Source organism: Lysinibacillus sp. FSL K6-0232 (assembly GCF_038008325.1).
In the GTDB taxonomy this organism is placed as follows: domain Bacteria; phylum Bacillota; class Bacilli; order Bacillales_A; family Planococcaceae; genus Lysinibacillus.
In genome coordinates, this window is the sequence record NZ_JBBOYW010000001.1 from 3699560 (window position 1) to 3757230 (window position 57671).

Annotated in this window: 55 protein-coding genes (1 of these 55 cut by a window edge); 12 read left to right on the plus strand and 43 right to left on the minus strand. The window is 36.2% G+C overall.

Annotated elements, in window-relative coordinates; genetic code table 11:
- Positions 1-20: 20 nt before the first annotated feature.
- From MHB42_RS18185 to MHB42_RS18220, 8 genes are all read right to left on the minus strand, one after another.
- On the minus strand, positions 21-596 hold the full coding sequence (locus MHB42_RS18185; RefSeq protein ID WP_340807907.1) for a GNAT family N-acetyltransferase: 576 nt from the start codon (positions 594-596) through the stop codon (positions 21-23).
- Between the two features lie 110 nt (positions 597-706).
- Positions 707-2182, minus strand: coding sequence for a PH domain-containing protein (locus MHB42_RS18190; RefSeq protein WP_340808637.1), 1476 nt, complete (start codon positions 2180-2182; stop codon positions 707-709).
- On the minus strand, positions 2175-2654 hold the full coding sequence (locus MHB42_RS18195; RefSeq protein WP_340807908.1) for a PH domain-containing protein: 480 nt from the start codon (positions 2652-2654) through the stop codon (positions 2175-2177). Before MHB42_RS18195 ends, MHB42_RS18190 begins: the two co-directional genes overlap by 8 nt.
- Before the next feature lie 128 nt (positions 2655-2782).
- Entirely contained in the window at positions 2783-4306 is a 1524-nt protein-coding gene (locus tag MHB42_RS18200) for a DEAD/DEAH box helicase (RefSeq protein ID WP_340807910.1), read from the minus strand.
- 345 nt (positions 4307-4651) lie between these two features.
- Positions 4652-5350, minus strand: coding sequence for an alpha/beta hydrolase (locus MHB42_RS18205; RefSeq protein ID WP_340807911.1), 699 nt, complete (start codon positions 5348-5350; stop codon positions 4652-4654).
- A gap of 174 nt (positions 5351-5524) precedes the next feature.
- Positions 5525-6892, minus strand: coding sequence for a UDP-N-acetylmuramoyl-tripeptide--D-alanyl-D-alanine ligase (locus MHB42_RS18210; RefSeq protein WP_340807912.1), 1368 nt, complete (start codon positions 6890-6892; stop codon positions 5525-5527).
- 11 nt (positions 6893-6903) lie between these two features.
- Positions 6904-7983: a D-alanine--D-alanine ligase gene (locus MHB42_RS18215; protein WP_340807913.1), complete on the minus strand. Its 1080-nt coding sequence runs from the start codon at positions 7981-7983 to the stop codon at positions 6904-6906.
- Positions 7984-8098: 115 nt separating this feature from the next.
- Complete coding sequence (locus tag MHB42_RS18220) at positions 8099-8851, minus strand: hypothetical protein (RefSeq protein WP_340808638.1); 753 nt, start codon at positions 8849-8851, stop codon at positions 8099-8101.
- 214 nt (positions 8852-9065) lie between these two features.
- Between MHB42_RS18220 and MHB42_RS18225 the strand changes: the two genes are divergently transcribed.
- The gene (locus MHB42_RS18225) at positions 9066-10253 is read left to right on the plus strand and encodes an FtsW/RodA/SpoVE family cell cycle protein (protein ID WP_340807915.1); all 1188 of its coding nucleotides are present in this window, start codon (positions 9066-9068) and stop codon (positions 10251-10253) included.
- Between the two features lie 59 nt (positions 10254-10312).
- Here the strand turns inward: MHB42_RS18225 and MHB42_RS18230 are convergent, their stop codons facing one another.
- On the minus strand, positions 10313-10450 hold the full coding sequence (locus MHB42_RS18230) for an Lmo0850 family protein (protein WP_004232019.1): 138 nt from the start codon (positions 10448-10450) through the stop codon (positions 10313-10315).
- 316 nt (positions 10451-10766) lie between these two features.
- On the opposite strand from MHB42_RS18230, the gene MHB42_RS18235 reads away from it, so the two are divergent.
- Together MHB42_RS18235 and cls are read left to right on the plus strand one after the other, a co-directional pair.
- Positions 10767-11939, plus strand: a complete 1173-nt coding sequence (locus MHB42_RS18235; RefSeq protein WP_340807920.1) for an MFS transporter — start codon at positions 10767-10769, stop codon at positions 11937-11939.
- Between the two features lie 86 nt (positions 11940-12025).
- Positions 12026-13483, plus strand: a complete 1458-nt coding sequence (gene cls / locus MHB42_RS18240; protein WP_340807922.1) for a cardiolipin synthase — start codon at positions 12026-12028, stop codon at positions 13481-13483.
- Between the two features lie 42 nt (positions 13484-13525).
- Here the strand turns inward: cls and MHB42_RS18245 are convergent, their stop codons facing one another.
- The 4 genes from MHB42_RS18245 to MHB42_RS18260 all read right to left on the minus strand — a co-directional run bounded on the left by MHB42_RS18245 (position 13526) and on the right by MHB42_RS18260 (position 16494).
- The gene (locus MHB42_RS18245) at positions 13526-14311 is read right to left on the minus strand and encodes a M15 family metallopeptidase (protein ID WP_340807923.1); all 786 of its coding nucleotides are present in this window, start codon (positions 14309-14311) and stop codon (positions 13526-13528) included.
- A 152-nt stretch (positions 14312-14463) separates the two neighbouring features.
- Positions 14464-14715, minus strand: coding sequence for a hypothetical protein (locus MHB42_RS18250; protein ID WP_340807925.1), 252 nt, complete (start codon positions 14713-14715; stop codon positions 14464-14466).
- A gap of 58 nt (positions 14716-14773) precedes the next feature.
- Positions 14774-15535, minus strand: a complete 762-nt coding sequence (yidC, locus tag MHB42_RS18255) for a membrane protein insertase YidC (protein WP_340807926.1) — start codon at positions 15533-15535, stop codon at positions 14774-14776.
- Between the two features lie 164 nt (positions 15536-15699).
- Positions 15700-16494 (minus strand): helix-turn-helix transcriptional regulator, encoded by a 795-nt coding sequence (locus MHB42_RS18260; RefSeq protein ID WP_340807927.1) that lies wholly within the window; start codon positions 16492-16494, stop codon positions 15700-15702.
- A gap of 504 nt (positions 16495-16998) precedes the next feature.
- Between MHB42_RS18260 and MHB42_RS18265 the strand changes: the two genes are divergently transcribed.
- The 3 genes from MHB42_RS18265 (at position 16999) to MHB42_RS18275 (ending at position 20958) form a co-directional block, all read left to right on the plus strand.
- Positions 16999-17649, plus strand: coding sequence for a LytTR family DNA-binding domain-containing protein (locus tag MHB42_RS18265; RefSeq protein WP_340807928.1), 651 nt, complete (start codon positions 16999-17001; stop codon positions 17647-17649).
- 353 nt (positions 17650-18002) lie between these two features.
- The gene (locus MHB42_RS18270; protein ID WP_340807930.1) at positions 18003-19526 is read left to right on the plus strand and encodes a succinate CoA transferase; all 1524 of its coding nucleotides are present in this window, start codon (positions 18003-18005) and stop codon (positions 19524-19526) included.
- Positions 19527-19815: 289 nt separating this feature from the next.
- Positions 19816-20958: an MFS transporter gene (locus MHB42_RS18275; RefSeq protein WP_340807931.1), complete on the plus strand. Its 1143-nt coding sequence runs from the start codon at positions 19816-19818 to the stop codon at positions 20956-20958.
- A gap of 114 nt (positions 20959-21072) precedes the next feature.
- Here the strand turns inward: MHB42_RS18275 and MHB42_RS18280 are convergent, their stop codons facing one another.
- From MHB42_RS18280 to MHB42_RS18330, 11 genes are all read right to left on the minus strand, one after another.
- Complete coding sequence (locus tag MHB42_RS18280) at positions 21073-21384, minus strand: hypothetical protein (protein ID WP_340807932.1); 312 nt, start codon at positions 21382-21384, stop codon at positions 21073-21075.
- A gap of 416 nt (positions 21385-21800) precedes the next feature.
- On the minus strand, positions 21801-22082 hold the full coding sequence (locus MHB42_RS18285; protein WP_340807933.1) for a GNAT family N-acetyltransferase: 282 nt from the start codon (positions 22080-22082) through the stop codon (positions 21801-21803).
- 130 nt (positions 22083-22212) lie between these two features.
- On the minus strand, positions 22213-23127 hold the full coding sequence (locus MHB42_RS18290) for a DUF1002 domain-containing protein (RefSeq protein WP_340807935.1): 915 nt from the start codon (positions 23125-23127) through the stop codon (positions 22213-22215).
- A gap of 210 nt (positions 23128-23337) precedes the next feature.
- Positions 23338-24195: a CvfB family protein gene (locus MHB42_RS18295; protein WP_340807936.1), complete on the minus strand. Its 858-nt coding sequence runs from the start codon at positions 24193-24195 to the stop codon at positions 23338-23340.
- Between the two features lie 40 nt (positions 24196-24235).
- Entirely contained in the window at positions 24236-24655 is a 420-nt protein-coding gene (mntR, locus tag MHB42_RS18300) for a transcriptional regulator MntR (protein WP_053996941.1), read from the minus strand.
- Between the two features lie 122 nt (positions 24656-24777).
- Positions 24778-25074 carry a late competence development ComFB family protein gene (locus tag MHB42_RS18305; protein ID WP_402896264.1) on the minus strand — a complete coding sequence of 99 codons (297 nt, stop codon included), beginning with the start codon at positions 25072-25074 and terminating at the stop codon, positions 24778-24780.
- Between the two features lie 170 nt (positions 25075-25244).
- The gene (locus MHB42_RS18310; protein WP_340807939.1) at positions 25245-27368 is read right to left on the minus strand and encodes a heavy metal translocating P-type ATPase; all 2124 of its coding nucleotides are present in this window, start codon (positions 27366-27368) and stop codon (positions 25245-25247) included.
- Complete coding sequence (locus tag MHB42_RS18315; protein WP_340807940.1) at positions 27349-27720, minus strand: ArsR/SmtB family transcription factor; 372 nt, start codon at positions 27718-27720, stop codon at positions 27349-27351. Before MHB42_RS18315 ends, MHB42_RS18310 begins: the two co-directional genes overlap by 20 nt.
- Before the next feature lie 179 nt (positions 27721-27899).
- On the minus strand, positions 27900-28676 hold the full coding sequence (locus tag MHB42_RS18320; RefSeq protein ID WP_340807942.1) for an exodeoxyribonuclease III: 777 nt from the start codon (positions 28674-28676) through the stop codon (positions 27900-27902).
- A 53-nt stretch (positions 28677-28729) separates the two neighbouring features.
- Entirely contained in the window at positions 28730-29644 is a 915-nt protein-coding gene (murB, locus tag MHB42_RS18325; RefSeq protein WP_340807944.1) for a UDP-N-acetylmuramate dehydrogenase, read from the minus strand.
- A 180-nt stretch (positions 29645-29824) separates the two neighbouring features.
- Positions 29825-30130: a winged helix-turn-helix transcriptional regulator gene (locus MHB42_RS18330; protein ID WP_340807946.1), complete on the minus strand. Its 306-nt coding sequence runs from the start codon at positions 30128-30130 to the stop codon at positions 29825-29827.
- Between the two features lie 290 nt (positions 30131-30420).
- On the opposite strand from MHB42_RS18330, the gene MHB42_RS18335 reads away from it, so the two are divergent.
- Positions 30421-30948 carry a YceI family protein gene (locus MHB42_RS18335; protein ID WP_340807947.1) on the plus strand — a complete coding sequence of 176 codons (528 nt, stop codon included), beginning with the start codon at positions 30421-30423 and terminating at the stop codon, positions 30946-30948.
- A 210-nt stretch (positions 30949-31158) separates the two neighbouring features.
- Here MHB42_RS18335 and MHB42_RS18340 read toward each other — a convergent pair whose 3' ends face one another.
- The 3 genes from MHB42_RS18340 to MHB42_RS18350 form a co-directional block, all read right to left on the minus strand.
- Entirely contained in the window at positions 31159-33519 is a 2361-nt protein-coding gene (locus MHB42_RS18340; protein ID WP_340807949.1) for a bifunctional 2',3'-cyclic-nucleotide 2'-phosphodiesterase/3'-nucleotidase, read from the minus strand.
- A gap of 304 nt (positions 33520-33823) precedes the next feature.
- Positions 33824-34450, minus strand: coding sequence for an FMN-dependent NADH-azoreductase (locus MHB42_RS18345; protein WP_340807951.1), 627 nt, complete (start codon positions 34448-34450; stop codon positions 33824-33826).
- 164 nt (positions 34451-34614) lie between these two features.
- Complete coding sequence (locus tag MHB42_RS18350) at positions 34615-35322, minus strand: DsbA family oxidoreductase (RefSeq protein ID WP_340807952.1); 708 nt, start codon at positions 35320-35322, stop codon at positions 34615-34617.
- A gap of 126 nt (positions 35323-35448) precedes the next feature.
- Between MHB42_RS18350 and MHB42_RS18355 the strand changes: the two genes are divergently transcribed.
- Positions 35449-36828, plus strand: a complete 1380-nt coding sequence (locus tag MHB42_RS18355) for an FAD-dependent oxidoreductase (RefSeq protein WP_340807953.1) — start codon at positions 35449-35451, stop codon at positions 36826-36828.
- A 34-nt stretch (positions 36829-36862) separates the two neighbouring features.
- Here the strand turns inward: MHB42_RS18355 and MHB42_RS18360 are convergent, their stop codons facing one another.
- The gene (locus tag MHB42_RS18360) at positions 36863-37789 is read right to left on the minus strand and encodes a manganese-dependent inorganic pyrophosphatase (protein ID WP_340807956.1); all 927 of its coding nucleotides are present in this window, start codon (positions 37787-37789) and stop codon (positions 36863-36865) included.
- 406 nt (positions 37790-38195) lie between these two features.
- Between MHB42_RS18360 and MHB42_RS18365 the strand changes: the two genes are divergently transcribed.
- Entirely contained in the window at positions 38196-38990 is a 795-nt protein-coding gene (locus MHB42_RS18365; RefSeq protein WP_340807957.1) for a GNAT family N-acetyltransferase, read from the plus strand.
- Between the two features lie 211 nt (positions 38991-39201).
- Here the strand turns inward: MHB42_RS18365 and MHB42_RS18370 are convergent, their stop codons facing one another.
- Together MHB42_RS18370 and MHB42_RS18375 are read right to left on the minus strand one after the other, a co-directional pair.
- Positions 39202-40068, minus strand: a complete 867-nt coding sequence (locus tag MHB42_RS18370) for a MurR/RpiR family transcriptional regulator (RefSeq protein ID WP_340807958.1) — start codon at positions 40066-40068, stop codon at positions 39202-39204.
- A gap of 320 nt (positions 40069-40388) precedes the next feature.
- Positions 40389-41618, minus strand: a complete 1230-nt coding sequence (locus tag MHB42_RS18375) for an MFS transporter (RefSeq protein ID WP_340807960.1) — start codon at positions 41616-41618, stop codon at positions 40389-40391.
- Positions 41619-41821: 203 nt separating this feature from the next.
- Between MHB42_RS18375 and thrC the strand changes: the two genes are divergently transcribed.
- Together thrC and thrB are read left to right on the plus strand one after the other, a co-directional pair.
- Positions 41822-42874: a threonine synthase gene (gene thrC, locus MHB42_RS18380; RefSeq protein WP_340807962.1), complete on the plus strand. Its 1053-nt coding sequence runs from the start codon at positions 41822-41824 to the stop codon at positions 42872-42874.
- Positions 42871-43767 carry a homoserine kinase gene (gene thrB / locus MHB42_RS18385; RefSeq protein ID WP_340807964.1) on the plus strand — a complete coding sequence of 299 codons (897 nt, stop codon included), beginning with the start codon at positions 42871-42873 and terminating at the stop codon, positions 43765-43767. The genes thrC and thrB overlap by 4 nt, the downstream gene beginning before the upstream one ends.
- A 311-nt stretch (positions 43768-44078) precedes the next feature.
- Here the strand turns inward: thrB and zupT are convergent, their stop codons facing one another.
- The 7 genes from zupT to MHB42_RS18420 all read right to left on the minus strand — a co-directional run bounded on the left by zupT (position 44079) and on the right by MHB42_RS18420 (position 51443).
- A complete protein-coding gene (gene zupT / locus MHB42_RS18390; protein ID WP_340807965.1) occupies positions 44079-44888 on the minus strand; it encodes a zinc transporter ZupT in 810 nt (269 codons plus the stop codon).
- A 220-nt stretch (positions 44889-45108) separates the two neighbouring features.
- Positions 45109-45705: a phosphatase PAP2 family protein gene (locus tag MHB42_RS18395; protein ID WP_340807967.1), complete on the minus strand. Its 597-nt coding sequence runs from the start codon at positions 45703-45705 to the stop codon at positions 45109-45111.
- A gap of 456 nt (positions 45706-46161) precedes the next feature.
- A complete protein-coding gene (locus MHB42_RS18400; protein ID WP_340807968.1) occupies positions 46162-47064 on the minus strand; it encodes a hypothetical protein in 903 nt (300 codons plus the stop codon).
- A gap of 422 nt (positions 47065-47486) precedes the next feature.
- Positions 47487-48101 (minus strand): response regulator transcription factor, encoded by a 615-nt coding sequence (locus tag MHB42_RS18405; protein WP_340808639.1) that lies wholly within the window; start codon positions 48099-48101, stop codon positions 47487-47489.
- Entirely contained in the window at positions 48085-50307 is a 2223-nt protein-coding gene (locus tag MHB42_RS18410; RefSeq protein WP_340807969.1) for an ATP-binding protein, read from the minus strand. The genes MHB42_RS18405 and MHB42_RS18410 overlap by 17 nt, the downstream gene beginning before the upstream one ends.
- Positions 50308-50378: 71 nt before the next feature.
- Positions 50379-50537 (minus strand): competence pheromone ComX, encoded by a 159-nt coding sequence (comX, locus tag MHB42_RS18415; RefSeq protein ID WP_340807970.1) that lies wholly within the window; start codon positions 50535-50537, stop codon positions 50379-50381.
- A gap of 12 nt (positions 50538-50549) precedes the next feature.
- Positions 50550-51443, minus strand: coding sequence for a polyprenyl synthetase family protein (locus tag MHB42_RS18420; RefSeq protein ID WP_340807972.1), 894 nt, complete (start codon positions 51441-51443; stop codon positions 50550-50552).
- Between the two features lie 341 nt (positions 51444-51784).
- On the opposite strand from MHB42_RS18420, the gene MHB42_RS18425 reads away from it, so the two are divergent.
- Positions 51785-52333, plus strand: a complete 549-nt coding sequence (locus tag MHB42_RS18425) for a hypothetical protein (protein ID WP_340807974.1) — start codon at positions 51785-51787, stop codon at positions 52331-52333.
- Between the two features lie 175 nt (positions 52334-52508).
- Here the strand turns inward: MHB42_RS18425 and MHB42_RS18430 are convergent, their stop codons facing one another.
- The 6 genes from MHB42_RS18430 to MHB42_RS18455 form a co-directional block, all read right to left on the minus strand.
- Positions 52509-52823, minus strand: a complete 315-nt coding sequence (locus MHB42_RS18430) for an antibiotic biosynthesis monooxygenase family protein (RefSeq protein WP_340807975.1) — start codon at positions 52821-52823, stop codon at positions 52509-52511.
- A gap of 1 nt (position 52824) precedes the next feature.
- Complete coding sequence (locus MHB42_RS18435) at positions 52825-53850, minus strand: siderophore ABC transporter substrate-binding protein (RefSeq protein WP_340807976.1); 1026 nt, start codon at positions 53848-53850, stop codon at positions 52825-52827.
- A 60-nt stretch (positions 53851-53910) separates the two neighbouring features.
- Positions 53911-54672: an iron ABC transporter ATP-binding protein gene (locus tag MHB42_RS18440; RefSeq protein ID WP_340807978.1), complete on the minus strand. Its 762-nt coding sequence runs from the start codon at positions 54670-54672 to the stop codon at positions 53911-53913.
- Positions 54669-55622: an iron chelate uptake ABC transporter family permease subunit gene (locus tag MHB42_RS18445; protein WP_340807980.1), complete on the minus strand. Its 954-nt coding sequence runs from the start codon at positions 55620-55622 to the stop codon at positions 54669-54671. The genes MHB42_RS18440 and MHB42_RS18445 overlap by 4 nt, the downstream gene beginning before the upstream one ends.
- On the minus strand, positions 55615-56565 hold the full coding sequence (locus tag MHB42_RS18450) for an ABC transporter permease (protein ID WP_340807981.1): 951 nt from the start codon (positions 56563-56565) through the stop codon (positions 55615-55617). The genes MHB42_RS18445 and MHB42_RS18450 overlap by 8 nt, the downstream gene beginning before the upstream one ends.
- 480 nt (positions 56566-57045) lie before the next feature.
- Positions 57046-57671: the 3' portion of a YkvI family membrane protein gene (locus MHB42_RS18455; RefSeq protein WP_340807983.1), read on the minus strand. 427 nt of this gene lie beyond the right edge of the window; only the last 626 of its 1053 coding nucleotides appear in the window; the start codon falls outside the window, past its right edge; its stop codon occupies positions 57046-57048.

Here is a 57671-nt window from a genome sequence, read left to right on the forward strand (position 1 = left end):
CGGCTCCTTTACTATTTATATTATAAAGTGACTGTATCCTCATTAGTCATTTTAATTTTTCTCCATTCGGCTGCTGTTAAGCCATAAACAACTTGATCTACATGATGGTCATAAAGCCATTCAGCATCTCTTAATCGCCCTTCCTCATTGAATCCTAAAACCTTTGGGATGGTACGACTTCGAATATTGCCCACTGCTACACGTACCTCAATACGGTTTAATTTTAAATAATTAAACGCATACTCGATTAACGCTTTCATTGAATTTGTTACAAGCCCCTTCCCCACAAACTCATTACCTAGCCAATAGCCGATGCTTGTCCATTTATGCTGCCAATTAATTTGATGGTAGCCAATCACCCCTGCAAGCTTATCCTCATAGTAAATACCTGCTTGGATACCATTATTATCTGCATATTGCTGCATCGCACCTTTAACAAAGCGCTCCGTATCCTTTACGGTTTTGACATCATCTACAAAAGGTAACCATTCACGTAAAGTATTTCGTGAACGGTCTGTTAAAGCGAATAATTCTTCTACATCGGTTAAATCCAACAGCTTTAAATATGCATGTTCATGAATGTCATATTTAAACAAATTCCCCACCCCTTTTGTTGTATTTATTCTATTATAAACATTATTTCCATTTATTTATAGCTAAAAAAGCTAATCCTTCCAAACGAGCTAGAAGAATTAGCTTTTAGACATTAATGTTCATACCAAGAAAAAATGGTTTCTGCATCTTGTTGCTCTATGCTCGGTACAGTGCCTGTTGTACCAGACATACCTGACATTACTGTAGCTTTAATAGACATAACCTTTTTTCTTTTTTGGAAATAAGATTGTGTGCTTGTAATGGACTGTATTCGTTTTTTCTCCATGATTAATGTAGTACGACTAAATACGCGATACTGCATCGCAAGTTGCTTGCCATCAATTTGATAGCCTGCTGTTTTATGCTGCCAAACTCCAAGTAAGATCGTCAATGGAATTAACAGCAACGATAGTAATCCATAAGGATAGAGGAAATAGCTACCTGCCCCAATAATAGGCACAAGCCAAATAAAATCAATTCGATAGAAAAATGGTCTTGCTCTTTTTGGTGAGCGAATAAAGGCTGGGTGCCAATTCATCTCTGGGAAGAGCTGCTCCAATGTTTGCATACAATCTTGCTTTTTAATAAGCGGGAACAATGCTATTTTTTTATCGTTGCCACTCTCACCATTACCTCCAGCACTTTCTACAATTACCGTTGCAAAGCCTGTTAATTGACGCAATGGATTTTCAACAATACGAATAGCCTGAATGCGATTTAATGGCAATGTAATACGTTTTTTCTCCAAAAGCCCTTTGGTAATAATTAGCTTCTCTTCCTCGATACGAACTGTATAATCATAGTAATTAATCAATGTAATAATAACGGATACAACCCAAGCTACAATTAAAATAAACATCACTGTTAATGCTACTAAAAACGCTCCAATTTTCACAAAATCCGTAAGCTCGTGGAAAACGGCTTCATAAGGAATAATATCCGAAAACTGCGATGCTACAGCAGCAAGCCCTGACAGGACAACGCCTATTCCACCCGAGGTTGTTGCCAACACAAGTAAATCCCTGATGGACATATGATAAATCATTGGTATGGAAACCACTTCTTGCTCTGTTATTTGCAAAGATTCCTGTTCTAGTTGTTGAGCTGCTTCATTTTTCGCACGTCGCATTTCTAATTCAATCACATCTGCTGCGGCTTTTCGAATCGCAGTAAGCTCTACCTCTGGTTTGCCATCCTTATTCCCTGCTGTTTCTACCTGAACTTTTACTAAGCCAAAGATACGATGAAAAATACCTTCGTTGTAATTTAAACTTTGAATACGTTCAAATGGAATATAGCGTTTCTTTTTTACAAACAATCCATACTTCACACGTAATTCGCCATCCTCAAACCAATAAACAAATGTCCGCCATTTAATAATACCCCCTATTAATGCAAGGAGTGCTGCACCTCCCCATACACCAAAAAGGAGAATCGTATCCCAAAAATGCTCACTGCGAAAATTCAACGAAAAATTAAAGCCATTGCTAACAATAATAATAACGATTGGTAATATCATACTTTTCAATGCTTTAACGCTCGTAATAATGGCTGACACGGGGTGCAAACGATTAATTTCTTTAGACATCATCTTCCGCCACCCTTGCCAATTCAGAGATACGAGCACGTAGCCTATCTGCTTCGTCCATCACGAGCGCAGGTATTGTATGTACAGTTGCAGCTGTTGATATTGAAATATTACCTAAATCATATTTTTTTAAAATTGGTCCCTGTGTTGTATCAACATGTTGCACACGCACCATTGGTATAAGTGTGCGTTTTACTACAAATAAGCCATGTTGCACTTCAATCTCATGCTCACGCACCTCATAGCGCCATCGTTCCCATCTTATTTTTGGAAAGATTGACACCAATAATAAAACACCTAGTACCACAATGACACCAGCTATCCAATAAATAAATGATGGCCATTCAAAATAATAAGTTCCATAGCTTACTAAGCCTGCTACAAGTAATAACGCCACTGTTTGCATAACGCCATATAAGCGCCATACCGTTAACCCTTTACGGGAAATTTGATGAATTGGTTGTGCCCGCATTGTTGTTCCCCCTCTTTCCTATACTAAATATACGGCAGTCATCGCCTTTTTGTTTCAACTATCGTTAAAAAAACCTTACAGCTATTATAACTGTAAGGTTTACAACATAAAGTATCATTCGTTTAAAATTAATCTTCATGGCGTCGTGGAGAACGAGAACGACCTTGTCCACCTTCACGGCGACCTCCATCACGACGTCCACCATCGCGACGGTTGCTGTTGCGGCGATCACCGCTACCACCACGAGAACTATCACGGCGTCCACCGCCAAAGCTACGGTTGCCACCACGACCACGATCATTGCTACGTTTATTTGAACGTTCACGACGCATTGGTAATGGACGTTCTTCTGTAATCGTTACAGGTGTATCGTCTGGCTCTTTTGTTAATGAACGAAGAGCCGCAGCAACAACATCAACCGCTTCATGATTTTCTAATAGCTCTGCTGCAAATGCACGATACTCGCCTAAGTTATTGTTGGCAATCAGCCCTTCAAGCGTTTCTACAGCAAGTCGTTGTTGACCCTCTAATGCTTCATCAGATGTTGGTGGACGAAGCGGTGTCATACGTTTTTTCGTTGTTTCTTCTACGATACGTAAGTAACCCATTTCACGTGGAGTAACAAATGTTACAGCAAGACCTGATTTTCCTGCACGGCCTGTACGACCAATACGGTGAACATACGATTCAGGGTCTTGAGGAATATCAAAGTTATACACATGTGTTACGCCTGAAATATCAAGACCACGTGCAGCTACATCTGTTGCCACAAGAATATCAATTTTATTTTCTTTAAATTGACGTAATACTGAAATACGTTTCGCTTGGCTTAAATCACCATGAATCCCTTCAGCTAGATAGCCGCGAATTGATAGTGCCTGTGCAAGCTCATCCACACGACGTTTTGTACGACCGAAAATAATGGCAAGCTCTGGTTGGTGAACATTTAATAAACGAGATAAAATATCGAATTTCTCACGTTCAGCAGATTTAACAAAATATTGGTCAATATTATCAACTGTTAACTCTTTTGCTTTAATTTTCACGATTTCTGGATCACGCATAAATGTTTCGGCAATTTTGCGGATTGCTGGTGGCATTGTTGCTGAGAACAGTAATGTTTGACGATCAGTAGGTACATTTTCTAAAATCGCGTTAATATCATCGATAAAGCCCATATTTAACATTTCATCTGCTTCATCTAACACTAATGTTTCTACATCTTCTAATTTCAATGTGCGACGGTTAATATGATCAATAATACGCCCTGGTGTACCAACGATGATTTGTGGTCTATTTTTCAGTGCACGAATTTGACGGCCAATTTCTTGACCACCGTAAACTGATAATAATTTTACACGTTTATCATAGCCAATTTTATAAAGCTCTTCAGAAACTTGAATTGCTAATTCGCGAGTTGGCGCAATAACTAATGCTTGAATATTAGGGTTTTTTGGATCGATTTTTTCAATTAGTGGAATCCCGAAAGCGGCAGTTTTACCAGTACCTGTTTGTGCTTGACCTAGTACATCACGGCCTTCAATCGCAAAACGAATAGTACCTTCTTGGATTGGTGTTGCTTCTTCAAATCCCATACGCTTTACTGAGCGTAATGTAGATTCGCTAATATTTAATTCTGAAAAATTTGTCAAACTTCTCAATCTCCTTTTTCCTTTTAAGTTGACAAATGGTTACATTTTCAGATGAAGTTGTCGGCAAATTCGAGCCTGTGTAGTGGAACGTTTCCGTTACTTAAAAATTCTCTCTACATGATGGTTCATATAGAGCTCTCTTATATGAAAAGGAAAGCCCGGTCTTTACCGAGCGGTTCGATTCTGTCGTAATTATTCACTTTAGAATAAAACCGTTATGTTCAAAAAAAAGCACTCTTCAACCAAATATGAAGAGTCTTCGCACAAAATGTATCCATTGCTTACACTAGTCTAACACGGCTTTCAAACGTATGCAACGATAACGCATGAGTCGTAATAATCTGACTACTTTATTCCCTGCTTTAAAAAGCATAAAGCCTGCGGAAACCACTTAAAGCAATCTTTCTCAAAGCATATATGATGCTTACCGTTATCAGAAAAATACAAAGTTTTCTCATGAGATGCTAATCGCTCAAAAAGAAACTGTGCTGTATGATAAGGCACTATGCCATCAAGCTTTCCTTGCACAATATAGACAGGAATTCGGATATGCTGATAATATGGCTCCACCATACGCACAAGCTTCATAAATTCGATCGTTGATGCTAGTGGCACATTGTTAAATTTATGCCGATAGCGTAAAAACAGCTCATTATTGGCTAAATTACGATGATATGCCTCAGCAGCTAGCATTTTAAAATCCTTTACTAATTGCTTAGGATTTATGTACTTAGCAGCGGCACTTAGCAAGACAAGCTTTTTTACTTTATAACGCTTTGCTAAATACAATGCAATAATGCCACCCATTGAAAAGCCAACGACCATCACTTCATCTACCTTTTTAGCCAATGCTCGAAAGGCAAGCTCTGCGTCCATAAGCCAATGCTTTGCGGTAAAGCCATTCATATGTAATTCCTCTCCATGTCCAGACAATGTTGGCTCCACAATAAGCCAATCTGTATATGTGCGTAAATATGCTGCAAAAGGTTCCACCTCATAAGGTCCACCTGAGAACCCATGAATACAAAGTACACCAACTGACATAACATTCACCTCGTTTTACAACAGGAAATCAATTACGTTCCAGCGTAGTTGTACCTGTCGCTAATGCTTTCAGTACATAAAGCATCTGCCACTGACACTTCGCTTTCGGTACAAAAAGAATGTGCTGAACCAAGATAAATCGGTGAGATTAGTATCCCACCGATTCATTACTAATTATGCTGTAAATGCTGTTAAAATTTTTTCCAATTGCATACCACGTGAACCTTTTAATAAAACGATAGATGACGCATTAGCCTGCTGGAGCTTTTCAATAATCACTGTATAATCATTTTCTGTATACAATAAATGCTCTGTATCAAAACATTCTTGTAATGCCTCATACAAATAAGCCATACGAGGGCCAAATAAGCAAACATAGTTAATTTCATGCTCATCAATATGTTCTGCTAATGCTCTATGAAAGTCTTGTTCATTTGGTCCCAGCTCTAGCATATCCCCTAATACAAGCCATTTTTCTGGTCGAATCGTTGATGTCGCTATAAATTGAATAGCCGCTTTAACAGAGGTCGGCGCAGCATTATAGGCATCATTAATAAATAGTGCCCCATTTGTTCCTTCCACTTGCTGCATACGCATATCTGTTAATACAACCTGCTCTAGGGATGTACGAATTTGCTCATTATTTAAGCCGAGCTGATGTGCAATTAGCATTGCCACTAACGTATTTTTCACTTGATGCTTACCAAGCACTGAGATAAAAAAGTCACCCTCTATAACACCATGCGTTGTAAAGTTACTTCCCCTCGCATTGGCATAAATATTTTCAGCATATAACGGATGGCTTGGCTCTAAGCCAAACGCTACTGCATGAAGCTGTGGCTCTTGCGCTACTAGCTCCTGCAGCAATGGCTCATCTCCATCATAAATCAGTAGACCATCTGGCTGCATCCCTTGAATAATTTCAAATTTTGCCTTAGCAATACCTGCACGTGACCCTAAATCCTGCATATGTGCCTCGCCGATATTGGTAATAACCGTTATATGAGGACAAGCAAGCTTTGTTAAAAACTCAATTTCGCCAAACCCACTCATTCCCATTTCAAGAACTGCAATATCTGCATCCTCATCAAGCTGTAAAATGGTAATAGGCAAGCCTAGCTGATTATTAAAGTTTCCAATCGTTTTTTGCACTTTAAAAAATGGTGCAAGCGTTCCTGCTAAAATATCTTTTGTTGATGTTTTACCATTTGAACCAGTAATACCAATAAATTTTGCTTTATGCTCCTGACGATAGGCGCGTGCCATTTCCTGTAATGCTCGTTCTGGATCATCTACAAACAATAAAGGTAAGCCTTCTGGTGGATTTGGTTCATCTTTTTGCCAAAGAGCAGCACCAGCTCCCTTCTCAAATGCCTGAACAACAAAGCGATGTCCATTTGCATGCTCGCCACGAAATGGTACAAACAGGTCTCCCTGCTGAATAGTTCTTGTATCAATGGAGATTCCCGATACCATTGTATCGCCAAAGGCTGATATATCCTCATTTAGCCATGCAGCTAATTGTTTTAATGTTTTTCTCACAATAATCCCACTCAGTCTTTTTTATAGTGAAGCTGTTGCTTTTCTTCATAACGTTCAATAGCTAATGTAATTAAACGATCGATTAACGCTGAATAACTAACATTTGTATGCTGCCATAATAATGGGTACATACTAACAGGTGTAAAGCCTGGCATTGTATTCACTTCATTAATATAAATGCGATCATCATCTGTCACGAAAAAGTCTGCACGAACTAAGCCACTACCATCAATCGCCTTGAATGCCCGCTGCGCTAATTCCTTTAGGCTTGATATAGTTGCCGCTGAAAGCTCTGCTGGAATAATAAGTGCTGTCGAACCGTCTTTATATTTCGAATCATAATCATAAAACTCTGTAACTGACTTAATTTCACCTGGCACTGAAACTTCAGGGTCATCGTTTCCTAAAACCGCCAGTTCTATTTCGCGTGCCACAATACCTTGCTCAATAACAATTTTTCGGTCATATTGTAAAGCTAGCTCTATCGCCTTTACCAGCTCATCACGATTAGTCGCTTTACTAATGCCAACGCTTGAGCCTAGATTTGCAGGCTTGACAAACATCGGCCAGCTCAATGCTTTTTCACAGCGCTCAATCATCGCTTGTTGATTACTCTTCCACTCGCTACGAATAAAGTACGTATAGGGCACTTGTGGTAAACCAGCAATTTCAAATAATTGCTTCATCACCACTTTATCCATACCAGCAGAAGATGCCAACACACCATTTCCTACATATGGTAGATTCAACACCTCAAGCAAGCCCTGTACAGTGCCGTCCTCACCATTAGTACCATGTAACAACGGGAAAATTACATCAAACTGCACTGTATTACCATGCTTATCAATTAAAAAATCAGTAATATTATTTTCTAAAATTGTTGTAGGATCACCAAATTGTAATTCTTCAATTGTACTCACAGGTCCTTCTAAACGCTCTCCACGTCGCCATTCCCCTTCAAGTGTAATGAAAATCGGATATACTTCATATTCCTCAAAATTTAAAGCTCCAGTGACTGCACGTGCTGTCAATAATGACACCTCATGCTCCGCTGACTTTCCACCGTATAATAAACCGATTCTTTTTTTCATATTTGTGCCCTCCACATACTTCTTGAGTATTACTAGTTTATCACGAAACGTCTTGACAAATGACATAAAAATCTCACCGTAATTTTTCGACGGTGAGATTTGTTTCTGTGCCTTATTAGATAATATAAATTAATTCATCATGCTTTGTTTTTAAAATAGTATCTAAGTCATCCCAAATTTCATCAAGAAAAGAATATTCAGATAGGTTACGTACCTCTATACCATAGGCTACCTTTGGCTTTTCAATGCGATATAATGACAATAATGCGCCCTCTTTCGCAAAGGAGCGATAGGAACGTAAAAAATCAGGTGAAATAGTAGGAATACTGGACTTGGCCTTTCGACGCCAAAAGCCTGTAGTTCGCTCCTTTTCACGTATTAAACAATTAAAAACATTTGCAACTAACACATCTGAATCGCTTAAATGTCGAAAATAAATTTTAGTCATTTTCTCTGCCTTTGAAGAATAATAAACAAATCTATTTTGTAATTTATTAAAAAACGGAGATGTAATCGGTTCCTTTTTATGGCTTATGTAAAGTAGCTCACCTTGCTCCATTGGCGTTAAATGATCTAACCTTTTTTCATCCATAAAATCAACCCAGCATAGCTCCTTAGACTCTGCTGATTTTTTAACAAATCGAGGAACTTCTTCGTCCAGCACATATTCAAACTGTGTATGCATATTAAAGGAGCCATCATCATAGGAATGCTTTAACAACAGTAAGTGATGCAGTGGTTCAAGTGCAGCCACAAATTGCGAAAATTTTAACCCGCTAAAAATGACAAATTTATCAACCTCATTCATATGAATATAAATATGATACATAAAATCATCAGCTGACTTTAATTTTTTAGCCACAACCATCACCCCATTCTTCACTACATTATAAGTCTAAACGTAATTTTTTTGAAACATTTTATATGAATTGTCGTCACAACTATATACACAGGCATAAAAATGTTTTTTGCGTTATAATAGGAACGTTACACATGCATTTGCATACTACTCAATAAGTATATGTAATGTAATATATTATATCTACTGATATTGAGATACTATTTTAATTTAGGTGGCTTTTATGGAAAATAAACGAAATTTCGCAAATCGTTTTGACTGGACACTTGCTTTTATTCTTTTTACTTTTCTAATCATTAGTTTATTAGCTATTGCCTCAGCACAAACATCTGGTCAATATGGTATCAACTATGTACCAAAGCAAATACAATGGTATGTAATTGGTGTAATTATTATTAGCATTGTCATGTTTTTTGAACCTGAGCAATATAAAAAAATGTCATGGTATATGTATGGCGCAGGAATCGCCTTGTTAGTATTGCTGATTTTTATGCCTGAGGGACCAAATCAGATTGGTCAACCCGTAAATGGTGCAAAAAGCTGGTATCATACACCAATTGGGAACATTCAGCCCTCCGAGTTTATGAAAACTTTTTATATTTTAGCGCTTGCACGACTAATTAGTAAGCATCATGAAATTCATCCATTGCGCTCACTCAAAACGGACTTTTTATTATTAGGAAAAATTGCTGTAACATTAATTATACCTTTGGCGATTATTTTGCAGCAGCCTGACCTTGGTTCGGCACTAGTGTTCTTTGCCATTACTGCAGCACTTATTATTGTAGCAGGCATCTCTTGGAAAATCATTTTACCAGTCTTTTTCGGCGGTGTCGCAGCAGGTGGTGCATTACTTTGGATGGCACTGTATATGCAAGATTTCTTAGAAACCACATTCGGCTTTAAGACATATCAATTTGCTCGAATTTATTCTTGGCTAGACCCATATTCATATTCCTCTAGCGACGGCTATCATTTAATAACATCGTTAAATGCCATTGGCTCAGGTGAAATTTTCGGTAAGGGCTTTAGAAACCGTGAAGTATACGTTGCCGAAAACCATACTGATTTTATTTTTACAGTTATTGGCGAGGAATGGGGCTTTATTGGTGCAAGTATTGTTATTTGTATGTTCTTTTTATTAATTTATCATTTAACAAAAACAACACTGCTATTAAAAGACCCATTCTCAACATATGTATGTGCTGGCATTATCGCGATGATTACGTTCCATGTCTTTGAAAATATAGGAATGACGATTCAGTTATTACCAATTACAGGCATCCCTCTACCATTCATTAGCTATGGGGGAAGCTCACTGATGGGCAATGCCTTAGCGATTGGTCTAGTCTTTAGTATGCGATTCCACTATCGCACATATATGTTTACAACCTATGACGAAGATGAATAATGATAGAAAAAGGGAAACCTCTTGGCATGAAGAGATTTCCCTTTTCTATTGTAAACGAGTTAAGCTTGAACTTGCGGAGTCTGCGTTGGTGGTGTCAGCACTTTTAAAAGTTCTAGTCGAGACTTTGTTACAGTGGCTGTTACACCCAACTTAGATAAATTCGAAACAATCTTTTTCAAATCTACTTCCTTCGTCATACATTCCACCTCAATCTTTCCTCGATTTTATATAACGTATCATGTACAAAAAAAGTTTCATTTTTTCACGAGTATGATGTCTGACAATTTTATCATACCATTTAACTCGACTTTTAAATTTTTCATTTTTGTTACAATGTAAATTTTGCATCAATATCCACAAATTTATACTACCCTAAATTATACTATGTTATGCATACTGAGCTTGAATAAATTTCATTATTCTAGCTATCCTCTTCCTCCGTTCCTTGTAATAGTAGGAACAAGAAGGGTAGAATAGACATATTGAAATTATCGTATGAAAGCAGGGAACTGTATGAAAAGGGCAATTTTATTGTTAATGTCTGTTCAATTCCTCGTCTATTTAGGCTTTGGTATTATTATTCCTGTCTTACCAGAGGTTATTGTGCAGCAACATTGGAATGATCTTCATGTTGGTGGTTTATTGACAGTATATTCACTTGCAAGCTTTTTTACTGCTCCACTTTGGGGCATGCTATCAGATAAGATAGGTCGTAAACAACTAATTTTAACAGGCTTAATCGGCTTTAGTCTTAGCTTCGTTATTTTCTCATTGTTTATTAATAATCTAGCTATTTTGTATATATCACGTATTGTAGGTGGTTTATTTTCAGGAGCGCTCTATACAGCTGTAACAGGCTTTATTGCAGATATATCTAATGAGGAGAATCGCAATAAATATATGGGCTTTATGGGTATGTCCATCGGTCTAGGCTTTATCTTCGGTCCTGCTATTGGAGGAATGCTTGGGCACTATAGTCTTCAATTACCATTTATAACTTCTGCTGTATTAATTGCACTATTATTTATTTATGCAAGTATTGTCTTAAAAGAACCTGAAAAACGAAAAGATGCCAATAAACGTGCTATCGTGCCGCAAGGTGCTAGAAAAATGCTGCAATATCGGGTGCGTTATTTATTTATGTTCTCTTTTTTAGTAACCTTTATGCTGGCTGGTGTTGAGGCTACATTCCAGCTATTTCAAATCGAGAAAATTCAAATTACCCCATTGCAAATTGGCTATTTATTTATGTTTAGTGGCTTCGTGGATGCAGCCATTCAAGGAGGCGTTGTACGACGAATAAAAAATGGCAGCGAAACATCTTGGTTAATCGGTGCACAGCTCATCACAGCTATAGGAATGCTATTATTTACACTTACAGCAAATCTATTGCTGGCTGGACTTGCGCTATGTGTCTTTACGGCTGGAAACGCGCTTGCTAGAACATGTGTGGTATCACTATCATCAAAAGAGTCAGGTGGTCAATATGGAACGGCGGCAGGGCTATCCTATTCAATGGACAACTTAGGGCGTATTCTTGGACCATTATTTTTCACTTGGTTATTTACAGTACAACCAAGCCTTGGTTACTATACATCAGCAGCTATAGCTATTCTTTCAATAAGTCTTATTTATTTCTATAAAGCTTCTAGTAAATCTTTGCGTTTTAAAGAAGCTCAAGATTAAAGAAGATATTGCTACATATCTCCTTTCCTTATGTAAAGTAGGCTATACTTATTATATTGCGAATTACAGTAAAGGCAGGTATAAGAATGAGCATTTTTACAGATGTACAATATTTAGTACCTTTAATTTCATTTTTTAATATTTTAGCAGCCCTAACCATTATCTTTTTAGAACGTAAAGATGCTACCTCTACATGGGCATGGATTCTCGTATTATTTTTCCTACCGTTAGTCGGGTTTATTTTGTATTTATTACTCGGAAGACAGCTACGAAAAAAACATTTATTCCGTTGGGAAGGACGTAAGGATATCGGGATTGATAATCTTATTAGCTACCAAATGGAGGCTATTCGAAAAGAAACATTCGAGTTCCGTATTGCCAATGCTGAGAATTATCAAGAAATGATTTATATGCATTTGAAAACAAACAATGCCGTATTAACACAGGACAACCATCTCGATATTTTTGATGATGGTGCTAATAAATTTGAACAGCTTTTAAAAGATATTGAAGCGGCGAAAGATCATATCCATATTCAGTATTATATTTTCCGTCTTGATGACTTAGGAACGCGTATTGTTAATGCACTTATAAAAAAGGCAAAGCAAGGTGTGAAAGTACGCCTTCTGTATGATGAAATGGGCTCACGTAATGTAAAAAGGCGCCATTTCAAAGAATTACTAAATGCTGGTGGTGAAGTAGAAGTATTTTTCCCATCTATTTTTCCTCTTCTTAATCCCCGCCTGAATTTTAGAAATCATCGAAAAATCGTTGTTATTGATGGTCGAATTGGCTATATTGGAGGCTTTAATGTTGGTGATGAATATCTAGGCTTACAGAAGAAGTTTGGTTACTGGAGAGATACACATTTACGTATCGAAGGTAGTGCTGTTCACCCATTGCAAACACGCTTTTTATTAGACTGGAATCAAGCAAGCGCACATCAGAAAATGGGCTACTCTGATCGCTACTTCCCTGCTATCCCCCAAAAAGGGAATGTAGGCTTACAAATTGTATCTAGCGGACCAGATTCAGATTGGGAGCAAATTAAAATTGGTTATTTAAAGCTGATTAATATGGCACAAAAATATATTTATATTCAAACACCTTACTTTATTCCAGATGTAAGCTTTTTAGATGCTATTAAAATCGCTACATTATCTGGCATTGATGTTCGCATTATGATTCCAAATAAGCCTGATCATATGTTTGTTTATTGGGCTACATATTCTTATGTAGGGCAGCTATTACGCGCAGGAGCGAAAGTTTATATTTATGAAAAAGGTTTTATTCACGCTAAAGCAATTATTATTGATGATGAGGCATCAACTGTTGGCACAGCAAATATTGACGTCCGAAGCTTTAGCTTAAACTTTGAGGTCAATGCCTTTATTTATGATGCTACTATCTCGCACCAGCTTGCAGAGCTATTTGAAAAGGATATTTTTGATTGTACAGAGCTAACATGGGAAATGTATAAAAATCGTTCCTCTCTTATTAAATTTAAAGAGTCCATTTCACGTTTATTAACGCCAATACTATAAATAAAAGAAAGGAAGAGAGCTGAACGCTACTCTTCCCTTTTTTTATTTCACACCTAAATATTCTTCTAATGTAATGTTTTGCTGAGTAATTTCTTTCGCGATGTCTTTACCAACGTAACGGTAATGCCAGGACTCATACATATACCCTGTAATATCCTCTTTATTTTGCGGGAATCGTAAAATAAAGCCGTACTCTTGTGCATGTGCAAATAACCATTGCCCTGCTGGCGTTTCTCCAAATTCCTCTGTTAGCCATAAATCTTCTTTGCCACGTTCCCCAATATCAAACGCCAGACCTGTTTGGTGTTCTGAATAGCCTGGACGAGCACTGTAGCGATCCGCTGCTGCTTGTCCATCACGCTGCACATAATTGTTATATAAAGTTGTTTGATATTCAAACGAACGATAACCACTAAAGGCAACTAAATCAAAGCCCTGTTGCTTGGCAGCAGCTAACATTTGGTCTAATGCTTGCTTTGCTTCTGGATTTTCACCAGGCGCAAAGGTTGATGGCAACGGATAAATTTTATTTGCTAATAAAATACCATTAATATAAGTCGGCTCTGTTGGTAGCTCTTGATTTGGAACATAGCCATTTTCATCCACTTGCTGTTCTGGCTTAGCAGGAACCTCAGCTGTATTGTCTGGTTTATCTGTTGTAGGAGAGGAATCCTCCTTTACTGGTTCGGTTGGTTCGGTTATTTTAGGTTGCTCATTTGATGCTATATTCGCTTGATTATTTTTATAGTTATACACTACAAAAATAGCAACAATCAATGTGATCGAAATACATGCACCAATGATAAGTGGAAGACGTTTATTTTTCACTATTGATACCCCTTTTAAAAATATCAGGTACGAAAAGCTCAACAAATAACGAGAACATTATTCCTACCTGTTCTATTATTGATTTGACTATTATACTCTTATTTTAACACTGTTCACATCTTTAGGTGTAAATTCCTACATAATTATTTAAATTAGTTTGTAAGAATAATAAATAATACTACAATAGACGCAATCGCGAAAAAGATTGCCATATACTTCATCCATTTTGCCTCTTTTATGTAACCTTGCTCCTCAAAGCTTTTTGCTCGAAATCCATTCGATAATGCAAACATAATTGTCATCGCCAACACAGCAAAGTTAAAATTCCCCATAATAATAAAGACAAGTGCGATAATACTAAAAATCGCCACTAAAATTGATGATAACCATTTTCTATTTAACATAGTGTCCTCCTAAAAAAATCGAGGCAACAAAGGCGCCTCGACATAGTAACTAACCAATTTATGATGTTGCTTTTTCAGGATGCTCCGAGTAATATTTACGTCCAATATATGTTTGAAGAATCAGCAATGCACCACTAACAGACCAGTACAGAGGCAATGCAGCCATAGAGGACATCGAGATAAAGACAATCATAATTGGTGAAATATAAATAAACATTTTCATTTGAGCTTTTTGCTGCTCAGGTACAGTCCATAATGATACACGTGCTTGAACAAGGTAAACAATACCTGCAATAATTGTCATTGTAATATCAGGTGATCCTAAGCTAAACCATAAAAATTCATGTGATTTCACATCTGCTGAATATAAAATCGAGAAGTAAAGCCCCATAATGATTGGCATTTGGATTAACATTGGTAAACAGCCCATATTCAATGGATTAATGCCATGCTTTTGGTAAAGAGCCATCATTTCCTGTTGATATTGCGTTTGCTCTTCCTTTGTTTTCGCTTCCTTCATTTTTTTCTGAACAGCTTCCATTTCAGGCTTAAACGCATCCATTTTCGTCTTCATTACTTGCTGTTGACGATAGTTTTTTAACATAATCGGCATTAAGACTAAACGAATTAGTACTGTAATGGCAATAATGGCTAAGCCGTAGCTTCCAGAAAAAATATCATGCCCGAAAAACTCCAATAAAAATTCCATAGGTTTCACAAAGATACTATAGAAAAAACCTTCTTTGTTTTCCACAGCTTGACAGCCACTAAGCACAAAAACAGCAAGCCCAAGCACTGAAAATAATTTCAAATTTTTCATTTTTCCACCTACTATTATTTATCAACTACTGTGAAGTATACCTTATAGGCTCCAACTTTATCAAATAGCAAGTGCTACTATTTCCTCTCGCTAATAATGAGCAAAAAGATGCGAGCCTTAGCACTGCTAAACCATTCGCATCTTTTCATTTTGATATTTGAAAATTATACATTTTGTAATTCTGCTTCTGCCATTTCAAAACGATAAAACTCATGATGAAGCTCATCCCTAAAATGTTTAGGTGTAACACCTGTATATTTTTTGAAAATACGAGTAAAATAGCTTTGGTTACAGAAATGGAATTGGTCAGAAATAGAAGTAATACTTTTGTTTGTGTGTCGCAAGTAGTATTGTGATTCTTCTACACGTCGAACATTGAGATACTCAACAAGTGTAATACCTACATGTTCTCTGAAAATACGCGATAAGTGACTAGTGCTTATATGGAAGTGATTGGCAATACTTTCCACTGTTAAATCATTTTCTAGCTCATCATTTATATACATAATCACTTTATTGACCGTTTGGTGTCGGAAAGTCGGCTGTTTGCGATCTGCAATAAAGTAAACAAAGAAGTCAATTAAATCATCTGCAAATTGTAAAAATTCCGCGTCCTTCATTTGATTCTCAATCATATCGTTACAAGCAATATTAAAAGCAAATGCTTTTTTAGCAGGCACTTGATTATCTAATAATTTACGAGCAACAATTGATGATAAAATAGAAAAATAACTTCGTACAATTTTAATAACCTGCTTGCCAAAACGTATTGAAAGAATATCAATTAATTCATGCAAAGATTTCTTTGCTTTTGCAGATTCTAAATGGTAAATCTCAAAAATTAACTTCGACTCAATATTAAAAAATTCTTCGACACCGACATATTGGTTAATATTATCGATTTCTTGGAAGTATCTTTTGGATATCGTTTCTGACATAGAATGTTGATGTAGTTGCATAATCTTCCCCATCTTTCCTCAGAGTACACGAATTGACTAACAATATTTGACATCAATCCCAACGAATTAAAAATAAGAAAATAGTATTTACTTATTTCCCATAAGAACTGAGTCCTATTTCATATTTTTTTAAAAAAATAACTAAAAAACAACCCGACTAAAACACCAGATTTTTAAAAAATAGACTATACAGTGAATGTTACCATATTCTGCGATTTCCTTTCAACCACATTTTAATTGTTACTCTAGTGCTAATTTATCACATATGCATAGTAGAAACCTCGTAAACTTATTCCTTACAATTAAATTTTACCATATACCTATCAAAAAAAATTAGTTATTAAATTAATGTATTTACAAATTATACAAAACATATTACACCATTTTATTAGATCAATCGACATTTTTCTATTTTATTCCTAAATCTTCTCTATATAATTTATGCGAATATGTAGTAAAATAGATAATAAAATTATTTTTAAAAGTTTAAACGAGGTGTTTAACGTGGATCCAAAGCAAATAGAAGAAATTATGGATATTATTAAAGAGTTCTTCCCAGAGAATACTTCCATTGCGATTTCTGATACAAATGAATATCTATATTACCAACCAAGCAAAAAAATTGATTTAAAAATTAAACCAGGTGACCCTATTAAAGAGGGTTCAGCAGCTCACAAGGCACTATCTTATGGTCAAAAAATTAGCTCTTACATTGAGCCTGATGTTTTTGGTGTAGCCTATTATGGTATGAGCATTCCTTTAATGGACGAGGGTGAAACAAAAGGAGCTATTACAGCTGTCTTCCCACAAAAACCATCAGCTTTCTTAACAAACTACATTACAATCAAAATTGATGATTGCTGGTACCCAATTCCACACGATCAAGTAATTTATTTAGAAACACAGCTCCGTAAAACATTTGTTAAAACAATGACTCGTGAAGGTTATCACCGCCTAAATTTAAGTGACCTTGAGTTATTTTTAGCACCAGATTCATTTATTCGTTGTCACCGCTCTTATATTGTCAACATTGACTACATCGATGAAATTCAGCCAGATTCTCACTCAACGTTTTTATTAATTATGAAGGACGGCACGCGTATTCCTGTTAGTCAACGCTACGCAAGCTACTTCCGTCGCTCTTTGGGCTTCTAATTACAAAACGCAGCGAACATTTTACAATAATTGTTCGCTGTATTTTTTTGGGTATTATTTAGTTAGTTACAGCCTTTAATTTCTAATTTTTACATAGTGGTTATGTAAAATTCCCTCTAAATTTATACAGCTCTACAATAAAACGTTTTCTCTGTCGAAAAGTCATCTTAATGCTCGATTTTTCTTTTTTTACTTAATTTAATGCTATATATAAAGTTTTTGTGACAATATGGTGATAATATAATTCAAATGGTTGAAGTCATACTACAACTAAATAAACAGAAAATTCCCAAAGGTTTTTTCCTGTTTTGTAAACGGTTTCCATCAAAATTATTTAGGGGAGGATTTTTTTTATGGATGCAAATGTTCAAAAACGCCTAGGTTTAAAGGAGCTTGAAAGTAAAATTGTTACTGCTGAAGCAGCGGCAGCACTTATTTCTGACGGTGATGTAGTTGGTATGAGTGGTTTTACTCGTGCTGGGGATGCAAAAGTAGTTCCTATGGCATTGGTGGAACGTGCTAAAAATGAGCAGTTCAAGATCGATGTTTATACAGGTGCTTCTTTAGGACCTGAAGTAGATAAATACTTAGCTGAAGCTGGTGTAATTCGTAAGCGTGGACCATTCCAAGGAGACGCTGGCATTCGTAACTTAATTAATTCTGGTGATATTTTATATGTGGATGCACATCTTTCACATAATGCTGAATTAGTGCGTCAAGGTATTATTGGACCAATTAAATATTTAATTCTCGAAGCTGTTGCAATTACAGAAGATGGATTCATCGTACCAACAAACTCAGTAGGTAACTCGCCAATTTTTGCTGAATATGCTGAAAATATTATTATCGAGCTAAATGTTTCTCATCCAGAAGCATTGGTAGGTATCCATGATATTTATGTACCAGCAGAGCAAGGTGCTCGTGAGCCAATCCCAATGACAGACGTACAACAACGCATTGGTGACATCGGTATTAAAGTAGACCCTGCTAAAATTAAAGCAATCGTTATTTCTGAAGAGCCAGATGCTCCGTCACTAATCGTACCACCAGACGAAGAAACACAAACAATGGCAAACCTTTTATTAGACTTCTTCCGTGACGAAATTAAAGCAGGTCGTTTAACAAATAATTTAATGCCTTTACAATCAGGTGTAGGTTCTGTAGCTAATGCTGTATTAGATGGCTTCGCTGATTCAGAATTTGAAGATTTAGTTGTTGCTTCTGAAGTATTACAAGATGCAGTATTCAACTTAATCGATGCAGGTAAAGTAAAATTCGCCGCAGCAACATCCATTACACTTACTGAAGAATTACAGAAAAAAGTATATGGCAATTTAGAAAACTATGCGGACAAAATTTGCTTACGTCCACAAGAAATTTCTAACCACCCAGAGCTTATCCGTCGTTTGGGCTTAATCTCCATCAATACAGCCCTTGAGTTAGATATTTATGGCAATGTAAACTCTACGCATGTATCAGGTACAAAAATGATGAACGGTATCGGCGGTTCTGGTGACTTTGCACGTAATGCTCGCCTAGGTATTTTCGTGACAAAATCATATGCAAAAGGCGGCGCTATTTCTTCTGTTGTTCCAATGGTATCGCATGTTGACCATACAGAACATGACGTAGATATTATCGTAACAGAGCAAGGAATTGCAGACTTACGTGGCTTAGCACCAAAAGAGCGTGCAAAATTAATTATTGAAAACTGTGCACACCCAGACTTCAAAGAGCAATTATGGGATTACTACAACCGTGCTGTTGAAGCAACTGGTGACCATCAAACACCGCATATTTTAGAGGAAGCTCTTTCTTGGCATGTAAATCTTGCTAAAAATAAAACAATGAAGCAAGGCGTACCTGCACAAGCTTAATCTAACTATACTAAGCTGTTCCTACTGCCCCCATTATGTTATAAAATGGGGGCAGTAATATTGTCGTAATAAATTCTATCTACAATGCTATAGAAATTTTCCAAAGACTACTTGGTTGCTATACTTTATGGCAATTTAGTAGTCTATTTTTTTGCATTTAACCCTTTCAAATATTCTTACTAGCTTTGCTTTTCAGTATGCTAGAAAGCCATTCATGTAGATTATGCCGTTTTTACATTTATAAATGATATAATCATTATTGAGAATTATTATCAAACGGAGGCTTGTTATGCGAAATTTTATTTATGCAATTATTTTCTTCTCCTTTTTTGATCTATTTACTCAGCTTCCTGTTATGAGTACATATGCCGAATCTTTAGGTGCATCGGCATTTCTAACAGGTTTAGCAGTAGGTATGTATTCACTATCTAATACATTCGGTAATATTATTTCAGGCTTTTTAACAGATCGCAAAGGACCTTTTATGATTCTAGTTTTAGGGCTTTTTACAACAGGTCTATCATTAATACTCTATAATTTAGTAGAGGAGCCTATTGCTCTATTAATCGTCCGTTTTATTCATGGACTTGTAGCTGGCTTTATTGTTCCTGCTGCCTTTACATTTTTAGCAAATGCTACAGAGCATGAAAAAAGAGGAAAAGGCAGTGCTATTTCTGGAGCATTTGTTGGCATTGCAGCAATTGTCGGTCCAGCATTTAGCGGTATTTTAGCAAGTCGAACAAGCGTCCCAGTTGTATTTAATATTACAGCAAGCTTTATGCTCCTATTAGGCATTTTTGCCTTCTTTATACTGCAAGCAAAGCAAGTAAAAAAAGAGCAAACAACATCTCCTACACATATTCCAATAAGTGTATTTTTCAATAATGCTGGAATACTTAAAGCATTTTTAGGAGCATTCTTCTTAATGTTTTCTCAAGGTGTTATTGCCTATTTGCTGCCCTTAAAAGTTTATACCTTAGGCTTTGATTCTCGTTTAAGCGGAGCATTAATGAGCACCTTTGGTATTGTTGCTGTACTCGTTTTCCTATTACCTACTAATCGTATTTTTGATAAGGTCAATCCACTGAAAACATTGTCCTTCGGTATATGCTTAATGGGACTAAGTCAATTATTAATAAGCCAAGCAGATGCTAGCGCTCTACTCTATATCGCAATGGCTTGCTATGGAGTTGGCTTTGGCTTCCTATTCCCCTCGGTTAATTCACTATTAATTGACTCAACAACTACTGACGTACGAGGTAAAGCCTATGGCTACTTCTATGCATTTTTCTCTTTAGGCGTTGTATTAGGCTCTTCTTTACTAGGGTGGCTATCTCTTGGCATTGTTAGCGGCTTTATTTTTACTGGTATCGTATTATTGCTCTTTGCAGGCATTATCCTTATTCCACACAAAAGACCTTCTCATACTTAAACGAGAAGGTCTTTAAATGTTGGCTTAGTTAAGAAAGGAAGCTGTTATCCATTTCATTATCAACATTGTGAAACTGTTCTTACGTTTAAGCTTTTCGTGAGAAGGTTCTTTAAATTATTTTTCCTTTTCCTGAATTTCTTCATTATAGAAATGAACGCCTGTGTGTCCTCCACCCTCAGCTACCATTTCATTTGATGCAATTTTAGTTGGGGAAGTACCAGCCTCCGTTGCTACTTCTGCTGCTACTCGCTCTACAACTTTTTCATCCATATTAGGGCTAGTTGCAAGATACGATTCTACTTTTGATTTCATACCATTCAACATTGTTAATGCTTTATCACGATTTTCCTTTTTACTTAAATAAGATGCTGCTAAGCCTACTAAACCTGCAATCACAACACCTGTTCCTGTACGTTTTGCCATCATTAATTACCTCCTAAAAATATAGAAACTAGCTATGTAATATAGGTTTTCCCTATTTTTTGTAGGCTAAACATTCTTTTTTCATACTCTTAGGCATATATAAATATATGTTTGAAAGATTCCGCTTGTTCACCTTATTTAAAATAAAGTTTTTATATTTTTCTGGATTTTTAAATTATTTATGTTTAAAAGCTTAAAAAGTGGGGAATAAATAGATTAATACTAAATTAGGATGTGATGATGATGAAGAAATTTGATTTAGCTTATGATTGGGTAGATATGGCTTCATTAATTGGCGGTGCTGGTATTTTAACATTACTCATTTATAGTATTACTCTACTGTAAGGAGCTGCTCAAATGAATTGCACTACACATTAAAAAAGGCAATCCGCTTTGTCGTTAAGCAGATTGCCTTTGTTTTATTGTTTTACATCATTATATGCGTCTGATTTTTCAAATGCTGCCACTACATAAGAGCAAACAGCCTCCATTTTATAACCATTCTCACGTGCATAATCAGCAGCACGGTCAAGCAATTGCTTAGCCACTCCTTGGCCTCGTAGCTTATCGGATACATATGTGTGATCCATGACCATCACTTGTCCATTTTGCTGCCAAGTAATTTCTGCTAACTTTTCTCCTTCTTGCACATTCAAAAAAGCAAATTCATTTTCCGCTAATTGCTGTAATTGAAATTCCATTTCTCACCACTCCTTTTATCCATAGTACCATAGCCTTTTATATTTTCACAAAATTTGTGATTATGATTGAGCAAAAAAATCTGCCACTCTACTCTAGTATTACAAGTAAATATGGCAAATTTACAAGATATTATTTAAACCATGAGGAAACGGTATCTTTTAAATTAGCAAAGAAATTTTTCACACTTGCCCAGAAGCCTTCATCTTCCATCAGCGCGCCAAATTTTTCTTGAATCGTGTTACTAATATCGTTTAATTGATCCGACCATTTACTAAAGTCAATATCAAGCTTACTAATTTTATCCATTAAATCAACAAGTAATTGACGATCTTTTTCACTTAAATTAATTTCAAGCTTATTTAATTGCTCCTGCACGATTTTTTCTACATCTTCACGTGTAGCTGGCTTTAACTCAGCAATTTGTTTTTTAATTTCTGTTAGTAGCTCTGCAACTTTAGCATCGTCTACCCCTGCTGATTGTGCAATAGATGTTGCTACTGATAGCTCCTCATTTGCCACATCTGTACGCTCAATATCAAGTGTTTCACCTGTTGTTACCTCATAAGCCTTATAAATCCCTACTAATGCTGAATGCCCTGTCACAGCCTTTGGTGCAGCTACCTGTACAGTTGCATCTTGAATCCCCGCTGTTAACATCGCATTTGCATACATTTCTGACGTTACTTGTGTAATATTGGATGGTGTAACAATCTCTATGACTAGACCCTCTCCTGCATCTCTACGTGTAATTTTAGCAGAGGAATACATACGAGAGCTTGCGTTACTGTCTTTAATGTATTTTACTAAATCCTCTCCTGATACAACAATTTCTTCAATTTCAGGCTCTTCGCTTACTTTTAATGATTTTTTGACTGACTCTTTTTCAGCCTCAGATAAATTTGCACCATATACTACAATGGGTACGCCTAATTTTTCATCAATAGCTTTTGGAGGTGTATTATCCGCCGCAAAACCTGTTGCTGGTGCCATCACTCCCAATACCAACATTGTGGCTGTTAGTATTTTAATCCATGTCTTTTTCAAATTATGTGACCCCTTTCATGAAAAGCTTATTCATTATGCCCTGTCTTCAAAACCCTTTTACTATTTGGGGTAAAGCTGCCGCACAGAGCATCACTGAAGCAACATATAGGCTATTATAATTATTAGTACGAAAAAAAGACGAGAAGGTTTCAAAAGGATATCTCTCGTCTTTGTTTCCTTGATACACGCTTATCAGGGCTTCAGCTTTCACTATAATTCTTCTGTCCAGCCATCTTGTTGCTTCACCTTACCAGCCTTCATCAATGTACCTAATGCACGCTTAAATGCACCTTTACTCATATTAAACATTTCTTGAATTTCCTCAGGCGAAGATTTATCGCCAAACGGCATTCTACCACCAACATCTTGAAGATAATTCAAAATTTGCTGTGCATCATCTGAAAGACGCTCATGCTTACGTGGTAAAAGAGAACCATTCATTGACCCATCTTCTTTTACATCGATAATACGCACCATTATATCTTGTCCAAGTCTTGGTTCAGCCTTGCGTTCTGATTCATGCACAAAAATACGGTAAGGAATATCTACACCTAGTAAAAATGAGCCAACTGGCAATAGACGATAAGGGCGTGCTAAAATATTTTGATTATGCATATCTTCAAATGCACCCTCATATAGCTCTGAAACCTTTTCTTCCGTTGCTAGACGTCCAAATAAATCACCATTGCGATCTGTACGCAATGTCATAAATAAATGGTCGCCTGGCACTGGCCAGAGTTCTTGTAATGCTGGTAAATCCTCTGCCTTTACTAATACTTCGCGAGATGTGCCAATATCCACAAAGGCTCCTTCACGCTCAACTACTTTTAATACACGTGCCCAGCCATATTCCCCTTGCGTAAAAGCTGGTATCGCTGTAGTAGCCGCTAAATCACCACGACGATCTACAAATAAAAATACTTCAAGGCGATCACCTACTGCTAATGGCTCTGTTACCTCTGAAGCATTTAATGGGAGCTCCTCCACTCCATTTGTTAAAATCCATTTTGATGCTTGTTGCTCTAATACTGTTAATGTCACAACTTCACCTGATTTTAATACACTCATATTGTCTTCCTTTCCTTTACACCATCACGTTAAAAAATTCTTAAAGATTGTGCTGTGTCTTAGATGCCTCTAATTTTTTCACGATGTCTGGATTTTCTTCCATTACTTGCACAAGATCTGCAATACGATCGATTGAATTCCAACTTAAATGATGTTCAATTCCTTCAACATCATCATAAATACGTTCTTCGTCTACACCAATCATTCGTAAAAACTGCTCGAGCAATTCATGACGCTGCACAAGACGTTTTCCAAGCTTTTCTCCTTTAGATGTCAATGTCAGCCCACGGTATTTTTCATAAACTAAATAACCATCTTTATCTAATTTTTGAACCATTTTTGTAACAGAAGAAGGAAGAACAGATAATGCTTCAGCAATGTCAGACACTCGCGCATAGCCTTTGTTGGCAATTAATAAATAGATTTGTTCAATATGGTCCTCCATACTAGGTGTTGGCATATCCTTTTCCCTCTCTTTCCTTTTCTTACTCTCTAGTTTACTACAAGCTTGGCTTAAAAGTTAACTGAAAATACATATGCTAGAAAAACACTTCTTGTACCACTAAAAAAGAGCCTCTTCCCTTAAGAAGTAGGCTCGATTTTGTGTCGAGGATGCTTATTTACCACATGTAATGCATGAATAATCTCTTTGTTGATACGTTCAATATTTTCAGGAGTATTCATTTCTTTAAATGCCTCATCTCTAGCTTCCATAGATGTAACATACTTACTTGGCAATGCATTTAATGTAAGTGCCACCGTGTCAAGTTCACAAGCTTTGCACTTACAAAATGTTTGATATTCCGGTCCTCGTAGTAGAAAGCTTACTAAACCACGCACAATTTCCTCTGTAACATTTACTAAAATAGGATCTGACATATTCAAACTTTCGCCTCATTTATATTTCATTGTTACATTACTCCTGAAACTATAATAGCGTGTCGAAAGCTCTTTTTCAAGAATCACTAGTAGCATCTATCCGTATAAAATTTATAGTGTCAAAGTAGGATGAAATTCCTGCATATTGTTACAAAACCACACTTTTCTTACTACATTTTTGCTTTAATTAGTCGTAATGAATTAAACACAACTAAGAGCGTAGCACCCATATCTGCAAAAATAGCTATCCATAAGGTTAACCATCCTGGAATTACAAGCAATAGGGCAATTAATTTTAATGCTAGGGCAAATATAATATTTTCTTTAATAATGCGTAATGTTTTTCTGCTTAAGCCAATTGTGTATGGTAGCTTTGTTAAATCATCACCCATTAAAGCAATATCTGCCGTTTCAAGAGCTGCATCTGTTCCTGCACCACCCATAGCAATACCAACATTTGCTGTAGCGAGTGCTGGTGCATCATTCACACCATCCCCAACCATTGCTACTGCACCAAACTGTGTACGTAAATCCTTTATTGCCATTAATTTTTCTTCGGGTAATAAACTAGCACGCATATCTGTTATCGCTAAAGACTTAGCAATCGCTTGTGCAGTTGGCTCTGCATCACCTGTTAGCATCACCATATGTTTTACTTTTAAGGCTTTTAATTTTTGTAATACGCTTTTACTCTCATCACGTACTTGGTCTGCAATGCCGATCAGTCCAATTAGCTCGCTTTGGCAAACAGCTGCCACTACAGTTTTTCCTTGCTTTTGTAGCTGCTGAACTTGCTTTTCGATATTTTTATCGATAGTTGTTAGTGTAGCAGCCCACTTTATACTTCCTACATAAACAATGTGATGATTAACAGTCGCATAGGCTCCCTTACCTGTTACTGATTGAAAATCACTCGACACAAGCTCTGGTAGGTTTTTATTATGCAATAAGGTTAAAATAGCTTTCGCTAAAGGATGCTGGGACTGCTTTTCCACTGCTGCCACTAGCTGTAATACATAGTCCTCTGACCAATTGTCCATTGTTAAAATATCTGTTACAGCAGGCTGACCTTTTGTTAATGTGCCTGTTTTATCAAAAGCTATTGCCTCGATATGCCCTAACTGCTCTAAATAAATACCGCCTTTAATCAACACACCTTGCCTTGCCGCATTACCAATCGCCGTTACAATAGCTACAGGTGTAGAAACAACAAGCGCACAAGGACATCCTACTACTAACACAGCTAAGCCTTGATAAATCCAATGTTGCCAATCCCCCACAAACAGAGGTGGAATAACAGCTACTAGCAAAGCGACAATCATAATAGCTGGTGTATAATATTTAGCAAAACGATCTACAAATTGCTGTGAAGGAGCCTTTTCTGCCTGTGCTTCTTCTACAAGATGGATAATTTTGGCAATCGTTGTATCCTCCACACGTTTTGTCACACGTACTTCAAGTGCACCTTCCTCATTTAATGTACCTGCAAATACTTCATCATTTACGGTTTTATTAACTGGAATTGATTCACCTGTAATCGCTGCTTGATTAACCGCTGAAATACCGCTAATAACAATACCATCCATCGCAATTTTTTGCCCTGGCTTAACAATTAAAATATCACCAATCTTAATATCCTCTGTTGGTAGCTCAAGCTCATGAAAATGCTCACCATGTGCTCTTTTAATAATAGCTGTTGGTGGAGCGATATCCATTAATCCACGAATAGATTGTCGTGCTTTATCCATTGAGTAGGCTTCAAGTGCCTCACTAACGGCAAATAAAAATACAACAACTGCCGCTTCTTCCCATTCCCCAATAATCGCAGCGCCAATAATCGCAATAGTCATCAATGTTTTCATATCAAATTCAAAACGGACTAAATTACGGAAGCCTACTTTAAAAATACCTATACCACCTACAAGAATAGCAATAATAAACATTCCTACTGGCAGTGGATATGCCTCTCCTTGTTGGGCAGCGAATATATACCCTAAAATAACAAATAATAAAGAAAGGCTTGCTAAAATATTTTCCTTTTTACGATAGAACGGTGTAGCTGGTTCTAATGTTCTGTTGGCTAATTGAGTAACTTTGATGCCATCGAAAGCTCCAGCTTCTTCAATTTCATCTACACTAATTGTACCAATAATGGTTATTTTAGAAGCTCCAAAGTTAACTTTTGCATCCTCTACCTTTGGAGAAGCTTTAACATTTTTTTCGAATTTTGCTGCACAGCTAGCACAGGATAAATTTTGTAGTCTGTATTCTTGTTTAATCGGCGTTACTGTCATTCACAATCCCCTCTTTCGCATGTTCATAGGCAATTGTTACAATTTGATATACATGCTCATCCGCCAAGGAGTAATACATTTGCTTTCCTTTACGGCGTGATTTCGCTAAATGATTGTCCTTTAAATAACGTAAATGATGTGAAGCTGTTGCAACTGATGAACCAATAACAGCAGCAATATCGCAGACACATAGCTCATCTTCTAATGTTAAAGCATAGGCAATTTTCAACCTTGTTGCATCTGATAATGCTTTTAAAAATTTAGCAACACCCGATAAATCTGGCATTTGTTGCTGTACTCTTGTAACTGCCGCTTCATTTATCTGCATTGTTTCACATATTTCCTTTGTCATCCGCTCACCTCATTCAAATACTCATTTGATTGTATTCAATGTAACATATTACCTTATCATATTCAAATGAATCTTTGAATGTTAGGGATAGATATCATATAACTTCATATTTAAAATATATAACGACAAAAAAGCCATCACTTCATCAATACATGAAATGATAGCCTTTAATAGTGCTTTTATAATTGATTGGATTGAGCGAGTTCTCCAAGCTGTAATTCAATCGGACAATGATCGCTGCCCATAATATGCGGATGGATTGTCGCTGCAGCAATTTGTGCCTTTAATCGCTCAGACACAATAAAATAATCAATACGCCAGCCAATATTACGCTCACGTACTTTATTCATATAAGACCACCATGTATAATGGTCTGTTTCATCAGGATGCTTATAGCGGAAGGAGTCCACAAAGCCATGTGCCAGCAGCTCAGACATTTTCGCACGCTCCTCGTATGTAAATCCTGAATTGCCGATATTTGACTTAGCATTTTTTAAATCAATTTCCGTATGCGCCACGTTTAAATCGCCACAGTAAATAACAGGCTTCTTGCTATCAAGCTCTCTTAAATACAGTGCCAAGCGGTCCTCCCACTCTAAACGCAGCGGTAATCTTGCTAAGTCACGCTGTGCATTAGGTGTATAAACATTTACTAAATAAAAATCGTTATACTCTAATGTAATAATTCTGCCCTCATCCTGAGAATCTTCATCTCCAACACCATAGCTAACAGATAATGGCGTATGCTTCGTAAATATAGCAGTTCCTGAATAGCCCTTTTTCTGTGCATAATTCCAATATTGCTGGTAGCCATCAAGTGCAAGCTCTACTTGCCCAGCCTGACATTTAATTTCCTGTACACAAAAAAAGTCCGCATCTATATGATGAAAAAACTCTAAAAAACCTTTACCTATACAGGCTCGTATCCCATTTACATTCCAAGATATGAATTTCACTTTCTTTCCACTCCTTAAAAAAACGCTCTTCGACAATCGCGAAGAGCGTTTTGCTATAGATCATCACCAACAATTTTCACTTCTGTTTCTAATTCAATTCCAAATTTCTCCTTCACAACACGTTGAACCATTTGGATTGTTGCAATATAGTCAGAAGCGGTTGCATTTCCTTTATTCACAATAAAGCCTGCATGCTTTGTAGAAACCTCTGCTCCACCTACACCCTTACCTTGCAGACCGCTATCTTGAATAAGCTTTCCTGCAAAATGGCCTGGTGGGCGTTTAAATACACTGCCTGCAGAAGGATATTCTAATGGTTGCTTGGACTCTCGCTGGAATGTTAAATCAGCAATCTTCGCATCGATTTCCTCCTGTATACCTGGTGCTAGCTGAAATTCAGAGGACAACACATAGTAGCCCTTTTTTGCGATTATACTTTGTCGATAGCCAAGTTCAAGCTCTTCTTTGGATAATATTAAAATTTCGCCTTCTTTTGTTAACACCTTAGATGAAACAATAATATCTTTAATTTCACCACCATAAGCGCCTGCATTCATAGCCATTGCTCCACCGATTGAGCCAGGTATACCACATGCAAACTCAAAGCCTGTTAAAGAAGCCTGTGCCGCAAGCTTTGATACCTCTTTAATCAGTGCACCACTTTGTGCATAAACGTGCACGCCATTAATACGAACTTCATTTAAGCGTGAGAATGTTACAACAATTCCTCGATGACCACCGTCACGCACAACCAAATTAGACCCATTACCTAGCATTAATAAAGGAATATTATTTATATAGGCATAACGAATAACGGATGCTGCTTCTTCCTCTGTTTCAGGAAGCACAAATACATCTGCTTTGCCGCCTAATTTTGTCATTGTATATTGTCGTAATGATTCATCTAGCTTAATATTGGCAGGATTAATACTCTTCGCTAAATCCTTAACCCATTGTTCTTTTGTCATAAGAGCTAATTCCTTTCTAACGTCCTTCTTACTCTACACTAGTATGGATTTAGAACCCGATTTTGACAAGTAAAATGAAGGGTATTTTTTATCCCTTATATCGCTCTATGTAGAAACGATATATACTATAAAGAAAACAGACAGTTCTACCAAATGCTATTCTAACACAATCGGTTTACATTAGAGCCAGTTAGTTGCCCATGTTTCAATATTTCGAATAGCTCCCTCTAATGCTTGCCCTTTATCTGTTAAGGAATATTCAACGCGTACAGGAACCTCTGTATAGACTTTTCGTTCAACTATCCCTTCCTTTTCAAGCTCTTTTAGTCGTTCTGATAAAAGGCGTCCGCTTATTGGTAGTGCAGATTCTATTTCATTAAAGCGCTGTGGACCATCCAGCAGCTGATATAATATTAATCCAGTCCAACGTTTTCCAATTAGATCCATTGCTTTTGCTAAACGAGGACATAAAGTTGTTTCATCCATTGTTTTCACCTCTATGTAACCTATTGTAGCGATTATTATAACAAATGTAAATTTACAGTAACTTATGTATATATCATCACTTATATACTTTTGTATATTTATTTACTAAAAGTAACTTAAATACAGATCAATCAATGACTATTAATGTCAGCTCTTTTCTAACATATGCACTATTTATCCTTATATATGCTTTTATTTCTAAGTCATCATGTTATTTTCTAAAATTTCATTGAATATATAATTTTTTTAATTTATTATTCGTTGTAGAATGCTGTTTAGGGGGTTTTCTAATGAAGAAATATGCGATTGATTATAGCCATTCCACTATTAGCTTCTCTGTACGTCATATGATGGTTTCACGAATACATGGTACGTTTGAATCGTATAGCGCAGAAATCGTGGCAACTGATATTGAACAAATGCAAGATGCCACTATCACTATTACAATCGCAGTGGCAAGCGTTTCCACCAAAAATCTTGACCGTGATGTTCATCTCGTATCGCCTGACTTTTTTGATGCAGATGTTTATCCAAAAATAGTATTTACCTCTACATACATCGAAAAACTAGATGAGCACAATTTTGCCATTCATGGAGATTTAACAATTAAAAGCGTAACAAGGCCAATTGTCTTTACAGCAACATATACAGGTAATGGCATTAGCCCATGGGCACAAGAAGTATATGGCTTCCAAGCAAAAACAAAAATTAATCGACGAGAATTTAATTTAGTGTACAACACACCTCTAGAAACAGGCGGGGTATTAATTAGCGAAGATATAGATGTGGTTGTAGACCTTGAGTTAAACCCGTTATAAGTTAAACAGTAAAAAAACAAAATACTCTCCATCCATAAACTAAAATTTATTTATGGATGGAGAATATTTTACGATAATGGACATATTCATTAACCTATTATTTAACATAAACAACTGTTTATCATTGAAGGCTCATTTTATTAGACTTTTATTCAAAAGCCCCTCTTTTAAGAAAATTCATGAAAAGAGGGGCTTAGCATATTGCTTACATTATTTAATTAAATATTTAGCAAAGCCAGCTTCTGTGTCTTCTAAATATTCAATATTGCTATCTGTTGGAATTACTTTTTGTGCATCTTTCGCAGATAGATATACAACCTTTGTATTGGCTGGGAATGGTACAAATGACCAGTTATTATCCGCAGCAGGATTAATTGTTTTTGTTGCCATAATATAGTCAACAACAGCTTGGCGATTTTCGTAAGCATAGCTTGTTACATTTGAACCGTCAGCATTTTTAAATGTTGCGCCATAAGAGCCACCAACACGATAGTTGTTTGTAATAATGATAAATTCTTGGTTTACATCAATTGGTTTACCATTATATTGTACATTTTTAATACGGTTTGCATTTTCATTTATAAGATTGCCACCGCGATCATATTTTGCTGGTGATGTTACATCAATTTGATAAGTTAGACCATCTAACACATCAAAATTATAAGAGCGTGCTTCTGGATCAATAATATTTTGCTCTTCTGCTTTATTAGGATCAATTGTTGTAAAGATACCAGCAGCCATTTCTAACCATTCAACTGCTTGCGCACCTGTCACTTTAATTGTTGCAACAGTATTGTCGTAATGATAAATGTCTGCCATATTTTTAATAGCAAGTGGTCCCACAGGAATATTTGTATAGTCACGTGGGTTATTACGTGAGCCTGCTTTGAATGGTGCACCTGCTGAAAGAAGCGGCGTATTTTCATCGGCAGTACCTTTTAACTCTTGCTCAATAAACCATTTCTGTGCTTGTGTGACAATTTGAATAGAAGGATCGTCCTGTACCATTGAGAAGTAGCTATGGATTGGTGCAGTTGTTTCCCCAACAGGTTGACGAATATACGCTAAAGTTCCTTCATGTGCTTCTTTCACGGCATCTAATACGGTTTTAGATGGCTGAAGACCCTCTTGTTGAATTGACTGTAGGGAACCTTTTCCATCTACTACAACCCATTCTGAACCTTGTTGTTCTAATTTTAAATCAATAACACCAAGATGGCTGCCATAGCTACCTGCCATTACAGTAGGAACCCCATTAATTGTCCCTTTTTCTTGGTCTACATTTTTCAAGTCTTTATAATCACCTGGGAATGTTAAATGAGAATGTCCTGTAATTAAAGCATCAATACCTTCAATTTCAGCGATTTGGTAACCAACATTTTCAGCACCCGCCACATACGTATCTTCCCCAATGCCTGAATGTGAAAGAACAACAATAATGTCTGCTCCAGCCTCCTGCATTTCTGGTACTACTTCTTTAACTGCTTCAACAGGCTCCTGCATATCAACCTTTCCAGCTAAATGAATGGCATCCCATTCAGTAATTTTCGTTGGGACAATGCCTGTTACACCAACTTTAATTGTATGCTTATTTCCTGCATTATCTACTACTTCTCTATCAAGAATAATATACGGTGTAAACATAGGCTCTTTTGTTTTGGCATCGTACGTATTAGCATTTACTACTGGATATTCTGCATCATTTAATACTTCATCTAAAAAGTCTAAGCCATAATTGAATTCATGATTTCCTAAAGTACCAGCATCATATTTTAGCTTATTCAATGCTGCAATAGCTGGATGAATTTCGCCCGGTTTTAAAACACTTTCTAATGCTTTATAAGAGCCTAGTGGCGTTCCTTGAATTAAATCCCCATTATCAAATAGTAATGTATTTGGATTTTTAGTACGTGCTTGTTCAATTAATGTCGCTGTATTTGCTAAGCCTAATTCAGATGATTCTGCATCTAAATAGTAATTGTAGTTAGCTAAATTTGTATGAATATCTGTTGTTCCTAAAATTTGAAGGTCTACAGCTACTGCAGTTGAAGGCGCTTTATATTCTGCTACAAAGCGTTCAATAATGCTTGTCATTTGCTCTGCTGTCACATAGTCACGAGGACGAATTGTACGATCCTCAAAGGCTTGAAGAATATTTGCTGCAACAGCGTTCGCTAAATCTTGTTTATGCACTTTAGCAATTTGATCTGCATCTTTAAATTGATCTAATACTGAAAGAGGTGCATTTTCACTAACTAGTCCACGAGCAGAGATTACAAATGCCTGCTGACGTGTTAATTTGTCATTTGGACCAAATGTCGTTGCTGTTTTACCCTTAATTAGCTTTAATTGGACTGCTTTTTCTACATAAGGCGCTAAATTTTTAGAAACATCGGTAAAGGCAATAGAAGAACCGTCACCAAGCTCTACATCTAAGCTTTCTACTAATTCTTTTACATAATCTCCGCGTGTTACATTATCAGCTTGTGCATTGGCAGATAATCCAAATGGCAGAAATGCAAATAAAACTAGTAGCACCGCTAAGAATTTAGTTATTAATTTCTTATTCATGCAACAACCTCCTTATTCATCTAATGTTTTCCTACAAATCCTATTATATTAAACAACTTCTAGTTTTTGCTGAACAAATAGTCCTAATTATATGTATTTTTAAAAGAATGGCAATTTACATTTGCATAAAATAATAGATTATTATCATCCTCTTAACTTTCCATTCAGTATGATGTTAGTAACTGTAAATTCCACATAATGAACAAATATCAATATGTCTGATCTTTATACCTCACCATACCTCTGTTTATAACATAAAAAAAATCCTCTCTAAAGTGAGAGGACTTTTGTTAAAAAATATTTTTTATGCGTTAACAGTTTGTAGAGATTGCGCCACTTTTTTCACTTCTTCTAGTCCATTTGCAATAATTTCTTGGGCTTGATCAGGTGAAGCATTGTGACCTTCAATAATTACCTCTTCGATAATTTCCATACCGAAGATACCACCTACAACATTTTTAATGTAGTTTACTGACATTTCCATTGGTTGTGCTTCTGGTAATGAATAATAACCACCACGAGCATTTAGAATAATTGCCTTCTTGTCAGTCATTAAACTAACCAGTTGACCATTTTCATCATATTTGAATGTGAAGCCAGCTTGATATACATAGTCAATAAATGTTTGTAATGGTGCTGGAATTGTTAAGTTCCACAGTGGGAAAGCAAATACTACTAAGTCAGCTGCAGTTAAAGCATCCATTGCCTTTTGCTTAGCAGCTAATAGACGTGATTCAACATCTGTTAGCTCTCCACCATTTTGCACCTTACCAAATGCATTGAAAAGGTCTTGCCCAAAATAAGGCATATCTTCTGCAAATACATCAAAAGTTGTAACATTCACACCTTGCACATTTTCCATAAATGTATCATACATTTTTGTTGAAATACCGTCTGGACGGTTGTTAGCTTTTACTACTAAAACGTTCATTATATAAATTCTCCCTTAAATTTCATAATTCAATATCTCGAATTCAAGATATGCTTTTATCTTAAAAAATTTCACGCCAAATGTCAACGCTACCTACCTCAGACTTTTGACTGAAATATTATGTTAGGATTTTTTCGCTTATCTTTAAAAAGGGTTAAACCCTCTTAAAATTTACAGCTATCATCTGTGCAAACACCTGTATCCGTTGAGCCAGCCATCTTTAGCTTTGGTTGCAAGCCCTCTTCCTCGGCTACTTTACGTAAAGTGTCCTCAAATGCCTTCTGTGGCTGTGCACCTGAAATACCGTATTTGCGGTTTAACACAAAGAATGGCACCCCACGAACACCGAGCTGTAGACCTTCTTGAATATCCGCCTCTACTTCATCTTTAAACGTATCTGCTTCAAGAATCTTTGCTACTTCCTCACGCTGTAGACCCACCTGTTCAGCAATGGCTAGTAATACCTCGTCCTGTCCAATACGCTTTCCTTCGATAAAATGACCGTGTAAAAGTGCTTCCACAAGCGCTGTAACATCTCCCTGTTGTTCAGCCCATTTTACAAGTCGATGTGCTTTTAGTGTATTCTCTTCCATCAAATGGCTAAAATCGTAGTTTAAGCCTACCTCTTTGGCACGAGCTGTTACACCTTCTGTCATTTCCTGTGCTTTTTCTAAGGACATGCCATACTTTTTCGCCAATGATTCATAAACAGTAACATTTGAATCTACTGGTGTTGTTGGATCAAGCTGATAACTTTTATAAATAAGCTCCACCTGCCCACCATAGCCTGTATCCTGAATCGCCTTTTCTAGCTGTTTTTTACCAATATAACAAAATGGACATACATAGTCAGACCAAATCTCAATTTTCATTTATGACTCACTCCCTTTGCTACATTGTAGCGGCAGAGCAAATCCCAAGGCAATTTTTATGCTTCATTGCATAAATTTTCAAGCGAATCTACATACTGAGGTTAAAAAACAATGTGAGGGTTATCTATGACGCAATCTCTTTGGCTGGCAACGTCTGAATCTGTTTCGCTATCGTCACTAACTTCATCTATTACTTGTGATGTTTGTATTATTGGCGGGGGGTTAACAGGGCTATACACAGCTTATACTTTAGCAAAAGCAGGTGTTGATGTAGTCTTACTTGAAGCAAATACACATGTTGGCCACGGTACAACTGGTCATTCAACAGGAAAATTAACAGCACAGCATAGCCTTATTTATGCAAACCTTTTAGAACAGCTATCTGTAGACGAGGCAAGGCTTTATTATCAACTTAACCAACAAGCAATTGATAAGGTTAAACATTTGCTTCCACAAGAGCATGTACGACAAGTAGACTCATTGCTATACTGCCAAAAAAAGGAAGGCTATGCGCAATTATTAAAAGAGTGGAATGCTTATAAGGTATTAAATATTAAATCAGCCATTACCTCTGATACAGAGCTGCCTTTCCCTGTAACAAAAGCATTAAGCATGTCACAGCAGGCTCAAATCAACCCTGTAGAGGTTAGTAATTTCTTGGCAAAGGCTGCCCAATCACAAGGAGCAAGACTTTATACAAATACCCGTGTTCAGCAATTAAACATATCACAAAATAACTTACATACCGAAAAAAATATGTCGGTTCAATACAATAAGCTTATTTTGTGCTCGCATTATCCAATTGAAGCATTTAAAGGGCTGCAACTTTTTAAGCTATCAAATAGTCGCTCCTATATGGTGGCAAGTAAAATTTCTGAAACAATGCAGGGGCAATATTTATCCGTTGACTTTCCTGCTCGCTCCATCCGAACAGCTACCATTAACGATGAGCATTATTTAGTATTAGGAGGAGCCAATCATATTGCGGGAGAAACCGTTCATACAGAGCCATATTATGAAACAATTGCCAGCGAAATAGCAGAACATTTTGAGCAACAGCCGCTTTATCGTTGGTCTGCTCAGGATATTGAAACACCTGATATTGTGCCATATGTGGGGAGAATTACAAATTCCTTGCCGAATGTGCTAATTGCTACTGGCTATCGAAAATGGGGCATTTCTAATTCCTTTGTGGCTGGTGATATTTTGTCCTCGTTAATCACTGGTGCAAGAAGTGAGGATGGTGCTATCGCTCTTTACTCACCATCACGCACAAAGTTTGGTGCTCAATTTATGCAGATGCTAAAGGTAGGAGGCTTTGTTGCGAAGGAATATATCGCTGGCTATATGAAGCATGCCACTGCCCCAACCTGTACGCATTTAGGCTGTAAAACAAAATGGAATAAGGCTGATGAAACATGGGATTGCCCATGTCATGGTTCACGCTTTAATGCAAAAGGTGAGGTACTTGAAGGTCCTGCTGTCCAACCGTTAAAGCTGGATTAAAAAAGAGGTTGCCGTATAGACAACCTCTCCCATGTTATTTTAATGCTTCTGTTAATACTGGTACAATCTGCTTTTTACGGGATACAACGCCTGGTAATACAACACGGTTTTGGATAAGCTCAGCACCAAAGCCTTTTGCTGCTGCTTCTGCTGCTTGCCCAATAGCAATTGCTGTAGAATCGTTGTTTAAAATATCTGTTACAACAAAGAAGAATAAATCTAAGCCATTGTCAGCGGCATTTTTATTTAATAGTGCCTCTAGCTCCTCTTGGCGATTAAGTACATCATTAATGTCCACTGCATTAACTTGTGCCACAACTGCTTTGTACTCTCCAAACTGGAACTCTTTTGCATCTAATGATAATAAATCTTCTAAAGCTTTATCTGATAGGTCAGCGCCTGCCTTTAGCATTGCTAAACCATATTCAGCAGCATCCACACCAGCAATTTCCGCCAACTCTTCACCAGCTTTTACATCCTGCTCTGTGCAAGTTGGTGATTTGAAAAGCAATGTATCTGAAACAATTGCAGATAACATTAAACCTGCAATATTCGCTGGGATTTCAATATTATGTTCTTTAAAAATTTTATTTAATATTGTAGCTGTACAGCCTACTGGTTCTGCACGGTAGTATAGCGGATCAGCTGTTTGGAAGTTAGCAATACGATGGTGATCGATTACCTCTGTAATTTGCACCTCTTCAATTCCATCAGCGGATTGTTGGAATTCATTATGGTCAACAAGTATAACCTTATCCGCTTCCCCTGCTACAGATGCAATAAAGCGAGGTGCTTCAAAGCCAAATTTATCTAGTGCAAATTGTGTTTCATTATTTACATCTCCAAGACGTACTGCCTCAGCTTCTTGACCTATTTGCTGTTTAAAATAGGCATAGACAATAGCAGATGTGATTGTGTCTGTATCTGGATTTTTATGCCCAAAAACTAAAACTTTGCTCATTGAATCAATTCCTCCTAAAGTGACACTTACATTTGTATTTTATTTTATCATATCTTAAGAACTAGCAAGTGAGAAAGTTAAACTTTATTTAAAATCACCATCTCCCACTACATACTTTATGTTGATTCATATACAAGTATAATTTCATACTCTCACATACCTTAGTTCTCTAATAAGATATATACATTATAACTTATTTGAATATTATTTTGTGCAGATGATTTCCCCTAATTTTACCATCCTATTTTTAACATTTAATAATAAAAATGCACCTTTTTTTAAGATAAATTAGCATATATAGATATTTAGTTGGGGTTTCGTATTTAAGTAAGCATAATTTTATGCTATCATCAGGTAGTCTATATTTTTAGATACACAGGAAATGGGGATTACGATGATAAAGAAGATGGAAAAAAAGTATATTCCTTTGGCAAATTATTTTGAAGTTGCTTCACAACAAGAAATCACTCTATCCTTTAATGAATTAGAAAACATCATGGGTCAATCATTACCCAATGCTGCCTACCTGAATAAGAGCTGGTGGAAAAAAACAAAGCCCCCTCTTTCACACTATTTGTCATGGACAAATGCAGGCTACTATGTCATTGAAGTGAAACTTGGTACTAGTGTAACGTTCTCACGTACACAAATGAAGTCTTCTGAAAATGATACTTCTAACAATGAAGAAAAACCATCTGCATACATAATTCGAGGGATTGAGGCATCTGATGCTAGATCGTTTATTCATTTACAAGAAGAAATTTTTCAGCAAACTGACTTCATGTATAATGCACCAAATGAATCAGATTTAACAGTGCAACAGCTACGTAAAAATTTAGCCTATTGGAAACAACTAAAAAACCGTACAATATTACTTTGTGTCTTAAATGGTATTTTTGCAGGCTATGCTGTAATACACGGCTATAAGCAATCAAAAGTAAAACATATAGCCTCTATTCGTTTAGCTGTTAAGCAAGAGTATCAGCAAAAAGGGATTGGCTCTGCATTAATGAAAGCAGTGGAGAATTGGGCGAAACAGCATGATATTTCGCGTCTAGAATTATCTGTGATGGAGCATAACAAAATAGCTTTACATCTCTTTAGTAAACTAGGCTTTCAGCAAGAAGGCATTCGCCAAAATGCTATAAAATTAAACGATTATACCTATGTTAATGAATATAGCTTAAGTAAAATGATATAATTCACTTTTCCTCGATAGATGTCTAAATTATATTTGGGCATCTTTTTTTATCTTGGTTCAGTGGAGAGGGCCTATAGCCTGTACCCGCCGCTGTCGCTTCGCTTTCAGTACACAAAAAATCCGAATGCATTAACGACAGGTACAATTAATTGATTGTATGAAAAAACGCACAGAGCCATGTTTATCACACTGCATCTATGCGCTGTCTGTTTTAAAAAACCTGCTTCTCTCTAGCAGCATCGAGGAATAATACATTGCTCTCTACTTGCTCATAAGATTGTTGATATTTTTCATATTGTGCCTTGTCCTGACTGACCATTTCCTCTATTAGAGCATGCAAAAATGATACTAAAACAGGGGCAATATCTAGTGAAGAATGATTTTTTGTACCAAGCGCAAATACTGCGCTAGCATATTCTCGAATAGGTGAAAATGCAGAAGCCGTAATAGCAATAATTTTTACCTTTTTCATCTTAGCAATTTCAACAATTGCTTGAATATCTTTTAGCTGTTTATCAAAAGTAAAGACAATTAAAGTTGTACGCTCACTCATGCTATTTAATTGTTGCAAAATATCCTCAGAGTTTGAACGTAGCTGCTTCACATGGGGACGTAACGTTTTTAATGTATAGGACAGCCAATCTGCAATAGAAACAGCTTGACGAGTGCCTAAAATATAAATATTGTCTGCCTCATGCATCCATGTTGAACTTTTTTGAATAAGCTTATCATTAATCAGTTGAATCGCTTCTTGAATGTTGTGACTATCATATTGCATCACTTTACCAAAGCTAGACTGACTTAACTTATTTGTAGTCTGTGTAGGCTGTAAATGTATGCCATCATTTTGTGACATAACATAGCCTCTCACTGCTTCCTGAAGCTCTACATAGCCCGATAAATCCATCGCATAGCAAAAACGAATAACGGTTGACTCACTGACATTAGCCATCCTTCCTACTTCTGCTGCACCATTAGCAATAACTGTTGTAGGATTATCCATTACAAATTGCGCTACTTTACGTTGCCCCTTTGACAACCTTACAAACCTTTTCTTTATATCTTCATGAATACTCATTTCTAACAACCTTTCTTTCAATGACCTTATCACGAATAGGAGATTGTTTCCTACTGCCTCAAAATTCGATTAGAAATACAGTATCATGATTACAATTTGAATACAATGACTTTTCTGAAAAATCTTTAGCGCTTCAACTTGCTAATACGGTAATATATTTTCAACCTTATTTGTATAGTAATTGACGCTTCACCATAACTTGTGGTTGACTTCTGCTTCACTCGCGCTGCTCGCTCCAGTCAACTACATCTTTTGATAATGAACCAAGATAAAAAAATGCCTCGGATAATTTATTATCCAAGACATTTATCATAATATGATCATTCTAGCTCTAGCTGCTTCGTTTCTTTTCCTAAGAAAATTACACCTATTACACCAATAATAATTGCTACACAGAAAATAGCAAAGATAAAGCCAATTGTATAGCCCGCTGTTAATAAAAAGCCAACTAACAATGGTCCAAAAATTCCTCCGATACGCCCTACTGCTGCTGCCATCCCTGCACCTGTTCCACGAATAACCGCTGGATACTGCTCAGGTGTATAAGCATAAAGAGCACCCCATGCACCTAAGTTAAAAAATGATAAAAACATACCTGAAATTAATAGCACGCTAAGCGTTTCTGCATTGCCAAATGTAGCCGCACTAACTGCTGTACCAATTAGATAAGACACAAGCACAAACTTTCGTCCAATCTTCTCAATAAACCATGCTGCTGTAAAATAGCCTGGTAGTTGAGCCAATGTCATAATTAAGACATATTTAAAGCTGGTAATCATATCAAAGCCTTTCCCAACCATTACGCTTGGTAGCCATAAAAACATGCCATAATATGAAAATACAACTGTAAACCATAAGAGCCATAGCATTAATGTCGAACGTGCATATTTCTTTGACCATACCTCTTTTATATTTTGACTAATGCTTCGCTTTTTGGATTCTTCCTTTACTGTAAATTGTGGTGAATCAGGCAAATGCCAGCGAAGATAAATAGCATAGAAGGCTGGAAGTGCTGTTAAAATAAGTGCTACTCGCCACCCCCATGTCGGAATAACAAAATACGAAATCAATGCTGCAATTAGCCAGCCTGCCGCCCAGAAGCTTTCTAGTAAAACAACTACACGTCCTCTTTCTTTTGCCTCTACACTTTCAGACACTAATGTTGAAGCAACAGGCAATTCTCCCCCTAGCCCCATTCCTACTAAAAAGCGTAGTAGTAAAAAAGCTACCAACGTTGTTGTTAAAGCAGATAAACCACTTGCTACCGAAAAAAGCACAAGTGTCCACATAAAAATTTTCTTACGTCCTACTTTATCAGCAAAAACGCCAAATACAAGCGCCCCTACTGCCATCCCTATTGAATTAACACTACCAATCCAACCAGATTGGCTCGGTGATAGCCCCCAATCAGCTGCCAATGCGGCAATCACAAAGGATAATATGCCAACATCCATTGCATCGAAAAGCCAGCCAATTCCTGCTACACCTAGCAGCTTATTTCTAGAAATAGTTTGTTGAGGTTTATTTGTTCCTATAGTATTTGTTGTCATCCTAACCACCTGTCTTTACACTTGACTATACAATATATGTTTACTATACAGTTGTTTCAATAAAGTGACAAGTAAAATTCAAATTACCAAATTGTTTCGACAATTTGCGAAATGCTATTGAAATTACAGGGTTATTTCGTTAAAATGTCTTTTATACAAAAACAGCTGTTCTTTCTATAAGAACAAAAGGAGATCATACTATTATGTGGAAAGGCCTTATTGAAGAATATAAACAATTTTTACCTGTAACAGAAAATACACCCGCATTAACGTTAAACGAAGGCAATACGCCTCTTATACATTTAGTGAATTTATCTAAAAAATTAGGTATTGAGCTTTATGGGAAAATTGAAGGTGCAAACCCAACTGGCTCATTTAAAGACAGAGGTATGGTATTTGCTGTGGCAAAGGCAATTGAAGATGGCAGTAAATGCGTTATTTGCGCTTCTACAGGAAATACTTCTGCTGCTGCCGCTGCGTATGCAACAAGAGCTGGTATCCAGTCCATCGTTGTTATTCCTAAAGGAAAGGTCGCTCTTGGTAAGCTTGCACAGGCAACAATGTATGGTGCAAAAATTATTGAAATCGATGGCAACTTTGATGATGCCTTAAATATTGTGCGTCAAGTAAGTGAAACAACACCTGTTGCTCTTGTTAACTCAGTAAATCCATATCGCATTGAAGGTCAAAAAACAGCATCATTTGAAATTGTTGATGCGTTAGGTTCAGCACCTGATTATCTATGCATCCCTGTCGGTAATGCAGGAAATATTACAGCATACTGGAAAGGCTTTAAAGAGTACCATGCTGCAAAGGCTAGTGGTCTTCCAAAAATGTACGGCTTTGAAGCTGAAGGTGCTGCTGCAATTGTAAAAGGAGAGCCGATTGCAAACCCTGAAACAGTGGCAACAGCTATTCGTATTGGTAACCCTGCTAGCTGGAAACTTGCAGAGGCTGCTCGCGATGAGTCTGGTGGTATTATTGATTCCGTTACAGATGAGGAAATTGTAGCTGCCTATAAATTAATTGCCAATACAGAAGGCGTTTTTGTTGAGCCAGGTTCAGCCGCTTCATTAGCAGGTGTTATTAAATCTGTGGAAAATAGCAAAATTCCACAAGGCTCTAAAGTAGTAACTGTCTTCACAGGTAACGGACTAAAAGACCCTGATACAGCGATGAATACATCTACTGTAGAAGTTGTATCCCTACAAAATGATGAACAAGAAATTCGTGCGTATATTGAGGGTGTACTATGAGTAATATGTGGCAAATCTCAGTTCCTGGAAGCACAGCCAATTTAGGGCCTGGCTTCGATTCAATAGGACTTGGCTTGTCCCTTTACTTAAAGCTTACAGTTTCTTTACAAGATACATGGGAGATTATTCATCTTGATAACAACGGTCCTAAAGAGTTTGAGCTTGAAGAACATTTACTATACGTAATTGCTAAAAAAATTGCAGAGCAATATGGCAAGCAACTACCTGCTTGTCGTGTTGAAATGGCAAGTGAGCTTCCATTAGCACGCGGGCTCGGAAGTAGTGCAGCCGCTATTGTTGCAGGGATTGAGCTGGCAAACCAAGTATGTGAGCTTGGCTTAACCGTTCAAGATAAGCTCAATCTATCCTCACAGATTGAAGGACATCCTGATAATGCAACAGCCTCTGTTTTAGGTGGCTTAACCATTTCTTCAATGGATGAAAATGGCATAGTCGATACATTCCATATAAATGATATCCATGCATCCTTTGTTGTATATATACCAGATGTTGAGCTTAAAACAAGTGAAGCTCGCTCTGTATTACCAGAGCAATTTGACCGTGCCTATGCTGTAAATGCTTCCGCAAATGCAAATATGTTAGCGGCGGCTTTAATGGCACGTGATTTTGAACGTGCTGGGCGGTATATGGAGGCTGACTTATTTCATGAGCCATTTCGTGCAAAGCTGATTCCTGCCTATACAGAAATTCGCACAGCAGCAAAAGCAAATGGTGCTTATGGAACGGCACTGAGTGGAGCAGGTCCAACATTAATCTCCATTATTCCTACTGCGATTGCTGATGAGTTTGTGCAAGCAATGAAAGCTAAATTTCCAGCACATCGAATTATCCTTACAAAAGCCGATGAACACGGCGTGCAAGTCAATAACTAAGCTGAACGCCTACTATCATGGTAGGCGTTTTTTATATTGTTAGGAGCGGTATTGATTTTTTAATGAATCTTTATTGTTCTTCAAAAAAGGCTATGGCTGCTGCAAAGTCTAATATTATAGTTTCAGCTAGAGATTACAGCTATCAAATGCCTTTAGGGCTGCGCAAGAGCTTGTGACATCCTACCAAATGATTACTACATCCTAGATAGCATAAAAAGGAAGCCACCTTCTAAATAGATGACTTCCTCCTTATTTATCTTGGTTCAGCAAATTCTTTTTGTATCGAAAACAAAGCATCAGCGCAGGTACAATTATGCTAGTAATACTAGACTAATGGCCATAACCGCCATTCCACCTACTAAGCCATACATCGATAAATGTGTTTCATCATATCGCTGTGCTGCTGGCAATAACTCATCTAATGAAATAAAGACCATTATACCTGCAACACCTGCAAAAACAATGCCGAACATAACATCCGTTAAAAATGGCATAAGAATTAAAAACGCTACTAATGCCCCAACAGGCTCTGCTAATCCTGATAAAAATGATAGCTTAAAGGCTTTACGTCGATTACCTGTGGCAAAGAAAATTGGCACAGACACAGCGATGCCCTCTGGAATATTATGAATAGCTACTGCAATAGCAATGGCTATACCTACATTTGGATCATTAATCGCTGACATAAATGTTGCGATACCCTCTGGAAAGTTATGAATGGCAATAGCAAGGGCGGTAAAAATGCCCATCTTCATTAAATGCTCTTCATTAACCTGTGGCTTAATCGCGTTTACATCCTCAACAAGCTTTACCTCATGCGGATTAGTGGCCTTTGGAATAAACTTATCGATTAATGCAATAAATAGCATACCACCAAAGAATCCAAGAATAGTCATCCAATAGCCATTCGTTGTACCTAATGCATTTGTTAACGCGTCTTTTGCTTTTACAAAGATTTCAACAAGTGATACATAAATCATCACCCCTGCTGAAAAGCCTAATGCTAGTGATAAAAACTTTGTATTCGTTCTTGAGGTGAAAAAGGCTATTAAACTGCCTACACCTGTTGCAAGTCCAGCAAAAAGGGTCAGCCCTAATGCTAGTAAAACGTTTCCTTCCATTGCCTTCTTCCTTTACCCTTTTTCTTATTGTACTCATCTTAACGCAAAAGTTTCCTGTACGCAATTCTTTTTTATCAGGAAAATACTATACTTCCCCATATCAATTACATCTTGGCTAACGCTTCTCCAACTTTTATCTTGGTTCGAGAGATGCTTATGCACCTACTGAATCAAAAAAAAGCAGTATCGTTTCATGAATGAATACAAATACTGCTTTTACTTATCGATATAATTTCTTACGGCGTTCGTACCAGATAACACAAATAATAAACCATGTATATCCAATACTCCAGCCAGCTAGGACATCTGATGCAAAGTGTCTAGCACCTGCAACACGGGATAATCCAATAAGCACTGTTAATAGTATTGCGCCAAGCCATAGTAAAGCTTTACGCCCCTTACTAGTATTTTCAGCTAAAATATAAGCCGTTGTGAACAAATACAAAATACCTGTCATAGCATGCCCAGATGGAAAACTAAAGGATGTTAGCTGTTCTTCAATTTCAGGTCTTGGTCGTTGAATCCATTTTTTTAATAGTTGATTTAAAACATTGCCTGCTGCAAATGTAAAGACAACCAACAGCATAGCACGGTAATTTTTTACCCGCCAAGCTAAATACACCATTAAAACTACTGCCACAGCAACCACAAATTGAGGTTCCCCTATATAATGAAAAACATCAATAAAACGATTGCCAAAAAGTAGCTCTGCTATGCTTGTATCAAATTTATTCACAAAATCACTTTGATAAGTAGCTCTTAATACAATAAATATAATAAACGTGATAATTGCTAATGGATATGCCCATTTTTTCATCTATTTCTTCACCTCAAAAACATTCATGCTATGTTCTTCACATCATAACATAATTCAATTTATTCTAGATGGTGAATAGCTATAGTTTTTAGAAAAATATATCTCTTGATGTTTTTGAGTAAAGATAATTGATACTTCCTCTTGTTTATGAAAATAAATAGACACAGCCAATGCAACAATGAATAAAATTGCCACTATAGGTAGTATTTTTTTCAATAGTATAAACACTCCCCTAACCATTTTATCCAGTATTAACAATTTTTGTGTACTAAAAGCGAAGCGACAGCAGCAGGGGCGAGCAGCCTGTAAAAACCGATTGAGCCCAACACGATGTTGGCCATACAAGCGTTTTCACAGGATGTGAAGCTTTTAGCTTGTGTTCCTCTATCACCAATCAGTGTGGGGATGAGGAAAACTTCACTGATTGAAGGTTCACTTTATAGCATTGTTTAACATCTACTGCTGTATTAATACGGGATCAAATAGCCAATCTTTTGTTCCAAAATTTGAATCCTTCTCGCCTCTTACATCACGAGAAATATTATGCTTAATAATTACTTCTCTGAACCTTTTACTAAATAAAGTTTTTCGATATAAATATCTTCCATCATGGCTCCATTCAGCAGAGTAAAAAACATCACCTTTTAAATGATTTAAATCCTCCCGATGATAGATATCTGGACCATTAATAACACCATTTAAACCACAGCTACATGGAGGCTGCTCAGTAGCGAAATATAGCTTAATTCTATCACTACTGCATGACGGTAGAATTTGTGTAGGAATAATTTGATAAGCAGGCTGTTTTCCTTCCTCAGGTCCTTTATGGATAACCTCTAACAATTCATAACCTTCTAAATTTTCACGTTTCATTAATGACACTAGCTCTTGAGAGGCAACCCAGTAACCACTTACATGTACTAAATAGCGATCCTTCATTTGAGATGTATCTATCACAATTGGTGATAACTGTTCTTTGTCCATAAGTCCGCAAGATTTACAATGTGTACTTAAAGAAAATAATGTCCCCTTATCCTCTAAAAACATTTCTGGTGAATTACCCGTTGAATTTAAAGTAAATAATGGTGCTTGCATATATTCCTGCTCTGAAAATTCAAAGTAAAACCGTTCTCCTATTGAAACAATACCTAATTCACGCTCTAATGATTTATATAAAGCCGTTACTTGTTCATATGTGACTTCTTCATTTAATGTAAAAATGGGATTAAATTTTGTTTTTAAATTTCTTTTTTTAATTTCAGGCGCACCAACAGCAATACCATGACGATTATAAACGTTAATAACTTGATCTTGGCTAGATTCATCTATAGAAAATAAATTTTCAAGTTCTACTTTCACAATACACGCCTACCTTTATATAGTTTTATGGTAAAGTATGTTAACCAACTAGTAATATTGTACAATTTACTATCTCTACCTTATGCATAGATAATCAGGTTGCTTGTTTTAAAGAAATTATTTGTCTATTACTCTTGATAGCAAATCTACTTAACCACTCTTAAATTAAGCGTACCAGTAGTTATACCACCATTTCAACTTCGGGTTTACGCCAATTTTTTGGCGTTCTTTCCACAAATTTTTGGCGTGATTTGGCGGACATATAAAAAACACCGCCACTTTTTGGCGGTGTCAAAATTTTTTATAGGCTTTTTATCATATAATATAGGAAATATATACTAAAGGTAATATATGGGTTAAATAATTCCCAAATCGCTCCCTTATAATTGAAAAATATACCAATATTATAACATAGAGTTAGCTTACAGTAAATTCATTTTTTCAGCAAGATTTACAGCTTCTGTACGTGAATCTACATTAAGCAAAGAAAAAAGCTGTGTTAAATATCGCTCAGTTGTTCGCTGAGGAATATTTAGTTCAATGGCAATTGCTTTATTTGTATGCCCTTCTGCAATTAGCCGTAATATTTTCTTTTCTTTTTCATTCAAATGAATATCAAATTTAGCATTCTGTAATTGAAACTTATCATCTAAAAAATCTAAGAAATTATTTGGCAACACAATTTCACCATTGGCGATTGCTCTTACTGTTCGTATAATTTGCTCTTTAGAAGCCGTCTTAGCCAAAATGCCTTCTATTTTTCTCTCTAAAATAAGGTGATAATAATCTGTAATATCATCACCTGTATAAAGGATAATTGAAGCATTTGACTGAATAGCTTTTATATTACGGGCTAAGTTTATTCCGTTTTCTAATGGCATATTGATATCAATTAAATAAATATCATATGGTTTACTTTTGATTCTTTGAATAACATTTGTTGCATCACTTTCTGTATCAATAATAATATCTTCATTTTCTTGAAATAGATTTTTAGTTCCTTCTAATACTATTGGGTGATCATCCACTATGAGCATCGTAATCAAGTGCTTCACTCCCTTCTTTTACAGTAATTCGAATGGACATCCCTTGATTAATATGGGAATCAATATAAAATTGTCCATTAAATGCTTTTACGCGCTCCTGCATTCCTCGAATCCCCATTGACTCTGCAACAATAATATCCTCCACATTACAACCTACACCATCATCCTTATAAAGGATTTCAAAACCATCATCTTTTTCTTTAAGATGGATATCAACCATTGTTGCATAGGAGTGCTTTAATGCATTATTTAACAATTCCTGAAACAGTCGATAAATCATTAAATTCATACGTTCATCCTCTAAATAAAGGCGATCTATCGTGTAGATTAACATAAAGTTAGCTCGTTCTGTAACATTTCTTATTAACTTTTCTAACGCTGCATTTAAGCCTAATGTATCTAGTAATGGCGGCTTTAAATTTTCACAATATACTCTTAGCTCATGCAGAGAAGCAACCATTTGCTGATGAATTTTTGCTAGCTGCTCCTGAATATCCTCTGTATCTTTTGTATTTACTAAAACATCTACCTCTCGTGCAATATGGAGCTGCTCCTGCAAATTAGTATCATGTAGCTCTTGCGCCAATTGGTACTTTTCCTCTTCAAATCGCAACCATAATAGCTTATTTAGCCAAGGTAGTTGACCATCATCAGCCTGCTTCATATGCTTTAATTCCTCTAATAGCTCTTCTACCATTTTTGTATTTTCAATAAAATTATTCACATATAGTAGCAGCAACTCCAGCCATAGCAGTTCCTCATCCTTTAAATGAATGGTATTGTTATGTCCAAGCACTAAAGCTCTTTTATAATGTGTATCTTGGTGCAGATAGGCTAAATAAACTTTATCAATCTTTCGAATTTCTCCTAGTCGCATTTCTTCCATTAGTTCAGACTGTATAATGATATTTTCTTCAACTCTTGTTGTAAATTCATTTGTGTGATAATTATACGTTAAGACAAAAACATTATCTAATTCAAGATGTACAGAAACTTCATGTGCAAATTTCTCTAAAAGCTCATCAATTTTAATGGTCTTCCCAATTTTATCAACAGCTGTATAGAGTTGATGAATATAATCGCCTTTTGTTGAAAATAAAATTTTCCGTTTTCGATAATCAACCTTTTCTTTTATATAAAAAAGCACAACCAATGATAAAAATGTAAAAAGAGCAAAGCCTGATACAGCAGACATTGTTAAATATCGTCCTGCAATGACGTACAGCCCACCTGTAAACCATAATGTGAAGATCATTGAAAAAATAACGTAATAGCGCAATCTTGTAATATGATACTCAACGTCAAATAATCGCTCTGCTAATTGTGTAAAAATAAAGCTAAAAGGTATCGCCAATAAAAACAATGCGCTAATCTCAGTTGAAAGTATATACGTATGGAATAGAATTTTAGGGAATACATATAAAAAAAGAAATGGTAGAAACGGTATTAATATACTGTTCAATAAAATTTTCAACTGAGGTGAACTGTATCTGAAATAGCTTAGCAATAAAATGCTAAGAATCATCACAAGGAGAATAAAGAAAAATGCTAATACAACATAAGAAAGAATATTGTTCGAAGCAGGATAAATTGTACCAATGCACCCTAGTATAAAAGCAAGCAAGGGCAAGATATAAAATAATTTAATATGACTTGTAAATGCCCAATTCGTTTTCATAAATGAATAATAATTTCTTAAAAAATGTAATAATATTACTAAACATAACAGCATACTACTACGATTAACAATAATTCCAACCCCATTCAATCTACCCGAAGCACCGCCGCTTACATAAGCTATGGATACTGTTAAAATAAAAAGAATCAGTAAATTTGTTAATCCTGTATTTCGTTGTTTAACATGTAAATAAATTGCCACGAACAATGTTAAAATAAAATAACAGGCTGGAATCATAAATATATAAATAAATTGCTGAGGGATATCTAAATGCTTAATATGTATATGGATTAGAGCCCCATCTGGCTTCATAATTGTTAATTTATTCGCAGATAATATCCTAGATTTATACTTTACCTGTTTAAGATCATCCATTTGACGTCCATCTACAGTTACAATTGTATCACCTACGGATATATTTTGTTTTTCTGCCCATTTTTTATAATAGAGTTGAGATACGAGCCATTTATCATCTTGTTGTTCTACCTCTATTTCTACATAAGGCGCGCTATAATTCACATAATTGAGATAAAGACCTATCACCAAATAGAGAATTATAGCAGGCCAAAACAACTTACGATACAAAATTTTTAATTCCAAATTTCACTTTCTGTATTCATTTCACCATTAAACGCTTCTAAAATTGCCTGCTGCTCTACAGATGAAACTCCGATTAATGAGGCTTTCTGTTCCTTTAACAACGTTACTAGGCTCGGATTTTGCTCTAAATACTGAATTACATTCAACATACTTATCTCTCCTCATCGTATTAGTTTTTGTAGGTATTCTTTACCTAACTCATTGATAGCTACTCGTTCAAGATTCTCTAATGCTTTAAATTTATAGACATTTTTAATCGTAATGGCATAGCGGATTGCTCCACCATTTGTCAATTCGTCTTCTATTGCATTATTATCCAAAACTGTAACTATATCATCATTATAATAGTTCTCAACTGATTTTGAAACATCATTTTTTTGTGATAAAAGATAAATAATCGGTAACGAATATCTTTTGTTTAGTAGATCATTCTTAGGCCCCCAACTTTTCAAACCTTGAATATCATTTTTAATTTGTTGGATGACTCCTATGTATTTCCCGTATTCCTGAACTTCCTTCGACACTTCCCCTTTCGCAAGGATTTCCCCAATCAAACAACCCATTGCTGTTAAAGAGCCTGACTTTTGCGTAATCATTTGTATATAGGAATCTTCATCACGGCAATTATTTAATAAATCTAATTGCTGACCATTTATACTTGCTAATGCATGCTCCTCAAGCAAAGTAATCGCCGATCTTTTATGTTCGAAGGATGTTTCTTCTATTGCTTTTGATGCCATTACTAGCATTGCTAGAGCAACATTTAACGAAAGCTCAGGTATTTTGCTCCAGCTATAATCTGAATCCTTATCCTGTAAATCATCAATAATATCAAATGATAAGATTAATAATTCAATTGCTGCAGCAACCTTATAAATATCTTCATGCACATTATCTACAAACGCTTCGTAATGCCAGAAACATAACTTGCCAAATGAAAAGCCCACAGCTATTTTTTCTTCTTTAAAGCTTTTTAATAGCGTTTTCAGCTCATAACTAAGCAATGCCTCATTGTCAATCAGAAAGTCTAATGATTCATTTATATGTTTATCCAACCCCTTCAATAGTCCTCTCCCCCTTTTGTTTTATTAATAAATATTATATATATTAGTGGGAAATAATACTAGCTTTATCATTATAAGATACATTTAATTACATTTTTTTCCTTCATAAAGGTACAGACCGCCAAAAAATGGCGTTATTCTTGCAAACCACGCCATTTTTTTGTTAATAATTACTAAAAATTTGGCGGTGTGGTAGCAAACACCGCCATTAAATTGGCGTGAATTCACCATTGAAATGGCGTTCTTGCTAATGTTACGCTTAATACAAGCGTCATAGAAATTAGAAAGATAGAAGGATAAATGAAAGTCTTTTGTACTGGGAGTGTTTAATAATGAAAAATGGAATACATGAAAATGTTTTTATACTTACAACTTCTTTCTCCTGTAATATCTCTGTTACAGCAGAAGAAATTATAATTAAAAAGCCTACAAATGGGCAATTACAGATTGAACAAAACATTATTCAATCTGAGTTAAAGGCCTATCAAGAAACATTAGCAACCTATAAAAACATCTCAGTTGTTTCAAATTTTATTAGCGATACTCCTGGGTTTGAGGAAGCATTTCAACAAAAGAGGGATTATTACCTTGAACAATACGGCATTACTAGAATCTCAAACGAAAGTTTCTCCAAAATGTCCACTGTAAATCCATTAAATTTTGGTCTAAATATCCATTCATCCACCATTTACTTAACGCCGCATTATACAATTATTAACGCAAGAGGATTAGACTTTGAGAAAGGTGCCGCTAACAATATAGAAAATGATAGTGAAACATATCATATAAATATTTCTGAGTTATCAATTCATGAAAGCACTATCTCCTTTAATATGGATGCAACATGTAATCGATGGAGGAAAGCATCGATAAAGCATTAAAATAAGGTGAACCTTCAATCAGCAGGAGCTTTGTGAAAGCTCCTGCTGATTGGATGTGTCACCAATCGTTTTTTACAGGTTGTTCCTGATGCGCTTCGCTTTCGATACAAAAAGAATTTGCTGAACTAAGATAATAAAAAAGATGCCTCAAATAATTTGAGACATCTTTTTATTATTAACCTTTTACATAATAGACTTCTTGTCCACTTTCAATTACATGATCAGGCTTTGGCTTACCTGCATTTGCCTTATGACCAGCGATATGCTCAGGGCTCTTCTCCCAATTTTTCCATGCTTCCTCTGATTCCCAACGAACCATTACAAGCACTTCTTCATCGCCACGTCGTACTTTCTTTACAAGCACTTGCTTATCTATAAAGCCAGGCTGCTGTTCAAGCAATGATGGAGCATCTGGTTTAGCACCAAAACGCTCTACAACCTTGTCCGAATTCCCTTCCGTCACAACAATACGTTTAATTTGTACAAACATATTAGTTAAACGCCTTTAACACATCGTCAGCTTTTAGTGCTTCTGATTGTAAACCACCACCAGAAAGGTACCAAACCTCTGGGTCTAGGTAGAATACTTTACCATTTTTAATGGCATTTGTTGCACTTACGATTTCATTTTCAATTGCATCCTTTGTAGCAGATTCGCCATTTTCGTTTACTACCGCATCACGGTCAACTACGAATAAAATATCAGGGTTTTTCTCGCGTACAAATTCAAAGCTTGCGTTATCACCATGTGAGTCAATTTTAAAGCCATCAGCTTCAGCTACAGCTTTTACACCAAATACATCGTGAACAACACCGAAACGTGAACCAGGACCAAATACAGATAATGAACCTTCGCTACCTAAAACGATTAATGCTTTTTCTTCTGATGCAGTGGCTTTACCTTTCACTTCTTCTACTTTTGCTTCATAGTCAGCAAGTGCATCTGCTGCTTCTTGCTCTTTACCGAAAATTTTACCTGCTAATTCTACATTTGTTTTAAATGATTCTAAGAAGTTTGTATTATCTACACCAACATATACTGTAGGTGCAATTTTAGATAATTCAGTATATGCTGCTGATGCACGACCAGAGATAAAAATAATATCTGGGTCGATTTCAGATAATTTTTCATAATCAGGCTCAAATAATGTACCAGCGTTTACATATTTGCTATCTTCAAATTTACTTAAATACTTTGGTAATGAGCCTTGTACAACAGCAGTAGGTTCAACGCCTAAAGCATCTAAAGTATCTAGGAAGCCATTATCAAACACAACCACTTTTTCTGGAATTTCATCAAGTGTTACTTCTTCAAAAGTAGTGCTACCATCGCGTCCTTCAATTGTGCTACCTGGAATTGTAAGTGGGTATGCTGAAGATGCTTCATTTTGCTCTTCTGCTGGTTTATCAGCTGAATCACCTTTATCTTCTTCTTTTGCCCCTTCTTTTGAGCTACAAGCAGCTAATACTAATAGCATCATTGCCATTAAAACCGTAAGTAATTTCCACTTTTTCATTTAAAATTCTCCTTTTTCTTTTATATAGTTAATGAATATTCATTCCATCTATTACTATTTTTAAGAATTAAAATAAACACAAATTCTACAGCCATTTTGCTCTTGAACAGGAATATCCATATCATAGATTTCCTTTAACGCATGTGAGTTAATAATGTCATTTGTAGGACCATTTCTCACAACACGTCCATCCTTTAATGCCACAATCTGATCTGAGTAAACAGAGGCAAAGTTAATATCATGTAACACAATAACAACTGTTTTCCCTAGCTCATCAACTAGCTTACGTAAAATTTTCATAATTTGTACAGAGTGCTTCATATCTAAATTATTGAGCGGCTCATCCAGTAAGATATATTCAGTATCCTGTGCAATAACCATTGCAATAAAAGCACGTTGACGTTGACCACCCGATAACTCATCTAAATAGTTGTGTTGAATTTCTTGTAAATTCATATATTGAATAGCTTCGTCAACCTTTTCTTCATCTTCTGGTTTAAGATTGCCTTTTGAATATGGGAAACGTCCAAACGATACAAGCTCACGAATCGTTAAACGTACATTCATAAAGTTAGATTGCTTTAAAATAGATACTCGTTTTGCAAAATCATCTGATTTCCAACGACGCACATCTGCCTTATCGAGTAGCACTTCACCAGTATCTGCATTTAATAATCGGCTTACCATCGAAAGTAGTGTCGATTTCCCTGCACCATTTGGTCCAATAAATGAGGTAATCTTTCCAGAAGCAATATCAACGCTTACATCCTGAACAACAGGTTTTTTCCCAAAAAACTTTGTAATCTCTTTGACTTGAATCATCCTGATGACCTACTTTCCTTTAATAATAAGTAAATGAAGTATACTCCACCAACAAAGTTAATAATAACGCTAAGTGTTGTATTGAAGCTGAAAATTCGTTCAACCATCCATTGTCCACCGACTAAAGCAATAATACTCATCACACAGGCACCTGTAATTAATATGGAATGCTTGTATGTTTTAAAATATTGATATGATAGATTGGCAACGATTAAACCAAAGAATGTAATCGGACCAACAAGTGCTGTGGAAACAGCAATTAGGATAGACGATAAAATTAACATGCGTTGTACTAGTTTATCGTACGGTACACCTAAATTAATCGCTGTATCCCGCCCTAATGACATAACATCTAATTGATTCATATGACGCCAGCCATAAATAAATGTTAGTACAATAATAATACCCGCTGGCCAAATTAAATCAGAATTGACATTATTAAAGCTTGCAAACATTTTACTTTGTAAGCCCAAAAACTCATTAGGATCAATTAACACCTGAAGGAATGTTGTAATGCTACCTAAAAATGTACCAACAATCATACCAACAAGCAGTAAAAAATGAATTGGGCGCTTGCCTTCTTTAAACAATACTCGGTAGAAAATTAACGCAAATACAACCATAGCAAAAACCGCTACTAAGAAATTGTAGTGCACATTAATAACCAAGATAGATATCGAGCCAAAGAAGAAATAGATTAGTGTTTGGATTAGCATATATAAAGAATCTAATCCCATAACACTTGGCGTTAAAATACGATTATGTGTAATCGTTTGGAAAACAACTGTTGAATAGGCAATAGCTACGCCTGTCAATCCCATTGCTAATACTTTCATTAAGCGACGTGGAAATGCATAATGATAGTTTCCGTTTAATTGATAAAATACATACAGTAACACGAATGCGACTGCTAGTCCCACTAAAATAAACATTTTTGTACGATTACGCATATGCTCTCCCCCTAAACAACATGAATAGGAAGATAGCACTTCCGATAACACCAACCGTCATACTAATTGGTATCTCATATGGGAAAATAAGCACGCGTCCTAAAATATCACAGAATAACAAGAAGGACATGCCGAGCAATGCAGTATGTGGCAATGTTTTTGCTAAATTGTCGCCTCTAAACAATGAAATAATATTTGGAATGATTAAGCCCAGAAATGGAATCACACCAACTGTCAACACCACTGTTGTTGAGATAAGCGCTACTAGCACTAACCCTAAATTCACTACAAATTTATAGGATAACCCAAGGTTTTTAGCAAAATCCTCCCCCATTCCAGCGACTGTAAAGCGATTTGCATAAATGTAAGCTAAAATAAGCACTGGTACACTTATGTATAGTAACTCATAACGACCTTTCATGATTAATGAGAAATCTCCTTGTAACCATGCAGAAATGTTTTGGATAATATTCGCCTTATACGCAAAAAATGTTGTAACAGACGATAAAATATTACCAAACATTAAGCCAATAAGTGGTATAAAGATCGCATCTTTAAACTTAATTCGATTTAATATTTGCATAAATAATAATGTGCCGGCTAAAGCAAATATGAAAGCGAAGGAAATTTTTTGAAAGTACGTGACATTTGTAAAAAACATCATCGAAATCAAAACACCTAATCGAGTAGCATCTAAAGTACCTGCTGTTGTTGGTGATACGAACTTATTCCTACTTAAGCTTTGCATAATTAAACCAGCAATACTCATACCCGCACCTGCCAGCAAAATAGCCACAAGCCGAGGTACACGACTAATTAAAAATAGTCTAGTTTCTTCTGAGTGGAAGTCTAATAGATCACTTGGTTTTATATCGGCTACACCGATAAATAGTGACACAATAGACAACACAATTGTTGCTGTTAAAAGATATCTTATTTTCATAGTAATCCCCGGTAGATTTCATTTTTGTGTGTAATTCACCTTTAGTGAAAATGATTATCATTACTCACGATTCTCATTATAAGCATGTTTTCATTCTCAGTCAACAAGCAATTGAGAATTATTCTCGTTTTATTTGATAATTTCCGAAAAATTCGTATGAACGACAAAAATTCTGTAATTTCGTTATTTTTTCTACTTCAATTAATTTATTATTCGCAATGACTAAATTTCAATACAGCTAGTTCCATGCTATTGCGGAGAAAGGAGCTTGCTGCTTTGACACTCATATTGGCTTTGTCCTCTTTCACGTTCAATCAATTACGCCCTAGCGTAATTGTACCTGTCGCTAATACTTTCGGTACATCCGCCAAGGTTTTTATCTTAGCTCTAAGCTTATAACATAGAAACATCTGTCATTTTCAATAACCAAAATAAAAGGTAATTGAGAATAAATAAATTTTCTCAACTACCTTTTTAGCATTATCTAGCTCTTTTTACACCTCTTAACCATGCGGCTACAATAAATATGATTAATACTAGCCCTACATAACCCATCACTGCATAGAGCTTGGCAACAAGTGTTGTAAAACCTACTAGGCTTGCTAAAAAGCCTAGACCACCTATTAAAATAGCAGCCAGTTTAAAGTTTGGTCTACTAGGCTCTATAAATCTTACGATAAATGAATAAAGCATCCCTACGGCAGTATTATAAATCATCCCTAAAAGGGCAATGGTCATAAGCAGACCAACCATTGGATGAATTTCGTTTGCTAATGCTAGCATCGGAATATCTAATCCAATAATGATATTCATTTTAGCAAGTAACGATAAGTGAATAAGCAAAATTAAAGCACCTAGCAAAATACCACCTATAATGCCACCCATGCTAGCTACCTTATCATTGCGAACTGCTCCACACATCACAGTAAGAAGTGAAAAACTTACCCCTATATTAAATGCCATATATAATAAGGCAGTTACCCACCAGCTATTCATGCTAATTTGAGCTTGCTGTGCAATAACCGCCTGCTCCGCAAAGGTAAGCTCCATTGTAGCAATGGCATAGATCGCAATGATGGATACAATCGCTAGCAAATATGGTGTTG

Excerpts from the sequence above, each read along its gene's own strand:
- MHB42_RS18435 (WP_340807976.1), bottom strand. The coding sequence starts at position 53,850 with ATGAAAAAGTGGAAATTACTTACGGTTTTAATGGCAATGATGCTATTA.
- MHB42_RS18305 (WP_402896264.1), bottom strand. The coding sequence starts at position 25,074 with ATGTCAGATCCTATTTTAGTAAATGTTACAGAGGAAATTGTGCGTGGT.
- MHB42_RS18345 (WP_340807951.1), bottom strand. The coding sequence starts at position 34,450 with ATGAACGTTTTAGTAGTAAAAGCTAACAACCGTCCAGACGGTATTTCA.
- MHB42_RS18360 (WP_340807956.1), bottom strand. The coding sequence starts at position 37,789 with ATGAGCAAAGTTTTAGTTTTTGGGCATAAAAATCCAGATACAGACACA.
- comX (WP_340807970.1), bottom strand. The coding sequence starts at position 50,537 with ATGTTGAATGTAATTCAGTATTTAGAGCAAAATCCGAGCCTAGTAACG.
- MHB42_RS18260 (WP_340807927.1), bottom strand. The coding sequence starts at position 16,494 with ATGCAACTACATCAACATTCTATGTCAGAAACGATATCCAAAAGATAC.
- MHB42_RS18330 (WP_340807946.1), bottom strand. The coding sequence starts at position 30,130 with ATGGATGAAACAACTTTATGTCCTCGTTTAGCAAAAGCAATGGATCTA.
- MHB42_RS18375 (WP_340807960.1), bottom strand. The coding sequence starts at position 41,618 with ATGACAACAAATACTATAGGAACAAATAAACCTCAACAAACTATTTCT.
- MHB42_RS18395 (WP_340807967.1), bottom strand. The coding sequence starts at position 45,705 with ATGAAAAAATGGGCATATCCATTAGCAATTATCACGTTTATTATATTT.
- MHB42_RS18280 (WP_340807932.1), bottom strand. The coding sequence starts at position 21,384 with ATGATGGCAAAACGTACAGGAACAGGTGTTGTGATTGCAGGTTTAGTA.
- MHB42_RS18340 (WP_340807949.1), bottom strand. The coding sequence starts at position 33,519 with ATGAATAAGAAATTAATAACTAAATTCTTAGCGGTGCTACTAGTTTTA.
- MHB42_RS18195 (WP_340807908.1), bottom strand. The coding sequence starts at position 2,654 with ATGCGGGCACAACCAATTCATCAAATTTCCCGTAAAGGGTTAACGGTA.
- mntR (WP_053996941.1), bottom strand. The coding sequence starts at position 24,655 with ATGCCAACACCTAGTATGGAGGACCATATTGAACAAATCTATTTATTA.
- MHB42_RS18275 (WP_340807931.1), top strand. The coding sequence starts at position 19,816 with ATGCGAAATTTTATTTATGCAATTATTTTCTTCTCCTTTTTTGATCTA.
- MHB42_RS18405 (WP_340808639.1), bottom strand. The coding sequence starts at position 48,101 with ATGCTCATAGTGGATGATCACCCAATAGTATTAGAAGGAACTAAAAAT.
- MHB42_RS18295 (WP_340807936.1), bottom strand. The coding sequence starts at position 24,195 with ATGAGTGTATTAAAATCAGGTGAAGTTGTGACATTAACAGTATTAGAG.
- MHB42_RS18440 (WP_340807978.1), bottom strand. The coding sequence starts at position 54,672 with ATGATTCAAGTCAAAGAGATTACAAAGTTTTTTGGGAAAAAACCTGTT.
- MHB42_RS18370 (WP_340807958.1), bottom strand. The coding sequence starts at position 40,068 with ATGAGTATTCATGAAGATATAAAGAAAAGGTTTGTAAGGTTGTCAAAG.
- MHB42_RS18215 (WP_340807913.1), bottom strand. The coding sequence starts at position 7,983 with ATGAAAAAAAGAATCGGTTTATTATACGGTGGAAAGTCAGCGGAGCAT.
- MHB42_RS18445 (WP_340807980.1), bottom strand. The coding sequence starts at position 55,622 with ATGCGTAATCGTACAAAAATGTTTATTTTAGTGGGACTAGCAGTCGCA.
- MHB42_RS18230 (WP_004232019.1), bottom strand. The coding sequence starts at position 10,450 with ATGACGAAGGAAGTAGATTTGAAAAAGATTGTTTCGAATTTATCTAAG.
- MHB42_RS18270 (WP_340807930.1), top strand. The coding sequence starts at position 18,003 with ATGGATGCAAATGTTCAAAAACGCCTAGGTTTAAAGGAGCTTGAAAGT.
- MHB42_RS18365 (WP_340807957.1), top strand. The coding sequence starts at position 38,196 with ATGGAAAAAAAGTATATTCCTTTGGCAAATTATTTTGAAGTTGCTTCA.
- yidC (WP_340807926.1), bottom strand. The coding sequence starts at position 15,535 with ATGAAAAATTTGAAATTATTTTCAGTGCTTGGGCTTGCTGTTTTTGTG.
- MHB42_RS18335 (WP_340807947.1), top strand. The coding sequence starts at position 30,421 with ATGAAGAAATATGCGATTGATTATAGCCATTCCACTATTAGCTTCTCT.
- cls (WP_340807922.1), top strand. The coding sequence starts at position 12,026 with ATGAGCATTTTTACAGATGTACAATATTTAGTACCTTTAATTTCATTT.
- MHB42_RS18235 (WP_340807920.1), top strand. The coding sequence starts at position 10,767 with ATGAAAAGGGCAATTTTATTGTTAATGTCTGTTCAATTCCTCGTCTAT.
- thrB (WP_340807964.1), top strand. The coding sequence starts at position 42,871 with ATGAGTAATATGTGGCAAATCTCAGTTCCTGGAAGCACAGCCAATTTA.
- murB (WP_340807944.1), bottom strand. The coding sequence starts at position 29,644 with ATGACAAAAGAACAATGGGTTAAGGATTTAGCGAAGAGTATTAATCCT.
- MHB42_RS18205 (WP_340807911.1), bottom strand. The coding sequence starts at position 5,350 with ATGTCAGTTGGTGTACTTTGTATTCATGGGTTCTCAGGTGGACCTTAT.
- zupT (WP_340807965.1), bottom strand. The coding sequence starts at position 44,888 with ATGGAAGGAAACGTTTTACTAGCATTAGGGCTGACCCTTTTTGCTGGA.
- MHB42_RS18285 (WP_340807933.1), bottom strand. The coding sequence starts at position 22,082 with ATGGAATTTCAATTACAGCAATTAGCGGAAAATGAATTTGCTTTTTTG.
- thrC (WP_340807962.1), top strand. The coding sequence starts at position 41,822 with ATGTGGAAAGGCCTTATTGAAGAATATAAACAATTTTTACCTGTAACA.
- MHB42_RS18220 (WP_340808638.1), bottom strand. The coding sequence starts at position 8,851 with ATGGTTGTGGCTAAAAAATTAAAGTCAGCTGATGATTTTATGTATCAT.
- MHB42_RS18310 (WP_340807939.1), bottom strand. The coding sequence starts at position 27,368 with ATGACAGTAACGCCGATTAAACAAGAATACAGACTACAAAATTTATCC.
- MHB42_RS18350 (WP_340807952.1), bottom strand. The coding sequence starts at position 35,322 with ATGAAAATTGAGATTTGGTCTGACTATGTATGTCCATTTTGTTATATT.
- MHB42_RS18425 (WP_340807974.1), top strand. The coding sequence starts at position 51,785 with ATGAAAAATGGAATACATGAAAATGTTTTTATACTTACAACTTCTTTC.
- MHB42_RS18190 (WP_340808637.1), bottom strand. The coding sequence starts at position 2,182 with ATGTCTAAAGAAATTAATCGTTTGCACCCCGTGTCAGCCATTATTACG.
- MHB42_RS18450 (WP_340807981.1), bottom strand. The coding sequence starts at position 56,565 with ATGAAAATAAGATATCTTTTAACAGCAACAATTGTGTTGTCTATTGTG.
- MHB42_RS18430 (WP_340807975.1), bottom strand. The coding sequence starts at position 52,823 with ATGTTTGTACAAATTAAACGTATTGTTGTGACGGAAGGGAATTCGGAC.
- MHB42_RS18355 (WP_340807953.1), top strand. The coding sequence starts at position 35,449 with ATGACGCAATCTCTTTGGCTGGCAACGTCTGAATCTGTTTCGCTATCG.
- MHB42_RS18225 (WP_340807915.1), top strand. The coding sequence starts at position 9,066 with ATGGAAAATAAACGAAATTTCGCAAATCGTTTTGACTGGACACTTGCT.
- MHB42_RS18315 (WP_340807940.1), bottom strand. The coding sequence starts at position 27,720 with ATGACAAAGGAAATATGTGAAACAATGCAGATAAATGAAGCGGCAGTT.
- MHB42_RS18250 (WP_340807925.1), bottom strand. The coding sequence starts at position 14,715 with ATGTTAAATAGAAAATGGTTATCATCAATTTTAGTGGCGATTTTTAGT.